Origin of the sequence: Streptomyces sp. NPDC042638, assembly GCF_040647235.1 — a bacterium.
GTDB classification, from domain to species: Bacteria; Actinomycetota; Actinomycetes; order Streptomycetales; family Streptomycetaceae; genus Streptomyces; species Streptomyces rameus.
On the sequence record NZ_JBEZBT010000027.1, the window covers coordinates 1 to 56,409 of the forward strand.

At 70.3% G+C, this 56,409-nt stretch carries 51 protein-coding genes and 6 pseudogenes (1 of these 57 only partly in view); 26 read left to right on the forward strand and 31 right to left on the reverse strand.

Features of this window, described 5'->3' with window-relative positions; translation table 11 throughout:
• Positions 1-628: 628 nt before the first annotated feature.
• Positions 629-793: pseudogene (locus tag AB0B40_RS21710) on the forward strand (VOC family protein); the annotation flags it as partial.
• A 30-nt stretch (positions 794-823) separates the two neighbouring features.
• Here AB0B40_RS21710 and AB0B40_RS21715 read toward each other — a convergent pair.
• The 4 genes from AB0B40_RS21715 to AB0B40_RS21730 form a co-directional block, all read right to left on the reverse strand.
• A complete protein-coding gene (locus tag AB0B40_RS21715; protein ID WP_362265035.1) occupies positions 824-1,375 on the reverse strand; it encodes a DUF6817 domain-containing protein in 552 nt (183 codons plus the stop codon).
• Between the two features lie 778 nt (positions 1,376-2,153).
• Positions 2,154-2,975 (reverse strand): putative adhesin, encoded by an 822-nt coding sequence (locus tag AB0B40_RS21720; RefSeq protein ID WP_345046222.1) that lies wholly within the window; start codon positions 2,973-2,975, stop codon positions 2,154-2,156.
• A 694-nt stretch (positions 2,976-3,669) separates the two neighbouring features.
• Positions 3,670-4,179, reverse strand: a complete 510-nt coding sequence (locus tag AB0B40_RS21725) for a transglycosylase SLT domain-containing protein (protein ID WP_345046224.1) — start codon at positions 4,177-4,179, stop codon at positions 3,670-3,672.
• Between the two features lie 485 nt (positions 4,180-4,664).
• Positions 4,665-5,438 carry a L,D-transpeptidase family protein gene (locus AB0B40_RS21730; protein WP_345046225.1) on the reverse strand — a complete coding sequence of 258 codons (774 nt, stop codon included), beginning with the start codon at positions 5,436-5,438 and terminating at the stop codon, positions 4,665-4,667.
• A 279-nt stretch (positions 5,439-5,717) separates the two neighbouring features.
• Here AB0B40_RS21730 and AB0B40_RS21735 point away from each other — a divergent pair, with 279 nt between their 5' ends.
• Positions 5,718-6,155 carry an ATP-binding protein gene (locus AB0B40_RS21735; protein ID WP_345046226.1) on the forward strand — a complete coding sequence of 146 codons (438 nt, stop codon included), beginning with the start codon at positions 5,718-5,720 and terminating at the stop codon, positions 6,153-6,155.
• A gap of 393 nt (positions 6,156-6,548) precedes the next feature.
• Here AB0B40_RS21735 and AB0B40_RS21740 read toward each other — a convergent pair whose 3' ends face one another.
• Positions 6,549-6,719: a hydrophobic protein gene (locus AB0B40_RS21740; protein ID WP_345046227.1), complete on the reverse strand. Its 171-nt coding sequence runs from the start codon at positions 6,717-6,719 to the stop codon at positions 6,549-6,551.
• Between the two features lie 138 nt (positions 6,720-6,857).
• Here AB0B40_RS21740 and AB0B40_RS21745 point away from each other — a divergent pair, with 138 nt between their 5' ends.
• The gene (locus AB0B40_RS21745) at positions 6,858-7,031 is read left to right on the forward strand and encodes a CsbD family protein (RefSeq protein ID WP_345046229.1); all 174 of its coding nucleotides are present in this window, start codon (positions 6,858-6,860) and stop codon (positions 7,029-7,031) included.
• A gap of 111 nt (positions 7,032-7,142) precedes the next feature.
• Here AB0B40_RS21745 and AB0B40_RS21750 read toward each other — a convergent pair whose 3' ends face one another.
• Positions 7,143-7,373 carry a hypothetical protein gene (locus AB0B40_RS21750; protein ID WP_345046230.1) on the reverse strand — a complete coding sequence of 77 codons (231 nt, stop codon included), beginning with the start codon at positions 7,371-7,373 and terminating at the stop codon, positions 7,143-7,145.
• Between the two features lie 253 nt (positions 7,374-7,626).
• On the opposite strand from AB0B40_RS21750, the gene AB0B40_RS21755 reads away from it, so the two are divergent.
• The 3 genes from AB0B40_RS21755 to AB0B40_RS21765 all read left to right on the forward strand — a co-directional run bounded on the left by AB0B40_RS21755 (position 7,627) and on the right by AB0B40_RS21765 (position 9,236).
• A complete protein-coding gene (locus AB0B40_RS21755; protein WP_345046232.1) occupies positions 7,627-7,992 on the forward strand; it encodes a hypothetical protein in 366 nt (121 codons plus the stop codon).
• Between the two features lie 43 nt (positions 7,993-8,035).
• Positions 8,036-8,272, forward strand: a complete 237-nt coding sequence (locus AB0B40_RS21760; protein ID WP_345046233.1) for a hypothetical protein — start codon at positions 8,036-8,038, stop codon at positions 8,270-8,272.
• Between the two features lie 136 nt (positions 8,273-8,408).
• Positions 8,409-9,236 (forward strand): methyltransferase domain-containing protein, encoded by an 828-nt coding sequence (locus tag AB0B40_RS21765; RefSeq protein WP_362265038.1) that lies wholly within the window; start codon positions 8,409-8,411, stop codon positions 9,234-9,236.
• Here the strand turns inward: AB0B40_RS21765 and AB0B40_RS21770 are convergent.
• Positions 9,197-10,360 (reverse strand): site-specific integrase, encoded by a 1,164-nt coding sequence (locus AB0B40_RS21770; protein ID WP_362265039.1) that lies wholly within the window; start codon positions 10,358-10,360, stop codon positions 9,197-9,199. The two genes, AB0B40_RS21765 and AB0B40_RS21770, sit on opposite strands and share 40 nt — an antisense overlap.
• 126 nt (positions 10,361-10,486) lie before the next feature.
• On the opposite strand from AB0B40_RS21770, the gene AB0B40_RS21775 reads away from it, so the two are divergent.
• From AB0B40_RS21775 to AB0B40_RS21785, 3 genes are read left to right on the forward strand one after another with little or no spacing between them, the layout of a single operon-like run.
• On the forward strand, positions 10,487-13,567 hold the full coding sequence (locus AB0B40_RS21775; RefSeq protein ID WP_362265041.1) for a CHAT domain-containing protein: 3,081 nt from the start codon (positions 10,487-10,489) through the stop codon (positions 13,565-13,567).
• 19 nt (positions 13,568-13,586) lie between these two features.
• Complete coding sequence (locus AB0B40_RS21780) at positions 13,587-13,961, forward strand: hypothetical protein (RefSeq protein ID WP_345046237.1); 375 nt, start codon at positions 13,587-13,589, stop codon at positions 13,959-13,961.
• Between the two features lie 4 nt (positions 13,962-13,965).
• A complete protein-coding gene (locus tag AB0B40_RS21785) occupies positions 13,966-14,943 on the forward strand; it encodes a hypothetical protein (protein WP_362265043.1) in 978 nt (325 codons plus the stop codon).
• Between the two features lie 40 nt (positions 14,944-14,983).
• Here AB0B40_RS21785 and AB0B40_RS21790 read toward each other — a convergent pair.
• Both AB0B40_RS21790 and AB0B40_RS21795 read right to left on the reverse strand, forming a co-directional pair.
• A pseudogene (locus AB0B40_RS21790) lies at positions 14,984-15,720 on the reverse strand (IS5 family transposase); the annotation flags it as partial.
• Positions 15,689-16,687, reverse strand: a complete 999-nt coding sequence (locus AB0B40_RS21795) for a helix-turn-helix domain-containing protein (protein ID WP_345046240.1) — start codon at positions 16,685-16,687, stop codon at positions 15,689-15,691. The gene AB0B40_RS21795 and the pseudogene AB0B40_RS21790, both read right to left, overlap by 32 nt.
• A 130-nt stretch (positions 16,688-16,817) precedes the next feature.
• Between AB0B40_RS21795 and AB0B40_RS21800 the strand changes: the two genes are divergently transcribed.
• Entirely contained in the window at positions 16,818-17,747 is a 930-nt protein-coding gene (locus tag AB0B40_RS21800; protein ID WP_362265045.1) for an NAD-dependent epimerase/dehydratase family protein, read from the forward strand.
• Positions 17,748-18,416: 669 nt separating this feature from the next.
• On the opposite strand, the gene AB0B40_RS21805 is transcribed toward AB0B40_RS21800, so the two are convergent.
• Positions 18,417-19,154 carry an NIPSNAP family protein gene (locus AB0B40_RS21805; RefSeq protein ID WP_345046243.1) on the reverse strand — a complete coding sequence of 246 codons (738 nt, stop codon included), beginning with the start codon at positions 19,152-19,154 and terminating at the stop codon, positions 18,417-18,419.
• Positions 19,155-19,236: 82 nt separating this feature from the next.
• A complete protein-coding gene (locus AB0B40_RS21810; RefSeq protein WP_345046600.1) occupies positions 19,237-19,665 on the reverse strand; it encodes an Rrf2 family transcriptional regulator in 429 nt (142 codons plus the stop codon).
• A 240-nt stretch (positions 19,666-19,905) separates the two neighbouring features.
• On the opposite strand from AB0B40_RS21810, the pseudogene AB0B40_RS21815 reads away from it, so the two are divergent.
• Positions 19,906-20,429: pseudogene (locus AB0B40_RS21815) on the forward strand (ATP-binding protein); the annotation flags it as partial.
• 41 nt (positions 20,430-20,470) lie between these two features.
• On the opposite strand, the gene AB0B40_RS21820 reads toward AB0B40_RS21815, so the two are convergent.
• Together AB0B40_RS21820 and AB0B40_RS21825 are read right to left on the reverse strand one after the other, a co-directional pair.
• Positions 20,471-20,980, reverse strand: a complete 510-nt coding sequence (locus tag AB0B40_RS21820; protein ID WP_362265047.1) for a GNAT family N-acetyltransferase — start codon at positions 20,978-20,980, stop codon at positions 20,471-20,473.
• A 268-nt stretch (positions 20,981-21,248) separates the two neighbouring features.
• The gene (locus tag AB0B40_RS21825; RefSeq protein WP_362265049.1) at positions 21,249-22,757 is read right to left on the reverse strand and encodes an MFS transporter; all 1,509 of its coding nucleotides are present in this window, start codon (positions 22,755-22,757) and stop codon (positions 21,249-21,251) included.
• Positions 22,758-22,796: 39 nt separating this feature from the next.
• Between AB0B40_RS21825 and AB0B40_RS21830 the strand changes: the two genes are divergently transcribed.
• The 7 genes from AB0B40_RS21830 to AB0B40_RS21860 all read left to right on the forward strand — a co-directional run bounded on the left by AB0B40_RS21830 (position 22,797) and on the right by AB0B40_RS21860 (position 28,346).
• Entirely contained in the window at positions 22,797-23,186 is a 390-nt protein-coding gene (locus tag AB0B40_RS21830) for a helix-turn-helix domain-containing protein (RefSeq protein WP_362265051.1), read from the forward strand.
• 294 nt (positions 23,187-23,480) lie between these two features.
• Positions 23,481-24,224, forward strand: a complete 744-nt coding sequence (locus AB0B40_RS21835) for a sugar phosphate isomerase/epimerase (protein WP_362265052.1) — start codon at positions 23,481-23,483, stop codon at positions 24,222-24,224.
• A gap of 354 nt (positions 24,225-24,578) precedes the next feature.
• A complete protein-coding gene (locus tag AB0B40_RS21840) occupies positions 24,579-25,313 on the forward strand; it encodes a substrate-binding domain-containing protein (RefSeq protein WP_362265054.1) in 735 nt (244 codons plus the stop codon).
• Between the two features lie 68 nt (positions 25,314-25,381).
• Positions 25,382-25,585, forward strand: coding sequence for a hypothetical protein (locus AB0B40_RS21845; protein ID WP_362265056.1), 204 nt, complete (start codon positions 25,382-25,384; stop codon positions 25,583-25,585).
• Complete coding sequence (locus AB0B40_RS21850) at positions 25,582-26,586, forward strand: Gfo/Idh/MocA family oxidoreductase (protein WP_362265058.1); 1,005 nt, start codon at positions 25,582-25,584, stop codon at positions 26,584-26,586. Before AB0B40_RS21845 ends, AB0B40_RS21850 begins: the two co-directional genes overlap by 4 nt.
• A 195-nt stretch (positions 26,587-26,781) precedes the next feature.
• On the forward strand, positions 26,782-27,429 hold the full coding sequence (locus AB0B40_RS21855; RefSeq protein WP_362265060.1) for a Gfo/Idh/MocA family oxidoreductase: 648 nt from the start codon (positions 26,782-26,784) through the stop codon (positions 27,427-27,429).
• Positions 27,426-28,346, forward strand: a complete 921-nt coding sequence (locus tag AB0B40_RS21860; RefSeq protein ID WP_362265062.1) for a sugar phosphate isomerase/epimerase — start codon at positions 27,426-27,428, stop codon at positions 28,344-28,346. The genes AB0B40_RS21855 and AB0B40_RS21860 overlap by 4 nt, the downstream gene beginning before the upstream one ends.
• Before the next feature lie 87 nt (positions 28,347-28,433).
• Here AB0B40_RS21860 and AB0B40_RS21865 read toward each other — a convergent pair whose 3' ends face one another.
• Entirely contained in the window at positions 28,434-29,057 is a 624-nt protein-coding gene (locus AB0B40_RS21865; protein WP_362265064.1) for a DJ-1/PfpI family protein, read from the reverse strand.
• Between AB0B40_RS21865 and AB0B40_RS21870 the strand changes: the two genes are divergently transcribed.
• Complete coding sequence (locus AB0B40_RS21870) at positions 29,044-30,483, forward strand: PLP-dependent aminotransferase family protein (RefSeq protein ID WP_362265066.1); 1,440 nt, start codon at positions 29,044-29,046, stop codon at positions 30,481-30,483. The genes AB0B40_RS21865 and AB0B40_RS21870 overlap by 14 nt on opposite strands.
• Positions 30,484-30,524: 41 nt before the next feature.
• Here AB0B40_RS21870 and AB0B40_RS21875 read toward each other — a convergent pair whose 3' ends face one another.
• From AB0B40_RS21875 to AB0B40_RS21890, 4 genes are all read right to left on the reverse strand, one after another.
• Positions 30,525-30,914 (reverse strand): hypothetical protein, encoded by a 390-nt coding sequence (locus AB0B40_RS21875; protein ID WP_345046256.1) that lies wholly within the window; start codon positions 30,912-30,914, stop codon positions 30,525-30,527.
• A 201-nt stretch (positions 30,915-31,115) separates the two neighbouring features.
• Complete coding sequence (locus AB0B40_RS21880; RefSeq protein WP_362265068.1) at positions 31,116-32,567, reverse strand: MFS transporter; 1,452 nt, start codon at positions 32,565-32,567, stop codon at positions 31,116-31,118.
• Positions 32,568-32,575: 8 nt separating this feature from the next.
• Entirely contained in the window at positions 32,576-34,588 is a 2,013-nt protein-coding gene (locus AB0B40_RS21885) for a PEP/pyruvate-binding domain-containing protein (RefSeq protein ID WP_362265070.1), read from the reverse strand.
• A complete protein-coding gene (locus AB0B40_RS21890) occupies positions 34,585-35,955 on the reverse strand; it encodes an ATP-grasp domain-containing protein (protein ID WP_345046260.1) in 1,371 nt (456 codons plus the stop codon). The genes AB0B40_RS21885 and AB0B40_RS21890 overlap by 4 nt, the downstream gene beginning before the upstream one ends.
• Positions 35,956-36,318: 363 nt before the next feature.
• Between AB0B40_RS21890 and AB0B40_RS21895 the strand changes: the two genes are divergently transcribed.
• The 3 genes and pseudogenes from AB0B40_RS21895 (at position 36,319) to AB0B40_RS21905 (ending at position 39,151) form a co-directional block, all read left to right on the forward strand.
• A complete protein-coding gene (locus AB0B40_RS21895) occupies positions 36,319-37,608 on the forward strand; it encodes a PAS domain-containing protein (protein ID WP_362265072.1) in 1,290 nt (429 codons plus the stop codon).
• A gap of 170 nt (positions 37,609-37,778) precedes the next feature.
• Positions 37,779-38,183 carry a hypothetical protein gene (locus AB0B40_RS21900; RefSeq protein ID WP_362265074.1) on the forward strand — a complete coding sequence of 135 codons (405 nt, stop codon included), beginning with the start codon at positions 37,779-37,781 and terminating at the stop codon, positions 38,181-38,183.
• 107 nt (positions 38,184-38,290) lie between these two features.
• Positions 38,291-39,151 (forward strand): annotated as a pseudogene (locus tag AB0B40_RS21905) (IS5 family transposase).
• A gap of 19 nt (positions 39,152-39,170) precedes the next feature.
• Here AB0B40_RS21905 and AB0B40_RS21910 read toward each other — a convergent pair.
• The 5 genes from AB0B40_RS21910 to AB0B40_RS21930 form a co-directional block, all read right to left on the reverse strand.
• Complete coding sequence (locus AB0B40_RS21910) at positions 39,171-39,662, reverse strand: MarR family winged helix-turn-helix transcriptional regulator (protein WP_345046266.1); 492 nt, start codon at positions 39,660-39,662, stop codon at positions 39,171-39,173.
• Positions 39,663-39,831: 169 nt separating this feature from the next.
• A complete protein-coding gene (locus AB0B40_RS21915) occupies positions 39,832-40,404 on the reverse strand; it encodes a DUF3291 domain-containing protein (RefSeq protein ID WP_345046267.1) in 573 nt (190 codons plus the stop codon).
• Positions 40,405-40,435: 31 nt separating this feature from the next.
• On the reverse strand, positions 40,436-41,134 hold the full coding sequence (locus AB0B40_RS21920; protein WP_345046268.1) for a helix-turn-helix domain-containing protein: 699 nt from the start codon (positions 41,132-41,134) through the stop codon (positions 40,436-40,438).
• 82 nt (positions 41,135-41,216) lie between these two features.
• Positions 41,217-41,900, reverse strand: coding sequence for an ABC transporter ATP-binding protein (locus AB0B40_RS21925; RefSeq protein ID WP_362265076.1), 684 nt, complete (start codon positions 41,898-41,900; stop codon positions 41,217-41,219).
• Positions 41,897-42,985 carry an ABC transporter permease gene (locus tag AB0B40_RS21930; RefSeq protein ID WP_362265078.1) on the reverse strand — a complete coding sequence of 363 codons (1,089 nt, stop codon included), beginning with the start codon at positions 42,983-42,985 and terminating at the stop codon, positions 41,897-41,899. Before AB0B40_RS21930 ends, AB0B40_RS21925 begins: the two co-directional genes overlap by 4 nt.
• Positions 42,986-43,157: 172 nt before the next feature.
• Between AB0B40_RS21930 and AB0B40_RS21935 the strand changes: the two genes are divergently transcribed.
• Together AB0B40_RS21935 and AB0B40_RS21940 are read left to right on the forward strand one after the other, a co-directional pair.
• Positions 43,158-44,378 (forward strand): sensor histidine kinase, encoded by a 1,221-nt coding sequence (locus tag AB0B40_RS21935; RefSeq protein WP_362265079.1) that lies wholly within the window; start codon positions 43,158-43,160, stop codon positions 44,376-44,378.
• Positions 44,375-45,013: a response regulator transcription factor gene (locus AB0B40_RS21940; RefSeq protein WP_345046274.1), complete on the forward strand. Its 639-nt coding sequence runs from the start codon at positions 44,375-44,377 to the stop codon at positions 45,011-45,013. Before AB0B40_RS21935 ends, AB0B40_RS21940 begins: the two co-directional genes overlap by 4 nt.
• A 239-nt stretch (positions 45,014-45,252) precedes the next feature.
• On the opposite strand, the gene AB0B40_RS21945 is transcribed toward AB0B40_RS21940, so the two are convergent.
• The 4 genes and pseudogenes from AB0B40_RS21945 to AB0B40_RS21960 form a co-directional block, all read right to left on the reverse strand.
• On the reverse strand, positions 45,253-46,374 hold the full coding sequence (locus tag AB0B40_RS21945) for a S8 family peptidase (RefSeq protein WP_362265081.1): 1,122 nt from the start codon (positions 46,372-46,374) through the stop codon (positions 45,253-45,255).
• A 140-nt stretch (positions 46,375-46,514) separates the two neighbouring features.
• Positions 46,515-46,711: pseudogene (locus AB0B40_RS21950) on the reverse strand (transposase); the annotation flags it as partial.
• A 26-nt stretch (positions 46,712-46,737) separates the two neighbouring features.
• Entirely contained in the window at positions 46,738-47,610 is an 873-nt protein-coding gene (locus AB0B40_RS21955; protein WP_345046277.1) for an AraC family transcriptional regulator, read from the reverse strand.
• 87 nt (positions 47,611-47,697) lie between these two features.
• Positions 47,698-48,040, reverse strand: a pseudogene (locus tag AB0B40_RS21960) (transposase family protein); the annotation flags it as partial.
• 35 nt (positions 48,041-48,075) lie between these two features.
• On the opposite strand from AB0B40_RS21960, the gene AB0B40_RS21965 reads away from it, so the two are divergent.
• Entirely contained in the window at positions 48,076-48,597 is a 522-nt protein-coding gene (locus AB0B40_RS21965; protein ID WP_362265084.1) for a tetratricopeptide repeat protein, read from the forward strand.
• Between the two features lie 344 nt (positions 48,598-48,941).
• On the opposite strand, the gene AB0B40_RS21970 is transcribed toward AB0B40_RS21965, so the two are convergent.
• The 3 genes from AB0B40_RS21970 to AB0B40_RS21980 form a co-directional block, all read right to left on the reverse strand.
• Positions 48,942-49,745 carry a maleylpyruvate isomerase family mycothiol-dependent enzyme gene (locus AB0B40_RS21970; protein ID WP_362265086.1) on the reverse strand — a complete coding sequence of 268 codons (804 nt, stop codon included), beginning with the start codon at positions 49,743-49,745 and terminating at the stop codon, positions 48,942-48,944.
• 282 nt (positions 49,746-50,027) lie between these two features.
• Positions 50,028-52,493, reverse strand: coding sequence for an FG-GAP-like repeat-containing protein (locus AB0B40_RS21975; protein WP_362265088.1), 2,466 nt, complete (start codon positions 52,491-52,493; stop codon positions 50,028-50,030).
• Positions 52,494-52,873: 380 nt separating this feature from the next.
• Positions 52,874-53,494: a TetR/AcrR family transcriptional regulator gene (locus tag AB0B40_RS21980; protein ID WP_362265090.1), complete on the reverse strand. Its 621-nt coding sequence runs from the start codon at positions 53,492-53,494 to the stop codon at positions 52,874-52,876.
• Positions 53,495-53,530: 36 nt separating this feature from the next.
• On the opposite strand from AB0B40_RS21980, the gene AB0B40_RS21985 reads away from it, so the two are divergent.
• Positions 53,531-54,328: an alpha/beta hydrolase gene (locus AB0B40_RS21985; protein ID WP_345046284.1), complete on the forward strand. Its 798-nt coding sequence runs from the start codon at positions 53,531-53,533 to the stop codon at positions 54,326-54,328.
• Between the two features lie 35 nt (positions 54,329-54,363).
• Here the strand turns inward: AB0B40_RS21985 and fxsT are convergent, their stop codons facing one another.
• Positions 54,364-56,409, reverse strand: partial view of an FxSxx-COOH system tetratricopeptide repeat protein gene (gene fxsT, locus AB0B40_RS21990; RefSeq protein ID WP_362265092.1) — the 3' portion only. It continues 372 nt past the right edge of the window; 2,046 of the gene's 2,418 nt are visible here — the last part of the coding sequence; the start codon falls outside the window, past its right edge; its stop codon occupies positions 54,364-54,366.

The window sequence follows — 56,409 nt, forward strand, 5'->3', positions numbered from 1 at the left end:
CCTTCCAGACGGACCCGATTCGGAAAGGTTGATCACGACATCACACAGGCCCTAGCAGGCGTCGCCCGGGACTCCTCCGTGCGCCGCGACCGGCTCGCGCTGGTCGCGGCGCACGCGTGCAGCATGCCCAACACCATCCAAGGCTGGGGAAGACCTGTGACCACGACACGGTGACCACGCGAACGGGCATGACGCGCCGTCGCATACTCGCGGCAGCGCTCATCACCGGCCTCGGGGCTACCGTGCCGCTCGGCGCCGCATCCCGCGCGTGGGCGGCTCCTACCGCCTCCGACCCGGCACGACTCACCCTGCCTGCGCCCACCGGACCGTACCCGGTGGGCACGGTGCCACTCCACCTCATCGACACCTCACCTCCGGACCCCGCGGCCGGTTCCGGGCACCACCGCGAGCTGATGGCCGGCGTCTGGTACCCCGCTTGCGAGACGGAGAACCTGCCGCGGGCTCCCTGGATGACCGACGGCGCACTGCGGGCGTTCCTGACGGACGTCGGCTTCCCCTCGACCCCGCCCTCGGCCCGCTCACCGCCGGGCCCGTCGGCGCGCCCGTGCACCGTGCGAGCCAGCGTCTACCCGTCATCGACCGATGGGTGGGAGGGACGATCGACTGCGTGGACGTCGAGCGGGTGGCGGACTTTTGGAGTGTGCTCCTGGAGCGCCGGCGAGAGCCGGCCCGGCCGGGTTGGTGTTACCCCGGCCCTGCGGACGATCCGCAGTCTCGCCTCGCGTTCCAGCCCGTCACCAGCCCGAAGCAGGGCAAGGTGCGACTGCATCTCGATGTGGCGTGCCGGTTCCCCGGGCGGCAGTCAGGTGCTCCCGAGTACCGTGCGGCACGCGAGCCATGCCTCAGCGCTCAGCACGTCCTGGAGCCGGGTGAACAGGGCGAGCAGCCCAGGGCCCCACGTGTCGCGGAAGGCGGAGTCGGCCTGGGCGAGATCGAGTTCGTTGGCGGCCGACAGTTCGGCGAAGTCCCGGCGCAGCTGGATCCCCAGAACGCGGGAGCGGCCGGTGAACCTGTCGTGGAAGGCAGCACCGGGCCGCTGGAGAGCAGGGTAGGTGGCCTTGCGGTCGCATGAGGCGTACAGGTGGACGATGGCCTCCGCCTCGGTGCCGATCACCGCTGCGAGGTCCGCGCGGCGCTCCAGCGGCAGCAGAGCCTGGGGGAAGCCGTCGGTGCCGTAGAACGCGTGGCACAGGCCGGCGAGTTGGAGGGCCGGGCGGGCCTGCCATGTCGCGAGCCGCGCCTGTACGCGCTGAAGGTGGGCCAGGAGGGTGCCGCCGGGGTGGGCGATGCTTTCGGCACCGCATGCGCGCAGGAGGGCGACAGCCTGGTCGGAGGCGGGGGATAGAGCGGGCATGGTGTCGGTGTCCCTTCGGTGACGGGTGGCCGGCACCCGCGAAGCGTCTTCACCGGCTTCCGGATCCGTACGGCACCGCACCGGCGTGCCGACTGGGCCCTGCGACGATCCTCCTGCCGCCGCGGCACCCCGGTCAATCCTGGTGATCCCTCCCCTCACCCTAGGTATGTCTTGGGCACCCGTGGCTGTGGCTGACCTGGCTGTGCGCGTAGCCGGGTGCGGTGGAAAGCCTCAGCGCCGTGGCGGGTGATCTTTCCGTAGGTGATCTGCGGTGATCCGGCGCCGCGCGGGCAAGCACACACCGAGGCCATCGGCTGGGCCGGCCGCGACCGTCTGCCCCACACCCCCCGCCCTGACCGGAAGGTGCACCCGGTGGTGGAGTCCGCGGTGTTCGCGGTGTTCCCGGTGTCAGTCAGGCGGCTCACCTGAGGGCCGTGGTGAAAGGGGCCGCCGGGTTGAGCAGGCTGCCGTGTGGGGGCGTCCGCCCCGGCGGATGGCTTCTCTGCTTGCGGGTCCGGGCGCGTTCCTCGCATCCGGGCGCATGGACGTCGCTGTGGCGGGCGTTGGCGTTGCGCCGGGGGCGGCAGCAGGGGCCGGCCTGTGTCCGCTGCCGGCCGGAGATCGCCCTCGGCGTCTTCGGCCGACGTCTTCCACCCGGATCGGGCCGGGGGGACGACGGTGGCGGGGGCCGGCGCACGTGGTGTGGAAGCTTCCCGCGCTCCGGCCCCCCCCCCGCTACTTCTTTCGTGCGGTTGTGCGGTCTTCCGCCCGCGTGGCGCTACTTCTTCCTGCGGCGCTTGGCGGGCTCCGGCTCCGGTGTCGGGGTCCTGGGGGTGGTGCGGAGCATCACCGTGTAGTTGCGGTGCTCGAAGAGCTGGTCGATGTCCGGGTTGCTGGAGGAGCCGACGCCGCAGCACGCGTAGTGGACGGTGAGCGGTGGCGCATCCTGTTCCTGCTGCTCGCGGGCCGCGGCCAGTTCAGCGACCTTGTCGCTCAGCGTCCCGCTGTCCACCGAGGTCGCGCCTTCGGCCAGGTGCTTGGCCTCCAGGGGCATCAGCTTGTAGTTGATGACCTCCTCGCCCGCGCCGAAGGTCTTCGGGTAGCCCTCGGGCATGGGCTTGCGCTTGTTGTTGTTGCCGACGAGCTCCAGGTCGTCGGCGCCCGGCGGGTTACCGGACTCCACGAGCTTGGCGACCTCGTTCTCCAGCCAGGCGCCTGGCGGGGCGTACACGATGAGCTCGATTCCCTCCGGCACGGTGAAGGTGGCCTTCAGGGCGCGGCTGCGGGTGCCGGGGAACTTGGGCAGGCGCTGGTTGTCCCCGAATCGGCCGTGCCCGCTGAGCACCGTGGTGTTGGGATCCTGGGCCTGCTCCCCCGCTTCCTGCTGAGCCGGTGCGGAGGGGCCCGGCATGCGTTGCAGGGGAAGTGCCCGGCCGACGACCATGCGGCTGGCGACCTCATTGCCGACCGACTGCTGAAGGCGGCCCATCAGACCGCCGGACTCGGGGGCCGTCAGCGACGAGGAGGCAGGGGAGCCGGGCGGCCGGGAGCCGCGTCCCCGCCGGCCCTCCAGCAGCTCCTCATGCTCGTGCTTGCGCATAACTGACTCCCCTTGGCACGCAATCCTCGTGGTACGGCAAGGAGTCGACTTTAAGAGGGCCGTTCGGGCGGTGGGCAGGGCGGCAAGGGCACAACCGGGGCAGCGGGGGCTGCCCCCGGGTGCCGGGCTCTCGTGCGGTCGGCTGCGACCGCGCGGCGCCGCGCACGGCGGCCGGCCTGCGCGTCGTCGCCGGACGGCGCGGGCCAGGGGCCAGGGGTCCGGGGTCCCGGTAGGTCACGCTCGGGCCGCGCAGCCGGGGGCACAGCCACCACCGGCCCGGACCAGGCTTGAGTGCCTCGCCGCCGTCGCCGCCGGGCTCCACAGTCGCCCACGCAAAACGCTCGGCCGGGAAACCCCAGCCGAGCGCCTCGTCGAGCTTGTGGTGACCGCCAGTTGATCACTGTGTCGCTACGGCCCCTGGCATCCGCCGAGTGGTCCGGGCCTTCGTCGCGCCGCGGGAGTCACTGTGCCGGCCGCTGGCGGCCAGGCCCCTGTCCGCAGCTTTCCGGAGAGGGGTGCGCCGGCCCGCATCGCCGCCGTCCGGCGTAAAGGCGCTTGTCGTTCGCCGCGCCGGGCTGAGCCGGGGTGCGGGGTGCTGGCCGCTGTGTGATGAGCGGGGCCGCGATGGCCTCTTTTCGTGGCGCGGGCCGCGGATCGTCACAGCGCGGCCCGGCGCGTCGGGCCAGGGGGTGGCTCAGTACGCGGAGTTGACGTTGTCGATGGAGCCGTAGCGGTGCGCGGCGTAGTTGGCAGCCGCGGTGATGTTGGCGACCGGGTCGGTGACGCTGTGGGCGGTCCCGGCGACGTGGTAGGCGTTGAAGGTCGGGTCGATCACCTGCAGCAGGCCCTTGGAGGGGATGCCCTTCTGCGCGTTGACGTCCCAGTTGTTCTGGGCGGTGGGGTTGCCGCCGGACTCGCGCATGATGTTGCGGTGCAGGCCCTCGTAGCTGCCGGGGATGCCCTTGGCCTTCATGATGGCCAGGGACTTCTTGATCCAGGCGTCGAGGCTGTTCGCGCCGCCGGTGCCGGTGTGGCTGTCCTGCGAGGCGGCCGTGACGCTGTGGGCGCTCTTCGGCGCCTCGGCGGCGTGCGCGGAGGCGGGCATCAGGGTGAGGGCCGCGGCCGCGGCGCCGGTCGTGGCGATGCCGGTCAGAGCGAGGGAGCGCAGGCGGGCAAGGCGGCGGGGGGCGGTGATCGCGGTCATGAGGAAGGGTCTCTCCTGTAAGACGTCTGTCGAGGCGCCGGCCGGTGGTACCGGTCGCGGCCTAGGGCGTCGGGGCGGCCCTGTGCTGCACAGCGCGGGGTGAGTGAGGCGATCGACGCCCGGTCGGCCCTGCGGCTTGCGGCAACGAGCAACATGGTTAGCGACCCGACCAGACCAGGGCAAGAATGTGACGTACTATCCCTCATAGGAGAATTGACCCAAATCGGTCATTTGGCGGCTTTGTGTGCTGGTTGCCGCAATGCGGCGCTACGGCCCTGCTTAGGACGTGACATGACCCCTATGGGCCGCGTCACCCTTTTCGCGGGGAAATCCGGCCTCTTCGCGGGGGAATCCAGCCTCCGCGGGGGCCCTCACCGGGTCCTGGGGCGAGCCGCGAGCCCTTCCGGGCATCCTCACGGCCCGCCACGAAACGTCACGGCGCGCACCGGCCCGGGCCGGGTCCCTCCGGGGTCGCACCGGGGCTTTCAGGACTCCAGGCGTTCGCGGTCACCCATCACCACGACGGGCTGCCGCGCCGGGTCCAGGGTGCGCAGCAGGGTCTTCATGCCGGCCTCGGGGACGGTGACGCAAGCCGAGGTACCGTCGCCGTGGTCGGAGTGGAGCCATATCCCACCGCCCCGCTCCACCCCCTCCGGACGGCTCCAGTCGAACGGCGGAACACCCCTGAGCCGGTTGTAGTCGATAGCGATGACGTAATCGAAGTCATGGGCGTGGGCCTGCTCGGGTTGCAGCATGGTCGCGTAGGCGTGGTCGTCGTGCCAGTACCTCAGCCGGCTCCCGGGATCGGCGAGCGTGCCTCCGGCGTCGGTGAGCGTGAACACGCCGACGGGACTGCGCGCGTCGTCGATGCGGTGGTCCTCCGTCCAGCCCAGCCTGCCGTTGTGTGCGGGCCAGCTCGCCGTCCGCACCCAGGTCGCATCGCGCTTCTGATAGAGCACGACCAGGCTGTCGGGGGAATCAGGGCGCTCGCCGTAGACGACCACCGCCTGCCCGGTGCCGGCCGGCACCTGACTCCACATCCGCTCTCCGACGCCCGGTAGGCGCCTGCCCACGGCCTGACCGGGATAGGCGGACGCCGCGCCGGGTGCACCGACCGAGATCTTCCGCTGCGCCCCCTGGCCGCAGGCCGTGGCACCGGCCAGCAGGACACCACAGGCGAGGGCCGCGGCGATGGCATGACGCACACCGCCGCGTCGCACCGGCCGACGACAGGACGGGGTCACCGTGAGCATCCGCATGGTCAGGATCTTGTGACGAGGCGGATACGGCGCGCACCCGGACGCGGCATCCGGCCCAACTGTTCATCACCCGTCTAGCCCGTGCTGGTGCACGGCGCCGTTGTCGTGGAACAGGGCCGCCGGGCAGCGGAGTGTCGGCCGAGGCTTGTCCCCGGGGCCTTGAGCCTGGACGCGGGCGCCGGGCGTGGCACTGATGGGGAGCAGCGCCATCTGTTCATGTTGTATCCGCCGCTCGCCGGGAAGACGGGAGAGGCACAGTGGCCGTCCGGAGGAGGGACAGTGGCGCAGGATCCATCACTGAGGGCCGTGGGATGGGCGCGGTCCCTGCCGATCAGCAACGGTGTGAAAGCGGCCAGGGACTGGACGCGTGCGCACCTGGCCTCCCTCGGCTGGGACCGGACCGCACCGGATCTGGTGGACTCGGTTGTTCTGGCCGTGTCCGAGCTGGTCACCAACGCGCACGTCCACGCCCGCAGCAACGCGCAGCTCGTCCTGACCTGGGACGAGCAGTGCCTGCATGTGACCGTGCACGATGCCTCGACCCGGCTGCCCGAGCAGCGCCACGCCGGTGATCAGGCCCTGGGAGGACGCGGGCTGTTCCTGGTCGAGGCCGTCGCCGATGCGTGGGAGGCCCGTCATTGCCCTCGTGGCAAAGACGTCACCGCCTGCTTCGAACCGCCTTCCTCCGCCCGGCCCGACACGAGCGGCGCCGGGTGAGGTCAGGAGCGGGGACACGGCAGGAGTTCGCGCGGGTTCCCTGTCCCGCTAGTTCCTTGTCTCGCGGGTTCCTTGACGCGAACGCGCTAGTTCCCCGTAGCGCCAGCTCCTTGACACGCGGAGTGTTTGACGTGCGGGTTCCTTGACGCGTCATTTCCTGTCGCGCGGGTTCGCTGTCGCACGTCCCCCTGCCGCGCCCGGCGTCAGCCCGCCTGTCCCCTGCCCTTCCGGATGCTTTCGGCTGGCTTCGGTGCGGTTCGCTGCCGCCGGTGCAGTTCGCCCGGTGCAGTGCACCCGGCGCGGTGAGTGAGTGTGCTTGCCTGTCGAACATGCCCGTAGGGCCCGGCCGGTTACGGCCGGGCCCTACGCAGGGGCCTGGGTTGCGGCGTCAGATCACCATCGATACCAGCGGCCGCGGCCACCGCCGGCAGACGTGGAGCGCATGACGAAACCGAGCAGCCACAGCACCAGGACGGCGAGGGCCACCCACCACAGGATCTTGACGGCGAAACCAGCACCGAAAAGGATGACCGCGAGCAGCAGAACGAGCAACAGGGGAACCATGTTTATCAACCTCCTGAGGCTCAGTCTTCCCTGTCATTGCCCCTGCATTCCCTACAAGTGGTCTTGTTTACGGAGGGAAGCTAGGGGCACGAGCCGGTTACCGCGACAGCGGCTCGAAGCTATGAGGAGGCGTGTTCCATGACTGCCGGTGAGAAGGCCAAGGCGAAGACCGAGCAGGCCAAGGGCAAGACCAAGGAGACCCTGGGAAGTGCCCTCGGCAATGACCGTATGGCCGCAGAGGGGCGGGCGGAAAAGAGCACCGGGGACGCCCGCGAGGCCAAGGAGAAGGCCAAGGACGCTTTCAAGCACTGACACTCCCCCATTTTTTTTCAGAAGGGGCCTTCCTGCGGGAAGGCCCCTTCTGCTGCGAAATGAGGGGTGCTTATCCGGCATCGCCGCCGCCCCGCCCAAGGATGCGAGGAGTCACACCGGGTCGGGCAGGTCCATGAGCGCCAGCCTGGCCGGGCCGACCACGGCGGTGATGTGGGTGATGTGGCCGTCGGCGACGGTGAAGGCGAGGACGGAGAGCGCGGTGCCGTCCTCGCTCCAGGAGATGACGCCGGGGCGGCCGTTGACGGTCGCCGCATGGCCTCGCGCCGCGCTGGCCGACCGCGCGCGCGGGTGGCGACCTCGGTGGCCCCGAGCGTGACGCACATGCCGTTCGGGGTGTGGACAGTGCTTCACTTCGGGGTGAAGGACCTGCAGCAACTGCTCGAACCGACCGTCGCGGGCCGCGGCCAAGCCGCGTGCGGCCTAGGCTGTGCAGGTGATCATCAAACGTTCCTGCCCTGCGGCCATCATGGTTGTGGTGTTACTGCTCGCTGTCGCAGGGTGCGCCGATCCCACGAGTCCTGGTTCTTCCGGTGCGGCGCCGGCCTCTTCCGCGTCCGCCCCGGGGGGAGCCACGGTGACGCCGGCATCGCCTTCGGTCCTGAAGCCGGCGCTCACCGCCCGCGATGCCGCGCAGCAGTTCGCTCAGGCTCTTGCCCGCGGCCAGGCCGAGCTGGCCTGCGGGCTGGCCGACGCCCGGCTCCGTTCCGTCGTCCCGGGCGGCTCGTGCGCGGCGGCATTCACCGAACTCGCAGCGGACGAGCGGTACGTCTTCACGCAGAGCGCGTGCGTCGACTCGCCGGACAGCTACAAGACCGGTGGTGACCCGCAGGACACCGCGGACTCCGTCCGTGTCGACATCGACTGCGAGCAGGGCTACACCTGGCTCCGCGTCGATCGCGTCGGCTCCCTGTGGCGCGTCATCGACATCAACACGCCATAACGGTCGCGGCGGGCACCGGGGGCGCCTTGCGAGCCTCCGGCCGGTGTCCCGCCTGTGCTGCCGCCTGCTCCAGATCGCCCCGTCCAAGGCTGACCAGGAACGTGTCCTGCTGGTCAGCCCCGAACTCGCCGACGTCCTGGCCACCATCGTCCGCCGGGTCCGCGACCCGCGGACGGGCGGCATCCCGCTGTTGGCCGCCTACGACTACGACGAACGCACCTGGGACCCACCGCCCCGCTGCTGTTCCAGTGGGACCGCGCTGGAGAGCCCTCCCGCATGACCGGCGTACTCATCCGCCGCGCCTTGGCCGAGGTCCTCGCAACACGCCTGCTTCTCTGAACTACCGGCGGCAGCGGGTCAGCGGCCGCCGGTAAACCAGTGGCTCTGCGTGGACGAGCCTCGTAGCTTGTGCGTTCGTGACTGATGATCCGCAGATGCGCCCGAATCGACACGATCTCGGTCGAGTATTCGATGAGGTGCCGGAACTCTACGACCGGGTCCGGCCGGGATACCCCGACGAACTGTTCGCGGACCTTGGCGCCATCACCGGCATGGACGAAAGGTCGTCGGTGCTGGAGGTGGGCTGCGGTACCGGTCAGGCGACGCGCACGCTGGCAGCGCTCGGATGCTCAGTGACCGCCGTTGAGCCGGGCACGGACATGGCCGCACTCGCCCGCCAGCGGATCGCCTCCTTTCACAACGTCGAAGTCGAGACGTCGACCTTTGAGGCGTGGGACGACCGCGGTCGACGCTTCGATGTTCTCGTGGCGGCATCGTCTTGGCACTGGGTCGACCCGTCGATTGGCTGGCAGCGGGCGCACGCCGTGCTCTCTCCCGGGGGTTGGATGGCGCTGCTCGGCCACGTCGTTGTCCGTCGGCCGGGAGAACCGGAGGTGTATGCCGAGACCGCCGATCTGCACGAGCGGTTCTGTCCCGGCAACCCCGGCTGGGGTCATCCGCCGCTGGAGGACGACGTGCGCACCACCGACGAGGGTTGGGGCCTGGTCGACGGTCCCGGGGGATTGTTCGGCCCAACGATCGTGCGCTGGTATCCAACCGTCCAGTGGTTCAACGGGGACGCCTTTGCCGATCACCTTCGCTCGTTGTCGCTGTACCGGAGGCTCGACCGCGACGTCCGTGAGCCCCCTCTCGACGCCATCGCCGAGCGCATCCGCACGCGGATGGGCGATCGAGCATCACGCCGTTATCTGAGCGTCCTGCGGGTCGGACGCCGCGCCGAGTGAGGCCAGGGACCGATCTCTGAACTAACGGCCGCGGCCTGATCAGCAGTTGGAGAGGATTCTTTCGTCTCCCGCCTGCCGAGGGTGATCTGGCCGAGGGCCGGCATGCCGAGGCTGACCGTATTGGATCGGCGGGTCGCCTCGGCGTCGAGCTGCGCGAGCTTGTCCTCGGCGCCAGCGAGGCTGACACGGAGTCCTTCGACCTCGCCGAGCCAGCCCTCCTGTTCGGCTTCGGCGATGCGGGCGACGAGGTTGTCGCGGATCTCCTCAAGGCGGCCGCGCTGGGCCGGGTCCGGCCGGAGGAGCGAGCAACGGATGCAAGCGTGTTCATGAACACGAGGGCTTGAAAAAGCACGAGCGCAGGTTCCGATGACCTTGCGCTTCTCGAAGTGCGCGAGGAAGGCGTCCCATTCCTCCTCGGTGGGGGTTCGGTACTCATCGCTGAGCCGGGCGGCCCTGCGGCGGGCGATGAAGGCGCGATGGGCCTCGATGGTCTCGGCAGGGTAGATCGCCTTGTAGCCCATCGTCGTATCAAGACTCTTATGCCCGCAGATCACTTGGGCGATATGCGGTGGCAGGCCGTTCATGATGGCGTCGGTCACGAAGATCCTGCGGAAGTCGTGCGGGGAGAAAACGAGCGGTTCGCGGGCGGCATCGGTCAGGCTCGTGGCGGCCAGCGCGTTGATCAGAAGTTTGCGGAGCGCGATCGGGGTGAAAGCCCGTTGTTCGGTGCCGATATCGCGTTGGAATAGCAGCGGCATCGGCGGGTTCCAGACCCGCTCGTGGACGTCGTAGGAGGTCACCAGCGGGATCGCGCGACTGCTTCCCCGCTGGCGGTGGATGATGGTGGAAAGGACGTCTGCCAGTTCCGGGCTGACCCGCAGGAGCCGTTCGCTGTCGGTCTTGCACGGGGCGATCTGCAGCAGGGGTACGACTTCGCCGGTGCTGGGGAGCCGGTATTCGGTGATCCTGTGGTGGGTCAGCTCCAAGAGCTGCTCGTCGCGGATGCCGGTCAGGCGCAGGACCTCGATCGCGGCGAAGACCCAGAAGGCTTCGGTCTCCTCGCAGGTGAGGTTCCGCCGCCGCCCGGTCGAGGTCTCCTCTGCCCAGGTAGCGGTGTCTGACAATTCCCGCCGACGACCGCCAGCGCCGTGCGCCGTCCGGCTTTGGCGATCAGTGGTTACTGCCGGCCGTCCACGCGGTAGGGTCGGCGCCAGCCGGTTGACGGCGGGGACAGTGGGGGGGAACCGCTGATGCCTAATTTAGACGAGACGAGCCGTGCCGTCGTCCGACGGGCCATGGCGGCGCCGGACGCCGGAGTGCCCTACCAGGCGTACCCGCCGGAGCAGTTGCTGGACGCGGACCTCCACCGCGCCATGGCCACGCTGATCCTCGACGCGCGTGACCAGCTCACCCCCGACCAGGCCGGCGGGCCCGGAGGAGTCGACCTTGAGCTGGTCTTCCTGGTCGGCTGCTACTACGCGGCCCGAATGCAGCTCCTGGCCGAGGAGGAGGCGCGGTGGGCCGCCTACGCGTTCGAGTTCCTCCTGGCGGTGGTCCGCGAGCTGCGCCCCGAAGCGGTGCCCACCCACTGGCGGCTGGTGTTCGAGGAGCAACCGCCGAAGTTGGTCCCCGCGTACGAGGTCCTGCACGCGGTCGGGACCGCGCTGTTCCTCCCGAGCGAGGCGACCGGGGACGTGTACGGAGTCCTGTGCGCCACAGCGCTCCTGTGCTCGGCCTGGGAGCGGTCGCGCAGGACGGAGTCGGAGCCGGTCCTCAGCTTCAAGGCGGGGACTTTCCTGGCCGCCGCCGCCGACCTGGACGAGGACCCCGAGTCTGCGGGCCGGACACGGGTCAGGGCGCTGCACCTGATGCGAGGGGGCCTCGGCGCGATCCCCCTGGACCAGGCGCCGCAGCGCGACTCGATGATGGCCGAGATCATCCGGGTCCGGTCGAAGGTTCCGGCGGCCGCCGCTCCGGACGACGGCGTCCACGCCGAGATCGACCGCTATCACCGCGACGGTGACCCTACGCGACTCGACCGGATCATCGACCGGCTGCGCGATGTCATCACCACCGCGGCCGAACCGGACCGCAGCCACCGGCGCTCCGAGCTCGGCCAGATCCTGCGGATGCGGTTCGAGGTCAAGGGAAGCCTGGACGACCTGAACGAGTCGATCCACCAGCTCGGTGCGGCCCTGGCCGGCCCGGTCGACCAGGAGATCCGCGCCAGCGTCCGCTCCTTCCTGGCCCTGTCCCACCTCGACAGGTACGGCACGAAAGAGGACCGGGCAGACCTGGACGAGGCCACCGTCCTCGCTCGCCTGGCGTGCGCCGCCACCGCCGCCTCGCCGGCCCACGGGCAGCGGCTCACCAACCTGGCGGCGGTGCTGACCGTGCGGGCGGCGGCGAACGACGACCCGGCAGCGCTCGACGAGGCGATCGAGCGCCTCAGGCAGGCGCTGGCCGTCACCCCGTCGTCCCAGCTGGACCACCCGGTCATGCTGATCAAGCTCGCGGTCGCCCTGCGCGAGCGGGCCGGCCGTCCCGGACGGGAACCGGACCTCGCGACGGCGGAGGCCATCCTGCGGCAGGTGGCGGGCCCTGCCGCGACCCCCGCGTCCGGGCCGCATGCCCTGCTCGCCCGTGTGGAACTGGGCGAACTGCTTGCAGAGCGGGGGCTGCGCCTGCGGGCCGCCGCCGACCTCGCCGAGGCGGTTTCGTACTGCCGGGCGCTGGCAGTCGCCCGGACCGAGGACGTCCGTTCCCGCCTGTTCGGCGCGGTGCGCTGGGCGATGATGGCCGCCTACCTCGGCGACCCGGACCAGTCCCGCACCGCGTTCGGCGTGGTGCTGGACGACCTGCTGCCCAAGCTCACCACCCGGGCGCTGGGCCGCGACTCCCAGGAGGCCCGGCTGCGCCTCACCTACACCCTGGCCAACGCCGCCGCCGCCGTGGAGATCCAGGCCGGCCGCCCCGAACAGGGGCTGGTCCGGCTCGAACAGGGCCGGGGCGTACTGCTCGCGCAGGCCCTCCAGCTGCGCGGCCGCCAGGACGCGCTGCGCGCCGCCTCGCCCCGGCTCGCCGACCGCTACGAGGAGCTGTGCCGGGAACTGGTCGCACCCCGGCTCGACCCCGAGCGGCGCAGGGCCGCGGCCGACGCCTTCGACGACCTGGTCGACGAGATCCGCCGACTGCCCGGCCTGACCGGTTTCCACCGCCCGCCGAACTGGGACAGGCTGCGCGAGGCCGCCGAGGCGGGCCCCGTCGCCGTCGTCAACGTCTCGACACTGCGCTGCGACGTCCTCCTGCTGCGCTCCCGGCAGGGCCGCACCGCGATCGAGGTGCTCCCGCTGCGGGACGTCACGGCCGAGGAGGTCAACCGGCGGGCGGACGTCTTCCGGGCGGCGGTCGCCGGGCTCACCACGCGCGGTACTGACATCGCCGACCGGCTCCGGTGGGACGGCGACCTGAGGGAGACGCTCCACTGGCTGGGCTCCTCGGTGGTGGGGCCGGTCCTCGCGAAGCTCGGCATCGACCGCCCGGACGGCGGCGGGCCGCTGCCACGACTCTGGTGGTGCCCGACCGGCGCCCTCGCCCTGCTGCCTCTGCACGCCGCCGTCCTGCCCCGCACCGGGGACGGGCCCCCGAGCCCCCCGGTGTACGCGCACGACCTGGTCGTCTCCTCCTACGTGCCGACGCTGGGATCGCTGCTTCACGCCCGCGACCGGTCCGCGCCGGCCGCCGGGCGCGGAGCGCTGGCCGCCGTCGCCGTGGACGCGGGCAGTGACGCCCGGCCGCTCGTCGGCCTCAGCGACGAACTGGCCGCGACACGACAGCTGCCCGGTCCCCACCGCGAACTGCGGGACGCCGCGGCCACTCCCGGGAACGTCCTGGCGGCGCTGCGCACGCACACCCATGTCCACCTGGCCTGCCACGGAGCCTGGGACGGTGCCGACCCGTCGAACAGCAGACTTCTCCTGCACGGGGGCACCCTGACACTGCGCCAGCTCGCCGCGGAGCGACTGGCCGACGCGGAGTTCGCCTACCTCTCCGCCTGCCACAGCGCCGCGCCCGGCGTGGAACTCATCAACGAGGCCGTCTCGGTGGCCTCGGCCTTCCAGCTGTGCGGCTACCGACAGGTGATCGGAAGCCTGTGGACGGTCGACGACAAGGTGGCGCCGCTGCTCGCCCGCGAGGTGTACCGGCTGCTCGCCGAGCCCGGCGCTCCCGACCCCGCGATCGTCCTGCACCGCGCGGTCGACGCACTGCGGGCGGACCCCGATTTCAACGAGCCCCTGTACTGGGCCTCGATGGTTCACAGCGGGCCCTGAGGGCCCGGAACGGAGGAGGATGAACCAGGACCGCGGGCAACGGGCGGCATTCTGCTCGGCCCTGCCGTACCTGAGGGAGTACCTCACCGCCCAGGGGCGGGCTGCGGAGTTGCGGGACGCCGTGACGGCGGTACTGGCCGACACGCCCGTCCAGGATGCGTTGGCCGGACTGGGCATCCCCCGCTACGTGCTGGAGGACGGCGCCACGGTGCGCGGCGAGGAGCCGGGGCCGGGCGACATCATCCCCGACCCGGTACCCCGGGCCGAAGGGGAGCGGTACTCCTGCCCCGATGGGTGGTGCGGACGCCACGAGGTACGCGAGCCCGGCGGGCCGGTCCCCGGCGGAGGACACTGCTGGCTGCGCGACCGCGCCCTCGTGCTGACGAGGGCGTGAGCCAGTGTCCTCGCTGCTCGGCGGCCTGGGCGAGAAACTCGCCGACAAGTGGGTCTCCGCCCTGGCCGTCCCCGGTCTCCTGCTGATGGCGGCGTCGGCGGCCGCTGCGGTACTCGGCCAGGCCGACGCCCTCGACCTCGCCGCGCTGCGTGCGCGGGCCGGGCGGGAGGCGGCGCGCGCCGGAGAGTGGTCCACCGTCGCCCAGCTCGCCGCGCTCGGGGCCGTCGTGCTGGGCTCCGTCGCCCTGGGCGCGCTGGTGCGGGCCTGCTCCGCGGCGGCCGAACAGGTCTGGACCGGTGCCTGGCCCGGCCCGGCCGACCGGGTGGCTGCCCGGCTGACCGCCCGGCGCAAGACGCGGTGGCGAGGGCTCCAGACCAAGATCACAACCTTGCGCGAGGAGATGCCGATCCCCGCGCTGGGCCACCCCGAGTACGAGGCGAACCGGGCAGAGATCGACCGGCTCACGGCGCTCCGCGACCGGATCGCCCTCGCGGAGCCGCAGCGGCCGACCATGACCGGTGACCGCTTCGCCGGCACCGGCACCCGGCTGCGCAACCAGTACGGCATCGACCTCGCCGCTGCCTGGACCCGGCTGTGGCTGGTCCTGCCGGACACCGTCCAGGCGGAGCTGCGCGTCTCGCGGGCCGGCTTCGGCGCGGCCGTGGAGGGAACGACCTGGGCGGCCTGCTACCTCGCCCTGGGACTGCGCTGGTGGCCCGCCGCGCTGATCGGGCTCACGGTCGGCCTGCTCGCGTGGAGCCGCGGCCGTCGCGCCGCGGTGCTGCACGCGGAGCTCGTCGAATCGGCCGCCGACCTGCACTTGAAGACGCTGGCGGCCGAGTTCGGGCTCGTCGGCACGGACTCCGGGCCGGACCTCACACCGGGCCCCGAGCCTGACTCCGAGCCTGGTCCTCCGCCTGGCTTCACCGTGGGGCCCGAGGTCGGCCTGGCGCTCAACCGCATCTTCCGCAAGGGCGCCTGACCGCGGGTGCCCGGTCGGCGGGCGCGTCTAGGACCGTTTCCTACGTGGTGAGGCGGACGAGTCGTGTGTAGCAGCAGAGGGCGCGACGAGGCCATGAAAGGCCGGGTAGTTGTGAGGATCGCGCTCGTAGCGAGGGCTCAGGCGTCGGTAGCCGGACAGCCAGGACATCGTCCGCTCGATGACCCAGCGGTGGCGGCCCAATCGTTCGCCGGACTCGATGCCTTTGCGCGCGATCCGTCCTCCGATGCGTTTGCCACGTAACCATTTCCGCAGGTCGGCGCGGTCGTAGGCTTTGTCCGCGTGGAGGCGCTGGGGCTTGAGGTGGCGGTCGCGGTGGGGGTCGTGTCACGTGTGGTGACCCTCGACCATGGGCTGGCTTCAGCCCGTCGCTGTCATGGGTGTTGCCGGCCGAGACGCCGACGAGGAGGGGCAGTCCGTTCGCGTCCGACAGGACGTGCGTCTTGGCACCCGGCTTGCCCCGGTCCACGGGGCTGGGACCTGTGTGTTCGCCCCTTTTTTAGCGCGGACGTGGGCGGTGTCCAGGACGACGCGGGTGACGTCGATGAGGTCGGCGTCGTCGAGCCGGTGCAGCACGGCTTCGTGCAGCCGCCCCCAGACGCCGGCTCTCGACCAGATCAGGAACCGCCGGTGGGCGGTCGACTTCGATATGCCGAAGCAAGGCGGCAGAGCCCGCCAGGCGCAGCCGCAGACCAGCACGTAGATGATCGCCGCGAACAGCGTCTCATCAGGCGTGTCCTGCGTTCCGCCGCCCTGCGGTGGGGTTGCCTCCGTGCTTTCGTTCCGGGTGCTGGGTGAACGCCGCGCGGTACGCGCTGGGCGTGAGTCCAGTTCGCCGCGACAGGTGCTGGCGCAGCGAGTCGGTGGTGGCGAGACCGCTGAGCAGGGCGACGCGGTCCATCGGCAAGTCGGTTGTCTCCAGAAGTTCCTGTGCCCTGATCACCCGCTGGTGGAGGAGCCATTGCAGAGGGCTGAGGCCGGTCTCCGCATGAAACCTGCGGGTCAGAGTGCGGACACTGGTCCGCGCGTGGGCGGCGAGGTCGGTACGGGTGAGCGGTTCGTGCAGGCGGGCGAGTGCCCAGGCGCGGGTCGCGGCGAGTGAGGTGCCGGTCTCGGGTGGCAGTGGCATCTCGATGAACTGGGCCTGCCCGCCCGGCCGCACGGGCGCCGCCACCACCAGACGGGCGACGGCGTTGGCCGTCGCGGCGCCGTAGTCGGTGCGTATCAGGTGCAGGCACAGGTCGATACCGGCGGAGAGTCCAGCCGAGGTCAGGACGTTGCCGTCCTCGACATACAGCACGTCGGGACGCAGTTTGACGGAGGGGAAGCGGCCGGCGAACTCCTCGGACTTGGCCCAGTAGGTGGTTGCGCCGCGTCCGTCGAGCAGTCCTGCCTGAGCGAGGACGAAGGCTCCGGTGCAGATCGAGGCGATGCGCTTGCCTGCGGCCGCGGAGCGGCGCAGCGCAGAAAGGATGCGCGGGTCTGTGTCGTCGCGGGCTCCGGTGCCTGTGACGATGACGGTGTCGGCGTGGTCGATGGTCTCCAGACCGTGGGGGACGGTGACCTCCAGACTGCCGCTGGTGACGACCGGCCCGGGACGGGCGGTGCAGACGCGCACGTGGTAGCCGCGAACGCCGTGGACCGACGCCTCGCCGAGCACCAGTTCGGGGATGGAGAGGTCGAAGGTGGTGGCCGGAGGAACGGCGATCACAGCAACGCGGTGCATGGCCCGAACCTCCAGGTGTTTGGCATTCGGGCCACTACCTTACGGATCTTGCGGGGTGGAAGGTAGGTGGCACGTCGCCGCGGCTAGCGAGCCAGCGGTGAGTGCCATCACTGCATCAGGGAGAGTACGCGTGTCCTTGCACGTCATTGTTGGAGCCGGAGCCACCGGATCGGCCACTGCCCGTCTGCTGGCCGACGCCGGTGAGCAGGTTCGGCTCGTCACCCGCCGCGGCAGCGGGCCGGTGCACGAGCGGATCGAACGAGTCACCGCCGACGCCACCGACACCGCGCGGCTCATCGAACTGACCCGCGGCGCGACCGCCGTATTCAACTGCGCCATGCCGCCCTACGACCGCTGGCCGACCGAGTTTCCTCCCCTGGCCGACGCCGCGCTGGCGGCGGCCGAACGCACCGGCGCGGACTACGTCATGCTCGGCAACACCTACGGTTACGGCCCTGCCGACGGGCCCGTCACCGAGGATCTTCCCCTCGCGCCGACCAGCGTCAAGGGCCGTGTCCGGGCTCGGATGTGGCAGGACGCACGTGCCGCTCACGATGCGGGCCGGGTACGGGTGACCGAGGTCCGGGCAAGCGACTTCCTCGGTGCGGGTGCCTACTCGCCCTTCACGCTCATGGTCGGGGCGCAGGTGCTGGCCGGCGCGCCCGCCTCCTACCCGGGCGACCTCGACGCCCCGCACAGTTGGACCTACACCGGCGACGCGGCGCGCACGCTGGTCGCCGCGGCGCAGCACGAGGACTCCTGGGGGCGCGCCTGGCACGTGCCCTCCACCTCCGAGGCGCCGGTGCGCGAACTGGCCGCGCGGCTGGCCGCGGCGGCTGCCGCGCCTGGTCCGCGACTGGGTCGCATGACGAGGGCCGAGCTCGAGGCGATCGGGCGGACCGATTCGGTCATGGCGGAGTTCCCGGAGATGCTCTACCTGTACGACCGGCCCAACGTCCTCGACGCGTCGTGCACCGCGAAGGCCTTGGACGTCACGCCCACCCCTGTCGATGAGGTTCTGGCCGAGATGGCCGCGGAGCACGCCAAGCCTGCGGCCTGACGCACCTGTCGGCCACCGCACTGCGGGCTGTGGACGCCGGGATGTCAGCGACCAGTTGCGGAGCAGGGGGCGCACCCACGCTGCCTACTGGCGCACCTGGTTCTGGCTCGGCGATGACGAAGTCCCACTCCGGGAGAGCCGACGGACAGCATGTCGGTGGAGTCGTCGGGAGACGGAGCGTGGCTGCTGACTTCCGACTGCGACTGCCGACCCCAGAGTCAGCGGCACCCATGCCGTGAACAGGGCGGCTACCCTGTGGAGCCGCTGCCGGCCTGCTCTCGGGCACGCCGTGCCGGACCTGACGGTCCGCTGCGCAAGCCGGCGGCCACGACGGTGACTGCGTCCGCGCGTCCCGCGGGAGCAACCGGACGCCTGGTACGGCATCTGCTCGACGAGGCCGCGCAGGCCCCGCCCCCGGCGGTCTCGACGGCGATCTGGCGGAGCGGTCCGGCTTCACGGTCGTACGAGAGCTGGGCAGGCGAGGCATGCGCCGACCTCGGTCACCGGCTGTCGCTCCGCGGAATGAAGGCGTAGGAGGCACCAGCTGAAAGGGCCTTCCCGACCTCCTCGGAGAGCGGTTCGGTTATCCACGGTGGCTCGTGCCCGAAGGCCTCGACGACCTGGTGATGGTGACGGGGTCGCCCTCTGTCCCCCGGGCTCCTGCGGAACTCACCGCAGGAGCGACCGCTCGGTGGGCGCCAGCCGCAGCCGCTGTGGGTGCCTGGCCCACCGCGCCGAAAGGGTCGGCAGCACCTCCTCGCGCCAGCGCTCTGAAAGCTCCAGGCGATTCAGGTGGTCGTCGATGTGGCCTTCGTCGGGAAAACGTGAGAACCATACGAACACCTCCTCGTTCGTCCGTACCGGCAGCGCCGGGAAGGTGTTCGGGGCGTGTTCCGACTTCAGGTACGCCAGCGGCTCGCCGCCGGACTCGGTCAGTACGGGTCGCACACGCTGCTGGAAGAACTCCACGAACGTCGTGTCGAACGGGCCGTTCCCGTACCAGATCGTGGCGAGGACAAGCGACGGCGGCGATGGCGCCGGCTCACCTGGAGCCGGCCGGGTACCGGCCGGCACTGGGAACCCACCGCGCTCCGAGGCCGGCCGCAGCAGCAGCACGTCAGCGGAGTCGATCATCGTCGCGTTCGCCTCGTCGCGGTGCGCCTGCCAGACCGGCCCGCCGTAGAAGCTCTCCAGCGCCTCGGCGCGGCGCGGCATGTCTTCGAAGCCGCGGAGCCAGACGAACCGGTCAGGGTCGTCCAGGTCGCGGAATTGCCCCAGGACGGTCGCACCCACTGCCTCTTGGGACTCGACGAACTCCCGGTCGAACAGATCGATCAGTACGTCTCGCTGTCCTGGGTGCAGCGTGTACTGCCGCAGTTCGACGACTGGACACCGTAGGGCCTTCATCGGTCTTGCTCCTAGTTCAGTTGTTGGAACAATATTTGTTACAACAAGCGGTAGGGTGGCCGCCCGACTGCCGGCCTGTCGTCTAGTCCGCCAGCGTCTCGCGAAGCACATCGGCGATCGACGTGCCCGCCAGCTCCTGCCGCATGACCCGCTCGACCCGGCCGTAGACGCCGTTCAAGGCGGGCCGGATGCCTCGGCCGACCGGACACTCCAGGTTGGGCTCGGTGCGGTGCAGGCCGAACGGTGGCTGCGCATCGACGGCGTCATACACCTCGAGCAGGGTGATCGCCTCGGGCTCGCGGGCCAGACTCCAGCCGGCACCGGCGCCGTGACGGACCTCCACCAGGCCGGCTCGTCGCAGGTCACCGAGGCTGCGCCGGATGATCACGGGGTTGGTGTTGACGCTGGCCGCCACCTGCTCCGAAGTGAGAACCTCCTGGCCACGGCGCTGCGCCAACGCCAGCCAGGCCAACGCATGTGTCGCGATGGTCAATCGACTGTTCGCCGCCATCATCCCTCCCCGCTTGTTGCAACAGTTTCTGTTACATCCACCTCCGCGGTCAAGCCGCGTCAACTGCGATCTGCCGGGTGGGTGTCGGTGCTGGTGAGAGTTGGTGGCGGCGTTCTGGCCTGGGGTGTCGCGGGGCTGGTCAGCGGGTGTTCATGGCTGGGTGGGCCGGTGGTCGCGAATGTCGGCTGGTGCGGGCTCGGTGACCAGCGGGATGCCGTAGGCATCGATGAGCTGTGAGCGGTCGACCCGGCCACCGTCAACACGCTCGCGACCTGCGAATGGGGGAAGAAGGGCGAGCCGCTCTGCCTGATCGGTGACTCCGGCACCGGCAAGTCCCACCTGCTGATCGCACTGGGCACCGAGGCCGCCATGCAGGGCTTCCGGGTCCGCTACGTGCCGGACACCAAGCTCGTCAACGAACCGGTCGAGGCCGCTGACGAGAAGCAGTTGTCGAAGACGATCGCCCGTTACGGCCGCGTCGACCTGCTTCGCATCGACGAACTCGGCTACATGGAACTCGACCGGCGCGGCGCTGAGCTGCTGTTCCAGGTCCTGACCGAACGCGAGGAGAAGAGGAGAAGAACAGCGTTGCCATCGCCTCCAACGAGTCCTTCAACGGCTGGACAAAGATTTTCACCGACCCCCGGCCCTGCGCGGCCATCGTCGACCGCCTCACCTTCAACGGCGCGATCATCCAAACCGGCACCGAGTCCTACCGCCTCGCCCACACTAAAGCCCTGGCCGAGCAGAGCGCAGTCGGCTGAACTTTCGGCCGAGCATCGAACAGACCTGGTGATCGCCGGCGTCAGCGCAAGTCCTTCCCCGGGTCTATGGCCCAGTGATTGGTCTTGAGGACTCGCCCTGCGAAGGTCACCTCGGCTTGGGAGAGGAGGCGGAACCCGACGGAACGGCAGATTCCGTTCGACGCCGCGTTGCTTGTTGCCGGAAAGGCATGCACCAGGCCCCAGCGGTTCTGGTCCCTGGCCTGTTCCAGAAGGGTGCGGACGGCGCGTTTGCCGAGGCCCTGTCCTTGGAATTCGGGCAGAACCATCCAGCCGATCTCGGACATCGGCCCGTCGCTGGTGTCGTGGGACCAGATAGTTACCGTTCCGGCGACTACCTCTGGGGTGGTCTCATCAGGAACGATCATCTTGAGCCATGCGAGGTCGTCTGCTGCCTGCCGGGCATCCCGACGGACCTTGTCCGCCATCCCCTCACGAGGGAGGGTCCCACCCAGGTCAGCCATCATCACGGGGTCGCACCGCATCCGAATATAGGCATCGACGTCGTCCGGTGAGACGTTCCGCAGCTGCACTGTCCCTCCTTGGTCCCATCGGGGATGCTCCCACGGCCCAAGAGGGCGATCACCAGCGGCCCCGCCCCTCCGCCGTCCTCACGCGGCCCGCAGCAGCTTCCGAGTGAGCCTCGACGATGGCATCCAGCGGATGGCGGTGACCCGCATCGACAAGGACGCAAGGAACTCCTCGCGGAGGGGAGCGACAATCAGTGACGGCACGACAGGCACATCTCCTCCTGCGAACGCGAGATCCTCCCCGGCTGCCTGGGATGGCGTCGCCGTCTGGTCAGCGAGTGGCGTGCTCGGTGACCGGCTTCTTATCGGCCACTGGACGTTGCGCTTTTGCGGGGGAACGGAGCAGGGTGGCGGCGAGGAGGAGAGCAGCGGCGACGATGCCCGAGCCGATGCGGAAGGCAAGCTGGTAACCACCCGTGAGTGCCGAGGCGGTGCTTGCGCCGTCGCCCAGCAGGGCATCCGTATGCGAGGTGGCGAGCGTGCTGAGGGCCGCGAGGCCGAAGGCGCTGCCGATCTGCTGCATGGTGTTGAACATGCCGGAGGCGATCCCCGAGTCCTGGGGTGTGGCCGCTGACATCGCGAGCGTGGCCAGCGACGGCATCGCGAGGCCGAAGCCGATGCCGAGCGGTAGCAGCGCCGGCAGGACGTCCACGACGTAACTCCCGCCTGCCGGTACGCGGCCGAGGACGGCGAGACCTGCCGTGATCAGCAAGAGCCCTGGAAGGAGCACGGCACGGGGGCCGAAGCGTGAGATCAGCCTGGGTGAGAGGCCGAGGGACAGCGCGCCGATCGCGACCGAGACCGGGAAGATGCCGAGGCCGGTGTGTATCTGGTCGAAGCCGAGCACCTTCTGCAGGTAGAGAACGCACAGGAATTGGAAGCTGAACATCCCGGCCACCATGAGGGCCTGGACGCCGAGTGCTCCTGAGACGTTGCGCGAGCGGAACACACGTAGCGGCAGGAGTGGGTGGATCGCCTTCGCCTGGCGGGTGACGAATGCGAGGAGCAGGGCGAGTGCCGCGGTGCCGAAGCCCAGCGTGTGTGCGGAAGCCCAGCCATAGCTGGTGGTCTCGACGATCGTGTAGACACCGAGCATCAGCGCGGAAGTGACCAGGAGCGCGCCCATGGCATCGACCCCCTTGCCGAGGCCGATCCCGTGCTCGGATGCGAGTACGCGCCCGGCCAACAGCGCGGCCACGATGCCGATCGGAACGTTGACGAAGAAGATCCAGTGCCAGCTGATGGTCTGCGTCAGGACACCGCCGGCGAGGAGACCCAACGAGCCACCGGCTGACTGGACGAAGCTGTAGACGCCGATGGCCTTGGCCCGCTCCCTGGGCTGCGGGAACAGGGTCACGACCATGCCGAGGGTGACGGCGGAGGTCACCGCGCCGCCGATGCCCTGGACGAACCGGAAAGCAAGCAGCATCGCTGAATCCTGCGACACACCGCAGAGAAGCGAGGCAGTGGTGAAGACGCTCAAGCCGGTGATGAAGACGCGCTTGCGCCCGATCAGATCGCCAAGCCGACCGGAGAGCAGCAGCAGACCACCGAAGGGGACCAGATAGACGTTGACCACCCAGGCCAGAGCCGACGAGGAGAAACCGAGGTCTTGCTGGATGGCCGGCAGCGCCACATTCACGATGGTCCCGTCGAGGATGACCATCAACTGCCCGGCGCAGAGCACGGCCAATGCCGCCCAACGGGATGCCTGTGCTGGTGAGACGGTTCTGGGCACAAGGTCCCCTTCCGATGGTGCACGACTTGTTACAGCCGTCATCTTCTGTAACCCTGACGCGCGGCGGAAGGAGGCACTTTCATGTCACGCAGTCACATCGATGTGTCCGACCAGGTCAGCAACGAGGCGTGCCCGCTCACCGAGGTCCTCGACCATGTCGCGGGTAAGTGGAGCATCGGAATTCTCGTCGCCGCCGCGAACGGGCCGGTCCGGTTCACCGAGTTGGAACGCGCCATCACGGGCATCAGCCGACGCATGCTCACCTTGAACCTGCGCAAGCTGGAACGCGACGGTCTGCTTGTCCGGACCGTCTACCCCACCGTGCCGCCCAAGGTGGAATACAGCCTCACGCCCATGGCCCGCGAACTCCATGCGACCCTTACCGGGCTCGTCGGCTGGGCAGAACGCCACCGAGCCGACATCAGCGCCGCCCGCGCCACCTACGACGCCGCCACCACATCGGCTCCCTGACGCCTGCGGAGGGACAACCCGGCAGGCATTGACCGATCGGCTACCGGCGGACGCGCTAAGGGGCGCCGCGCCCTCGCAGTGATCCCGTCGACCTCGTACCGTGCACGGTAGGCAGGGAGACGTCGAGGATGGCGGCGGGGCTCGCTGTTCACGTCTGCCGCGCCGGTGTCAGGTCCGCGGTCTGTCGATGGGACAGCCGTCGAGCCGAGGGAGACGCTCACTGGTTCCTCGTTCGCTCGGTCCCGCGTGTGACGGTCCCCGGCATCGCCCGCCCGGCAGACCCGGCGGGCCGTCGTGTCTGCTCAAGGTGCAGCGGGAACCGACGGCCGCGAACGGATCGCGCCCTCAGGTGCGGGACTCGTCGGGCAGGTCTTCGAAGGCAACGTCGCGGACTACGCCGACCGGCCCGGCGAGCTGCTCAGCCTGTTGGAAGAGACAGGGCTGACCCTGGTCGGTGTTTACACCGGCGCCAATTTCGTCTACCCGGACGTCCTCCCGGACGAGCTGGCGAAGGTGACCCGCACCGCGGAGCTCGCCGCGCGCTTCGGCGCCGAGCGCCTGGTGGTCGGCGGCGGCGCACGCCGGGCCGCCGGGACCCGCGAGGAGGACTACGACCGGCTCGGCGCCGCCCTCGACAAGGTGGTGGAGATCGCCGAGGCGCACGGCCTGGACTCCAGCTATCACCCGCACCTCGGGACCATCGCCGAGAGCCCCGCGGAGGTGGAGAAGGTCATGGCGCGCACCCGGATCGGTTTCTGCCCCGACACCGCGCACCTGGCCGCGGGCGGCGGCGACCCGGCGGAGCTCATCCGCCGCTACCCCGACCGCCTCGCGCACGTCCATCTCAAGGACATCGACCTGACGACCGGGGAGTTCCTGCCCCTGTGCCGTGGCTCCCTGGACTTCAAGAGCGTGCTCGACGCCGTGCGCGAGGCCGGATACGACAGCTGGGCCATCGTCGAGCTCGACGCGTACGACGGGGACCCGAAGGACGCGGCCCTTGTCAGCCGCGCCTACCTGGACCGACTGCTCGGCTGACCGCCCCCGGAAAGGCACGGCTGATGACGGACATACGCAACAAACGCAGGCGCGGGAAGGCCGCGGGCGTGCTCGCCGCGGCGGCCCTGCTCCTCGGTGCCACCGGCTGCGGCAACGGCACTTCACCGGGCAGCACCGCGTTCGAGTACCGCGGCTACGCACCGGCCAAGCAGGCGCTCGCCGACATGCGCGGCAAGGTGCTCAGCAAGGGCCCGCACGGCGAGAACGCCACCCCCGCGGACGACGTGGCACTCACCGCCCGCGAGATCGCGAAGGTCAAGGGCGCCGGCGCCACGGCGGCGATCGTCATGCACTACACCGGCGACGACTGGACCAGCGCCCAGATCAAACGGGTTGCGCGCCGAGTTCGCCCGGCTGGGCATCCGCGTCATCGCCGTGACCGATGCGGGCTCCGACCCCGGCAAGCAGGTCTCCGACCTGGAGACCATCGCCGCCCGCAAGCCGGACGTCATCGTCTCCATCCCCACCGACGAGGTCGCCACCGCGGGCGCGTACAAAGCGGTCGCCCGCCGGGGGATCCACCTGGTGTTCATGGACAACGTGCCCAACGGCATGCAGGCCGCCCGGGACTACGTCGCGGTGGTGTCGGCCGACAACTACGGCAACGGCGTGGTCGCCGCCCACCTGATGGCCGACGCCCTCGGCGGCAAGGGCACCGTCGGCCCCGACCTCGCGGGCGACGCCCAGGCGGCGGCCAACGCGATGCTCCTCAAGCACGGGGACCTGGACGGCATCTGGGGCGTGTGGGACGTCCCCACCGAGGGGATCCTGGCGGCCGCCCGCAGCACGGACCGGGACAACCTCGCGGTGACCACCGAAGACCTCGGCAAGAACGTCGCGATCGCCCTGGCGAAGAAGAACATCGTGCGCGGACTCGGCGCCCAGCGCCCGTACGACCAGGGCGTCACCGAGGCGCGGCTGGCCGCCTACAGCCTGATCGGCAAGAAGGCCCCGCCGTACGTCGCCCTGGGGGCACTCCCGGTCACCCACGACAACCTGCTCGACTCGTGGCGGCGCGTCTTCCACGAACAGCCGCCGGCCGAGGTCCGCGAGTCCTACCGCCGCTGAACACCCCCACCCTCAACCCCGCGGCTCCCCCGGCCGCGCGGATCTGAGCCGCTGAAAGGAACAGCGCCATGCGAGACATCAACGTCGCCATCATCGGAGGCGGCTTCATGGCCAAGGCCCACTCCCTCGCCTACGCCTCGATGCCCATGTTCTTCTGGCCCGCACCGGCCCGCCCCATCCGCAGGACGCTCGTCGACGTGACCGAAGAGCTCGCGGCCGACGGCGCGGCCCGCTCGGGTTCGAGAAGCACACGAGTGACTGGCGCACGGTGATCGAGGACCCCGAGATCGACGTGGTCGACATCGCCACCCCCAACAACCTCCACGCCGAGATCGCGATCGCCGCCGCCGAGGCCGGCAAGCACATCATCTGCGAGAAGCCACTCGCCCGCGGCGCCGAGGAGGCACGCCCGGTCTCCGAGGCCGCGCGGCGCGCCGGGATCGTCACCATGGTGGCGTTCAGCTACCGCCGCACTCCCGCGGTCGCGCTCGCCAAGAAGTACATCGAGGAAGGCGCGATTGGTGACATCCTCAACTTCCGCGGCACCTACCTCCAGGACTGGTCCGCGGACCCCGACTCCCCGCTGTCGTGGCGCTTCCAGAAGGCCATCGCGGGCTCCGGCTCCCTCGGCGACATCGCCACCCACGTCGTGGACCTCGCCCGCTACCTCGTCGGCGAGATCGCCGGAGTCAACTCCCTCCTCAAGACCTGGGTCCCGGACCGGCCGATCCAGACCGGGGGCGTGGACAAGCTGGGCGCCGCGGGCAGCCTCGCCGACGCCGAACGCGGTCCGGTGGACGTGGACGACGAGGTCATCACGCTGCTGAAGTTCGCCGGCGGAGCGATCGGCTCGCTGGAGGCCACCCGCAACGCCCACGGGCGCAACAACTTCCTCACCTTCGAGATCCACGGCACCCGCGGCTCCCTGGTGTTCAACTACGAGCGCCGCGACGAACTCCAGGTCTGCTTCTCCGACGACCCGGCCGACCGGCGCGGCTTCCGCACCGTTTACACCGGCCCCAACCACCCGTACGGCGACGCCCTGTGGCCCATCCCCGCCCTCGGCATCGGCTACGGCGAAACGAAGATCATCGAGACGTACGAACTGTTCAAGGCCATCACCGAGGGCATCCCCGCCTCCCCGGACTTCGGCGACGGCTACCAGATCGAGAAGATCGCCGACGCCATCCAGGAGTCCGCGGCGAAGTCGCAGTGGGTCGAGATCACGCCCCTGGACCGCTCCGTCGGCACCACGGGAGGCGGCAGGCGATGAACAGCGAGCGCTTCGCGCAGGCGACGGCCCCCATGGTCTCGCCCGCTGTCGAGATGACGGGGATCACCAAGCGGTTCGGCCCGGTCAGCGTCCTCGACGGCGTCGACTTCGAACTGCGCCCGGGCGTTCGTCTACCGCTTCTACCCGACGGTACGCGAGGCCCGCGCGCGCCTGCGCGCGCCGGACGCGGCTCCCGTGCACCTGGTCCACGGCTCGTACCTCCAGGACTGGATGTCGCGACCGGACGACACGAACTGGCGGACGGCACCCGAAAGCGGCGGGTCCTCCCGGACCTTCGCCGACATCGGGGTCCACTGGTGCGACCTCGCGGAGTTCACCACCGGACACCGCATCCGCCGCCTGCTGGCCACCACGTCCGTGGTGCACCCGCAGCGGGGCGGCGTCACCGTGGAGACGGAGGACGCGGCGGTGCTCGTCTTCGAAACCGACCGGGGCGCCACCGGAAGCGTCGTGGCCAGCCAGGTCTCGCCCGGGCGCAAGAACCGGCTGTGGCTGTCGGTGGACAGCAGCGACGCGGCGTACGTCTTCGACCAAGAACTCCCGGACACCCTCTGGATCGGCGGGCGCGAGGAGAACCGCGTCCTGCACCGGGGAACGACCACACAGTCGGCCGGGGCCGCACCGTACAGCACCGTTCCGCCCGGCCATCCGCAGGGATACCTCGACAGCTTCGCCGCGTTCGTCAAGGACGCCTACACGGCGTTCACGGACGAGACTCCGGACGGGCTGCCGACCCTGGACGACGGGCTGCGCGACGCGGCACTCACCCGCGCCGTTCTGGAATCATCCGCGAAGGAGACATGGGTGGAGGTCACCTCATGAAGCTCGGATTTCTCACCGCCTGCCTGCCCGGGCGCTCGCTGGAGGACATCGCCTCCTTCGCGCAGCGGCAGGGCTACGAAGCGCTGGAGGTCGCGGCCTGGCCGAGGCTGGCCGACCGGCCGTTCACCGCCTCCCACCTCGACGCCGCGGCCATGACGGAGGACCGGGCGCAGGAGACGGTGGGACGGCTGGCGGAGCAGGGCCTGGAGATCTCCTCGCTCTCCTTCTACGACAACAACCTGCACCCGGACCCGGCCGAGCGGTCCGCGGTCAACGCGCACGTGCACGCGTGCATCGACGCCGCGCGACTGCTGGGTGTGCCCACCGTCGGGACGTTCATCGGCCGCCACCCGGGCAGGACCGTCGCCGAGAACCTGCGCGAGGCCGAGGAGATCTTCCCCGACCTGGTCCGGCACGCGGACGACGCCGGGGTCAAGCTCGTCATCGAGAACTGCGTGATGGAGGGCTGGCACCCCGACGGCTACCCGGGCAACCTCGCCTACTCGCCCGAGCTGTGGGAGTGGATGTTCTCCCTCGGGCTCTACTTGAACTTCGACCCCTCGCACCTGGTGTGGATGGGCATCGACCCTGTCGATGCCCTACGCCCCTACGTCGAACGCGTCGCGCACGCCCAGGCCAAGGACATCGAACTGTTCCCCGAACGCCGCAACCGCTACGGCTACCCGGGCCGTGCGGTAAACCGGCCGGACCCGTGGGACACCGGCTGGTGGCGCTACCGTGTGCCGGGCCTCGGCCAGGTGGACTGGCAGCGGATCGTCGACGTCTTGTACGAGGGCGGGTTCAACGGCGTGCTGTCCGTCGAGCACGAGGACCCGGTCTGGGGCGGCACGAACGACCGCATCCTCACCGGCCTGCGGATCGCCCACCAGACACTGCGGCCGCTGGTCGCCGCCTGACGGCCCTTCCGGGCAGCCTGCGCCACACTCAGAAGCCTGACTCCGACCGGCGAACAGGTCGGACCAGCGGGTGAAGGGCGGCCGGTATCAGACGAGAGCGGGTGTGGGAGCGGGCAGGTAGGGGGTGATGTTGCGCCACGCGCGCTCGATGTATTCCTCCTTCTCGCCGACCGGGGCGACATAGTGCAGTGCGCTTTCGGCGGCGTCGTTGCCCTCTAGGCGGGCGATGATCCAGGCGGCGAGGTAGTGCGAGGCGAGGCAGCCGCCGGCGGTGGCGATGTTGTCCTTGGCGTAGAAGGGCTGGTTGAGCACCTCGACACCGGCGGCGACGACCCAGGGCTTGGTGGTCAGGTCGGTGCAGGCGGGGATGTCGTCGAGCAGGCCGAGCCTGGCCAGCACGAGCGCGCCGGAGCACTGCGCGGCGATGAGTTGGCGCGAGGGGTCCAGGCCGCGCAGGATGTTCATGATCGCCTGGTCTTCGACGACCTCCCGGGTGGCGATGCCACTGCCGACGATGACGGCGTCAGCGGCGCACGCCTCCTCAAGAGTGGACATCTGCTCGATGACCACCCCGTTCATCGACGTCACCTTGGGGGTGGGGGTGGCGATGGTGACGCGCCAGCCGGCGGTCTTCATGCGGTTGAGCACACCGAGCGCGATCAGGGAGTCGAGCTCGTTGTAGCCCTCGAAGGTGAGGATGGCGATGTGCACGGCGGCTGTCCTTCCGCAGGAGTGGGTCTCGAAGGTAAGGACCCGCGAACGGGACAGTCAAAGAATTGTCATGGATACAATTCGGCGCATGGCAGCCTCGCGGTACAAGAGCCTGGTCGACGCGTTCGCCTCCGACATCCGGGCAGGCAGGCTCGCCGCGGGCGTGCGGCTGCCGACACACCGCGGGCTCGCCGCCCGCGAGGGCATCGCCGTGGTGACCGCGACCCGGGTGTACGCCGAACTGGAAGCGATGGGTTTGGTGAGCCGGGAACAGGGCCGCGGCACGTTCGTGCGTGACATCGCGGTTCCCGCCGGTCACGGCATCGATCAGCAAGTCGTCGCCACGGACGCGGTCGACCTCAACTTCAACTATCCGTCGCTGCCCGGCCAAGCGGATCTCCTGCGGCAGGCTCTGCGGGAGGTGGCCACCTCCGGTGAACTCGACTCGCTGCTGCGCTACCAACCGCATCGAGGGCGTCCCCAGGACAGAGCCTCGATCGCACGGCACCTGAGGCGTCGAGGAATCACCGCTGACGCGGATCGGATCCTCATCGTCAACGGTGCGCAGCACGGCCTGGCCGTCACCGTCATGGCCGCGCTCAACGCCGGTGACGTCGTCGCGGTCGACGCTCTCACCTACCCGGGTTTCAAGGTGCTCGCCCAAGCCTTTCATCTCGACCTGGAACCCATACCGACGACCAGTGACGGGCCGGATCTCGATGCCTTGGAGAAGCTGTGCGCGACCCGCCCCGTGCGCGCGATCTACACCATGCCAACCTTGCAGAACCCTCTGGGTTGGGTCATGCCGGCGACCGGCCGTACCCGTCTGATCGCCATCGCCCGGCAGCACGGTCCGCTCATCATCGAAGACGCCGCGTACGCCTACCTCGTCGAGGACCCTCCACCGCCGCTGGCTGCGAGTGCACCGGACATCACCGTCTACGTCTCGGGACTGTCCAAGAGCGTCGCCACCGGCCTCCGGGTCGGCTTCGTCGTCGCCCCGCCGTCCAGGGTTCCGTCGCTCGAACGCGCGATCCGGGCGACCACCTGGAACACCCCGGCCCTCACCACCGCGATCGCCTGCCGCTGGCTCGAGGACGGCACGGTGGACCACTTGGAAGCCCGGAAACGGGACGACGCCAAGGCCCGCCAGGCCCTCGCCAGACAAGAACTCGCGGGCCTACCACTCGTCGGCCATCCCTCGTCCTACTTCACGTGGCTGACGCTGCCCGACGACGCACGGGCCGATCGTCTGACCGCCACCCTCGCGCGTCAGCACATCTCGGTCAGCACGGCGGAGCCCTTCAACACCTCGAAGCACACACCACAGGCGCTCCGCCTCGCTCTCGGCTCGACCGATCCGGACAGTCTCCGGTCGACGCTGCGCACAGTGCGACGAGTCGCTGTCGAGGACGTCTACACCTGAACATGAACACCACCCGCGCAGCCGGTTCCCGGGCGGGCCTGCTACTTCTTGGCCTTCTCGTCGTTGTCCTTGAAGCAGACGACGAACCAGTCGCCTGAGCCCGACTGGGTGAGCGAGCCGGTCGTGCCCGGGACGTCGGAGCACGAGAGGGTATCGACGACTGCGTCCTTGTCCATCTTCAGGACCTTGTAGTCGGCATGCGGGTCGGTGCAGTCGAGCTTCTTGGTCTTCGCCTGCTTCTCCGTCCCGATGTTCTGGAAACAGTCCCCGGCCTTGAGCGTCGCGGACTGGTCCTTCGTGTCGTACGGGCCCAGGGTGCAGAACGCCACCAGGCCCGCGATGACAAGGACGAGACCGAGGAAGATCAGGCGGTTCCGCCGTATCTGCTCCGGGGTGTACGAGGAGCCGCGAAGGGGCGGTACTTGGGACACAGACAGTTCCTCTGACAGTGGGGAGGTAAGAAAACGACCATGAATCTAGCCCACCTGCCTGTACTGGTCCCTCCCCGGCCCCTGTTGGTGCCTGCCCGCCGACACGGGGCTGGCTGTCGACGGGCGTGGTGACAGGGGCCGGGGGCGGAGCGATGCGCGAAACGGCGTTCGGCTGATCCGGTGCGGGACCGGTCAGGTCGCTCATGGATGCGGTGCGACGCCCTCGTCGACCGGCAGGGACACCGGCTCGGCGCCCGATGGCGAGCCGGGGGCCGAACCGGCGCCGGGCACCCGGCCGGCACCGAGGGTCGGCCCCGAGCCCGGGGCCGGCGCCGAACCGGAGGCACCGACAGGGGACTTGGCGCGCTCGGCCCGTGCGCGGGCCTCGCCCGCCGCGCCCGTCGCGCGCGGTGCCGCGCGGCCCGTCCGGCGCAGCGCCAGATGCAGCACCGGCATCAGGACGCAGGTGACCGCGGCGCTCTGCCACAACAGCGCGTCGAGCCGGCCGGACGCCAGGTACACGCCCGCGGCGACCGCCGCCAGCGCACACACTCCGCGGTCCACGATGCTCTCCACGGACAGCAGCGTGGCGCGCGGTGCGCCCGCCGGGATGGCGTCGTTGATGAGCTTGCGCTGCACGGGATAGACGAACCCGGTGATCGCGGCGAACGCGCACAGCAACGCCACCACGAGCCAGGGCCCGCCGAGGACGGTACCCGCCAGGACCACGGCGAGGGCCACGCTCAGCAGGGACACCCACTGGGCCGGAGCCAGCCGGCGGCTCAGCCACTGCGGACGCGCCGAGGCCACCGCTTCGGCCACCGTCATGGCCGCGAGCACACCGCCGTGTGCGTTCTCCCCGATCCCGTGATCCAGGAGCACCGGCTGGAAGAGGTTGACCTGGCAGATGCGCGACAGCGTGAACACCGCCACGCCCTGCACCATGAGCAGCGGCAGCCACGGGGAGACGCGCAGGGCCCGCAGAGCGGCACCCGTGTCGCGCAGCAGGGTTCCGCTCCCCCGCCCGCGCATGCCCGGACCGGTGTCCGTGCCGCGCGGCGCGAGCCGCGGCAGTGCCAGCGCACAGCCCAGCGACCCGGCGGCACTGGCCGCGCTCAGCACGTACGGGGTCTGCGCGGCCAGCGCCATCAACGGGCCGACGAGCGGCCAGCAGACGACCTTGGCGGCCAGCCCGAGGGACCGCGCGGTACCCTCGGCCCTCAGGTAGTGGGCCTCCGCCCCCTCGGCGCGCAGACCGTCGTAGAGATAGGCGCTCGCCGCGCCCGACGTGAGCGAGCGTCCTGCCGCGATGGCGAGGAAGTGCACGAGGAAGCCGGTGTACGAGGGGGCCAGGACCGGCGCCATGTTCGCGGCCGTCATGACGACCGCGCCCGCGCGCAGGCAGTTGCGGGCGCCGATTCGGTCGGCGATGGCACCGGTCGGTATCTCGAACAGGCAGAACGCGATGTAGTAGATGCTCTGGATGCCGAAGATCTGGTTGTCGGACAGCCCGGCGTCACGCTGGTAGGCGTAGAAGACCGGCATCCACCACAGCAGGTTGAACAGCAGCTGGAACCCGTTGTTCAGGCGGATGATCCGACGGGCCACCGGGGAGGCGACCGGCTCGGTCCGACGGCGCCGCAGGACTGGCATACGGCGCCTCACCGGGCGTAGGGGCGGATCTGGACCAGACGGAACGCCCCCTCGTCGGTCATCAGCCACTCGATGTCCAGGGCGTCGTCCGCGTCCTCCGCGCTGAAGTGGGACTGCAGCAGGCGTCCGGTGAGGGCCAGCCGGGCGAGCGCCGTACGGGTCTCCGGCGGCAGGTCCTCGCCCGCGGTGCCGACGTCCATCGTGCGCCCACCGCCCTCGACGGTGTTGTACAGGTACTGCTGCGGCAGGACGGTGCCGTCCACCACCCGCTCCGGCGAACCGGGCGTGCAGTTGAGATACACGTTGCGGAAGTCCTCACGCCGGGTCGGGTTGCAGGTCACCAGCACGCCCCCGAGGCTCGCGGGCAGGTACTCCTGGACGATCACGCCCATGTAGGTGTCGTCCAGGGAGATGCCGACCTGGTGCCGCAGGCGCACACTGCGCGGCGAGAGCAGTGACGCCCACACCTGCCGTACCGCGTCCAGGAGTTGCTCCGCTCCGCGGACGGTGGTCACCGAGTCGTAGATCCCGGCGGCGGAGAAGCCGGGCAGGTCCTCGGCGTTGGACGAGGAGCGCACCACCATGCGGTGTCCGCCGGCCAGCAGCCCCGGCACGGACGCCGTGATCGGCCGGGCCACCTCGTCCGGCATCGGTGTGCTCCGCACGAGGTGCTGCAGGTTCAGGCACAACGGGTCCACGATGTCGAACGCTTCGAGTTCCAGGGCCATCTTCAGCTTTCCGATGCCCTGTTGGAGGGCCGGTGAGGAGGTCAGGAACAGATGGTGCAGGCGGAACGGCAGCGCTACGCCTTCGGGGGCGCGGACGGTCTCCGCCACGCACCGGGCCGCGGCGGCTCGCAGCCGCTCCGGTGAGGCCTCCTGCTCGCCGAGCCGGGCGGCGAGATGGCCGAGGAGGTCGCGGCGCGGCGGGCGCGGGCGCGTGTAGAACGCCGTCAGGTCGGCGGTGCGGCTGTCCAGGACGTGGTGCAGTTCGCCGAGGTTGGCGGCCTTGGTGCCGTAGCTGTCACGGTCGGTGCGCCGTAGTCGGTGCAGGGCCAGGACCGGGGCCTCCTCGAGCAGCGGGGTCTCGATGCGGATGCGCTGCTGGTGCCAGGCCGGCTTCTGCAAGTCCGGTGCGGCGGAGAGCGGTTCGAGCGTGATGGAGTCCTCGCGCACCCGGTAGCGCACCCAGGCGCCGTCCAGGCCGTCGCCTCCCGTGAGGGTGTCGAAGTCGCGGACGATCGCGTTCGGGATGCCCCAGCCCGAGGCCAGCACATTGGTGTGCGAGAGCGGCGTGATGGGGGCGGTGTTGATGAAGCCGGCGACCCTGGGGACGTCGTCGGGCAGGCGGGGCATCGCGACGATGTCCGCCCAGCCCAGTTGCGCGGCGGCGGCCTCGTACTCGGCCATGGTGCGGAAGTGGCGCAGGCGGCCCTCGGCCTCCCCCGGGTTGAGGCAGGTGCGCGTGCGGTTGCCGAACAGGGCGTGACTCAGGATGCGTGGCACGTGTGCCTCGCTGACCGAGGCCAGTTCGTGCTCCTGACCGTGGTTGGCGGGCTTCAGCAGCAGCGGCAGCCGCCCGTCGACCCGCCCGCGCACGTAGAGGTAGAACTCCTCCAGCAGAGCGCCGTGCATGGTGTCCGCCTCGGTGGTCTCCAGCACCAGGAAGGGGCTCTCGGAGCCGTCCGCCGTCTGCTCGCTGTGCAGGGACAGCACCCCCAGCAGGAAACGCCGCCCGGGGTCCATGTACACGGAGGCGTTGAAGGCGTCGAGATCGGCGTCCAGTTCCTCCAGGGTCATGCCGAGGACGTGGGTGGCGATGTAGTTGACGTGGAAGGGGTGCACCCGGGTGTCGAGCAGGTGCCAGGTGCTCTCGACACGGTCCACCACGACCTTCAGGTACGGGTGTCCGGCGAGCACCCCGGACAGCGTGCGGAACAGCGGCAGGGACAGGTTGGCGCCGACGACGGTGCGGTCCCCGCCGGTTCCGGGAACCTCGGTCTCACCCAGTGTCAGGGTCATACCGTCACCCCCTGCGGGAGGTGCACCGGAAGGAGGTGCGGCATGGCGTCCACGAGGGCGGTGAAGTCACGGACGACGGTCTGCGGCCGGTCGGCTGACAACAGGCACAGCCCCGCCATGGTGTTGGCGCCCGCGGCCGGATCGTAGACCGGCACCGGTGTGCCGTCCGGCAGGGAGCTCTCCCCGACGACGGTCAGCGTGCTGCCCGCGCCGACCGGGGCGGAGCGGATCACCGAGCCGGAGTCCCACAGGTGCCGGCGCGGCCACGGGGCACCCGCGCCGTCCACGGCGAGGACGACCAGGGACCCGGCCGCGCCGTCGGCGTCCGCGGGCGTCAGCGCCCTGGACGGCCAGTCGGGTGAGCCGCCGAGCAACTGCTCGGTGAACAAGGCGATCATGTCGAGCCCGAAGACCTCCTCGATCTGCGGCACGGTCATCGCCCCGCCGAAGCGCGCCGCCGTCTCGATCACCCACATGCGGCCGTCCGCGCCCAGCTTGATCTCGGTGTGCGTACCGCAGTCCCGCAGCCCGAGCGCCTCCACGGCCCGCCGGGCCAGTTCCACGATCCTGGCCTGAGCCCCGGTGCCGACCGCGGCCGGGGTGATGCCGGCGCGTTCGGTGAACGGGGCCACCGTCGGCATCCGGCCGCTCAGGCAGACCGGCCGGAAGACGCCCTGGTCGACCACGCCCTCGACGCTGACGTAGTCGCCCCAGCCGGACCCCTCGAACCACTCCTCGGCGCGTCCGGTGACGATCTCCTCCACGATGAAGTCCTCGCCGGCGCCGGCGACATGGAGTTCGGCGTAGCCGAGCCGCGCCGACTCGGTCATCACGGTGTGCGAGCGCGCCCAGGCACCCGGGGCGTCCGCGGGTTCCTCGATGATCTGGTGCGCGGTCGAACCGGCGCTCCAGGCCGCCTTCAGAAGCAGGGGGCAGGACAGTTCGGCCACCGCTGCCTGCAACTGTCCGACGGACGTGACGGTGCGGAACCGGGGCTGGGGTATGCCCCGGCGCTCCCAGGCGGCGCGCATCAGGCGCTTGTCGCGGGCGAGGACCGCGGTGGGCCCGGCGCCCCGCAGTCCGAGCCGCCGGGACGCCTCGGCGACCGCGACCACCGCGTACTCCGAGAAGGTGACGACGGCGTCCGCGCCGACCTCCCGGGCGCGGGACGCGATGAGTTCGACCAGGTCGTCCGTGCCTGCTTCCCCGCGGACCACGGAGGCGCACAGCCCCTCCGCGTGCTCCGCCACGCCGGCGGGCAGTTCGCTGAGTGCCAGCAGGTGCACGGCTGCCCTCGCGGCCACCCGATCCAGGGCGTACCCGACCGGGGGTCCGCCCTTTGCATGCACGTACAGCACCTTCGCCACTGCTACCCAACTCCTTCTGCTGTCCGGGTTCTTGCTCCTGTCGCGCGACGGCTCGCGCGGTGCGCGGCGTGGCGGTGGCCGGGGTGCGCCCGGTCTGCCCGCCGCCGATTCGCGGTCCCATACCAGCGAAGCAGTCCGGGTGCCCGTCCTACGGCGTGCCGAGCGTGCACGTCTCAGGCAAATGCCTTACTCGGCGGGGCAGTTGTAGCCATGTGAAGGTTCGGTGATGTGTTAGTGCCCGACCGGGGCGCACATCCGCGACATCCGGCGCGTCCCGGGCGGCCCGGCATGCGCTCCCGTCTACGGGACACGCATGATGTGTTACTCAACGTGATGTTCATGCAAAATTCAAGGAGTTGAGCCGTGGACGAGGCCGATCTCAAGACGCTGCTCGCGACTCTCCCGGTGTTCTGGTGGGAGGCCGACGGCGGTGCGGGCATGGTTGAGAGCGGCGGCGGCGCCTTCGCGGACGAACACACCGCGCAACGCTTCCTGGCGGCCCTGCGGAACGGCCACGGCGGCCCGTCGGCGTTACCGGACGACGGCCCGTGCCGGACGCGGTTCGAGGGCCGCGCCTTCGACGTCAGCCGGTCGGCCCGAGGGGACGGTGTACGGCGCCGGCGCGGCCGGGGAGTCGCGGTCGAGGTGAGCGACGCGGCGGCCGGTACGGGAGCGTGCGCGGCGTTCGCCGACCTGAGCCCCGCCGCGGTGTTCGTCCGCGACGCCGACGGCCGCTACGTCTGGGCCAACCACGCCTACGCCCACCTGTACGGGACCACGCGCGACCACCTGATCGGCCGCCACCTGACCGAGACGGACGGCCCGGAGGACGCTGCCCGGTTCCTCGCATTCGACAAGGAGGTTCTCACCGGCGGCCACTCCGTCCGGCACACCCTCGTCTACCGGCGCCCGGACGGTTCCCCCGGGCACGCGGCCGGATACCGCTTCCCCGTCACCTGGGGCACGCTGCCCTGCGTGGCGGGCATCTACGTGGACATCACCGAGTACACCCACGCACTGGACCAGCGGCGTCAGGCCGAGGAGGATCTGCGCGCCCTGCGGGACCACAGCGGCCTGCCCTGCTTACGGCTGTCGGCGGACGGAGTGGTCGGGGAGGCCAGCTCCGCAGTCGCCGAACTGCTGCGCGTCCGGCTCCGCGACCTCGTCGGCTCACCGGCCGAGAGCCTGCTGGCCAGGACACCGGAACGCGCCGCGCTCCGCAGAGTCTGGGACGACCTCATAGGCGGCCGGCGCAGAAGCGCGCGCACCAGTGCCCTGCTCGTCGACGGGGACCAGCGCCAGCGCCGTGCCTGGGTCCATCTGAGCGCTGTGCGCCGTACCGGGGACTGGGGTCCCGACGTCTGGGCGGTCATCACCGGACTCGGTCTGAGCCATGAGCCGCACCCTCCGCTGACCGCCGCCCAGGTGCGGATTCTCGCCCTGCTGGCCGCCGGGCACAGCAACGCCGGCATCGCCGAGGCGCTGCACCTCTCGCGGCAGACGGTCGACTATCATCTCAGCCGCCTCCGGCACCTCCTGGGGGGCGCGACCCGCCCGGCGCTCGTCGCCCGCGCCTACGTGCTCGGCATCCTCTCCCCGCACACCTGGCCGCCCCGCTCCACCACGGCGGCGCACCCGCTCAGCCCCGCCTGACGGGTCGTCCCCGACAAGGGCGAGGAGGGCGAGGAAGCCGATGAGGGCGACAAGGCCGATGAGGCGACATGCGCTACAAGGCGACTCACTCGGGGCGGTGGACGTGGTGACGTGGTCCTGAACAGAACACGAGGGAGGGCCGGCAGTGATCTTCTGCCATCCTGCTTGCCATGTCCGCGCGAAACCGACGACTGCCCCGGCACCGTGCCTGGCCACTGACCACCACCGACATCGACGAGTGTCTCGGCACCTATATGACCCGAGTCACGGATCTGCGGTTTCTGACCGGGCATGACAGCGGGACCATCGTCCTGGGAGCAGCATGGGTCGCTCCGAACCCCCGCAACCACGGCCGCGGCATCCACCCGGACATGGCCGGCTTCCGCATAGACGTCCATCCGGTCGATGCCGCTGAACGTGCTGCCACCCGCGCTGTTCTACGAGCGCATGCCCTCCCGCAGCTCCATGAATGGGTCACGCAGGCGTTCGCTGCCGACGAGACCTGGCGACTGACTTCTCACCAGCACTACTGGCGGCTCACCGGCGGCCATCTCACCCACCACGCCGAGGCGTGAACCGAGTCGACTGCCTCACCGACCCTGTGACTTCGCGCTTCAGCCTGCCGATGAGCACCTGTCCGGCAGGGCTGCGCACCTTTGGCCAATTGGTCAGTTGATCGGATGTGTTTGTTCGGTTGGTGATCAGTGATGCGATGTGGGACCGGATCGAGCCGCTGATGCCGCCCGATCCGGTTCGTGGGCGGCGGTGGGCCGATCACCGCCGCACCCTTGAGGCCATCGCGTGGAAGTACCGCACGTGCTCGCCCTGGCGGGACCTGCCGGACGAACTCGGCTCGTTCCAAACCGCCCACAAACGGCTGATCGGTGGGCCGTGGACGGCACCTGGGAACGCATCCTCACCGCAGTCCTGACAGCGGTCGACGACGCTGACGACATCGGCTGGACCGTATCGGTGGACTCCACCGTCTGCCGGGCCCACCAGCACGCCGCCGGCGCCGAAAAAGGGGGGGGCTCCAAGCCGGGCCGAACCCGACGACCATGCGCTCGGGCGCTCCCTCGGCGGCCTGAGTACGAAAGTCCACTTGGCCGGCGACGACCGGGCCCGACCCCTCGCCCTGATCGTGACGGCAGGCCAGGCCGGGGACGCACCCGCCTTCGAAGCGGTCATGGGCCGAATCCGGGTCCCTCGGCCCGGTCCCGGAAGGCCCAGAACGCGACCCGTGGCAGTCCTCGCGGACCGGGCCTACTCCTCCCGGGCGATCCGCGGACATCTCCGTCGTCGCGGCATCCGGGCAGTCATTCCACAGCCTGCTGACCAGATCGGTCACCGCGTGCGGCGCGGGCGACGCGGTGGTCGACCGCCAGGCTTCGACCGTGAGACCTACAAGCAGCGGAACACCGTCGAGCGGTGCATCAACCGCTTCAAGCAGTGGCGCCGCCTGGCCATGCGAACGGACAAACCTGCCATCGTCTTCCAGGCCGCACTCCACCTCGCCGCCATCCCTATCCGGACCCGCAGCTGACGAAACCGCAACGAAGCAGCTAGGAGCTCCCGTCTCCCTGGACGTTGGCGATCATCGTGCGCAGCACCTTGAGTGCGGCCACGTACTCCTCGTCACTGATGTCCTTGTGGACCTCCGCCCGCAGCTCTGTGGCCAGCCCGCGCAGCCGGACCCTGGCAGCCTCGCCGGCATCGGTGAGGCGCAGGTTCTGGTCAGCGTCGATCCGTAGCCAGCCTCGGTGCAGCAACTGGTCAATGACCCGAGGAATCTCGTACTGCCCGCCCGCGAGAGGGGTCAGCTGGACAATCACCTCTTGACGGCTGGGTGCCGTGGGCCCGCCGGTTACCCGGTTGAGTACCCAGTACTGCGGCTGGGTGACGTCGATCCTGGCCATGGCGTCACGCAGACGCCGGGTCACTGCCTCGTGGACAAGGCCCGCCCAATAGCCGATGGGCTGGCTGGCCAACATGTTGTCTGTGGCGGCCGGATCAGCCGGCGCCTGGTCAGTGATGCTGCCGCTTAACGGTTTCATGATCGCGACGCTACACCGCCCTCGTGCACGTGGACACTGTCGAACGTTGGATCTCTGCCTCAAGCACTGTGCAGCCTGGCCAGGCGCACTGGAGGGCTCGTCATTGAGACCAATCCACCCTGCCTTGACCATAGTTGGGATCCCTCGGTGCAGACCGAAGAGACAGAACCTAGACCGGTGCCGTGTCCCCGGTCGGCGTCGGTCGCGCGCTCCCGGTGACGTGCCCGGGCTGTGCCGGCGGCACGGCCTGAAGGTGCTGGGCGGCCTCCTCGGCGGTGTAGGCCTCCGCGGCGGTGTAGGAGGAGGTGAAAGTGAACGCGCGGCGGGACGGTCCGTTTGCCCGCAGGTCCGCCAGCCGTTCCATGGCCTCGCCGACCGTCGGGAGGTGACCGGCCGGGACCCACCAGAGGACCAAGTGCGCTTCGACGTGCCGCTCGAACCAGTCGCGGCGTCGCCGCATCGCCTCGAGGTGGCCGCTGCGGTAGGTGAAGTCCCACAGGGCCTGCCGGGTCTCCCACACCGACAGGTTGACGATGACGTTCTCGCCCGCGGGGCGCAGGCCCGTGGCGTCGGCCTCCCCCTCTTCCACGAGCCGCCACACGAAGCCGGGTGTGCCGTCGGCCGCGGCGTTGACCGGGTCGAGCATCTCGACGAAGGGCGCCATACGGGGGTCATCGAGGGGGTGGCGGAGCGTGGCGACGTTGAGTTGGGCGAGGTGGGCGGCACGCGTGGATGCGGTCATGGCCTCATCCCAGCATGGCCCAACTTCTATGTCAATGACAGTTGTTTTTAGAATCCTCGATCACCACGCAGCACTCCCCGGGCCGGGCGTCCATGCGGGCGCGGACAGGACCGTCCGTACCGAGCAGCCCCTCGAGCAGGGCGAGGTTCATGCCGCAGACCAGCGGCGGGAAGCGGTCGGCGACGGCATGGAAGGGACAGTTGCGCATGCGCACGACGCGCGCGGTGGCGTCGGACGCCCTCTCGACGCCTTCGGTGTCCTCAGCGCCTTCCAGGCGCGGTTCGTAGCCGCGGGCAGCCAGCAACTCCGCGGCCTCTTCAAGGCCGCCGCATGGCGCTGCCGAGCCGCGCAGGGCCTCACCCCGGCGGCGCGCGGCCGCACGGAGCTCTACATCCAGGCCGGCCCGCTCGGCGGTCTCGGCGAGCAGCTCGGCGGCGGTGCGGTAGTCGCGTGCGGGCAGCGACACCGCCCGCTCGGCACGCGCCCGCGTGTACACCTTGGCGGGGCGGCCCGCCCCCGGCCCCGAACGGCCCGTCAGGCGGCGGCTACCGCTCTCCAGCAGCCCGACCTCGGTCAGCTTGTCCAGATGGTGCGCGGCAAGCGTGCGCGCCACCCCGGCCGCTTCGGCAGCCTCGTTGCGGCCGACCTCGCGGCCCTGCGCCGCCACGTACTCGTACAGACGGCGCCGCACCGGATCCTGCAACGCCGCGATCGCTTCGATGTCCTCCATCCGGCCAGTGTAGGAACAACACAGGTTGGATATAGAAGGGCGGGGATCGGTACGGTCCGCGCGCACCGGCGTGCTGCACAGGTCACGAGGCCGTTGCCGCGAGGGTGAGCCTGCCGTCGTGGACTTCGGCGGTCTGGTCGACGGCGGTGAGGTGGGTGCGGTCGTGGGTGACCAGGACGGTGGCGGTGCCCTGCTGATGGGTGAGCCGGGTGATCAGGCCGATGACGGCGGCGCCGCGTTCGTGGTCGAGGGCGCTGGTGGGTTCGTCGACCAGGAGGACGGTGGGGTCGTTCATCAGGGCGCGGGCGATGGTGATGCGCTGGCGCTGGCCGCCGGAGAGCTGGTGGGGCCGGCGGCCGGCCTGGCCGGCAAGGCCGACCGCGTCGAGGAGCTCCATGGCCCGGATTCGGGCAGTGCGGGGCTTGCGGCCGTCGATCCGGGCCATGATCTGAAGTTGTTCGGCGGCGGTGAGGGACGGCAGCAGGTTGGGCTGCTGGAAAACGATGCCGATCTTGTGGCGGCGCAGGGCGGTCAGCTCGCCCCGGGTGAGGCCGGTAACAGGGGTGCCGTCGATGGTGACGGTGCCGGCGTCGGGTGTGACGAGGGTTGCGGCCACGGCCAGGAGACTCGACTTGCCGGAGCCGGAGGGGCCGACCACGGCGGTCAGGCTGCCCTGACGAACCTTCAGGTTGACGTGGTCGAGGGCGGTGAGCCGGGTGTCGCCGTCGGGGTAGGTGAGGGTGATGTCGGTCAGCTCGAGGCTCATCGGGCGCTCCCCAGGGCGGTCAGCGGGTCGACAGAGGTGATCCGGCGGATGGACAGAGCGGCACCGAGGACGCCGAGGGCGATCATCACCGTGGCCGGGATCAGGACGGTGCCGGCGGTGAGGACGAAGGGCACGGCGCTGCCGGCGACGAGGGCTCCCAGGCCCGTGGCGACACCGGTGCCGATCACGGTGCCGCCGACGAGCAGGACCACGGCCTGGCCGAGAGCGTCCTTGAGCAGGTCGGCGGTGGAGGCGCCGAGGGCTTTGAGGACGGCGACGTCACCGCTGCGCTGGATGGTCCAGACGGTGAAGAAGGCACCGATGACGAGGGCGGAGATGGCGAACAGAAATCCTCGCATCAGCTGCAGGGAGCCGTTCTCGGAGGTGTAGGAGCCGATCGCGGACAGCGAGTCGTGGGTGGAGACGGTTTTGGTGTCGGCTTGCCGGTCGGTGGCCGCCACGTCGGCCTTGGAGGTGGTGCTCAGAGCGACGACAGTGGCGGTCGGGCCGTCACCGTCACTCCTGGGTGGTGCGCTCTTCCGCCAGACGGTGAGGCTGGTCCAGATGACCGGGGTGTGGCTGAAGTAGGCGTCGCCCCGCACCGCGGCAACCTCCAGCCGCCGCCCGGCCAGGATCAGGCGGTCGCCGGTCCGCACGCCGAGGTCATCGGCGGCCGTGGCGGACAGCACCACCGACTCGTCGTCGATCTTGCTGCTGTCCGGGGCCAGGCGGGAGTCGGCCTGGACGCCGAAGAGGGAGACGGCGATGCTGTGGTGCCCGGCCATGGCCCTGGTGATGGTGATCCCGAGCGGTTCGGCGCTCTCGACCCCAGGAGCCTTGGACCACCGCTGCCACTGCTTCTGGGTGACGCTGGAGTTGGCGTACGACGGGTCCTCACCGTCGGCGGGAGCCTGGAAGGCGATCTTGTCGGCGGGCAGTCCCGTGATCGCGGACGTGTTCTGCCGGCCCAGGCCGGCCGTCAGCCCGGACAGCAGCCCGACGAGCAGGGTGATCAGTACGATGACGGTTCCCATCAGGGCGAAGCGCCCCTTGGCGAACTTCAGGTCTCTCCAGGCGACGAACACGGCCTTGGCCTGTCCTTTCCGGTGGCGGAAGCGGTGTGACTCCACCGTCGCCGCCGGCCCCCTGTGTGCGCGTCCGGCGCAGGAGGGCAGTTCACGGGCCGAACGACAGCACGCGCCCTCTAACTTTCGATGGAGGCACCCGGGAACACGCCCTCGTAGCCTGGAGGGCACTGTGAACACCTCCGCCCCCGCCCTGACCCCCACCACCCGGACCCTGGCCTGGTGCCTGCACCTGCTGATCATCGGCCTGCTCACCCTGGCCGCCGGCCGGGCCGTCGCCGGCAGTCAGTCCCACGCCGGGTCGACCGTCGCCGCTGCGGCTGCCTGCGCTGCGGTGTACGCGGCCGGGCCGCTCCTGCCCAGCGTCCGCCGCTCCCGGCGGGCCGCCGCCCTGTGGCTGGCCGCCGTAGGCGTCGTATGGCTGGTGCTGCTGGCCCTGTCCTCCGACGGGGTGTGGGTGGCGTTCCCGCTGTACTTCCTCCAGCTCCATCTGCTGCCACGCCGCGCCGGACTGGCGGCTGTGACCGCCACCGCGGCGGCGGCCATCGCCGGTTTCGCTGCCCACCAGCACTACTTCAGCGCGGCCATGGCGATCGGCCCAGCGCTCGGCGCCGCCGTCGCCGTCGCAGTGGTGTGGGCGTACCAGGCCCTGTACCGCGAGAGCGAACAGCGCAGACGCCTGATCGAGGAGCTCACGGCAACCCGCGCCGACCTGGCCCAGGCCCAGCACACCGCCGGAGTGCTCGCCGAACGCGAACGCCTGGCCCGCGAGATCCACGACACCCTCGCTCAAGGGCTCTCCAGCATCCAGCTGCTGCTGCGCGCCGCCGAACGCGCCCTGCCCGGCCGCCCCGATGCCGCCGGCCGCCACGTCGATGCGGCCCGCCAGGCAGCCGTGGACAACCTCGCCGAGGCCCGTCGCTTCGTCGCGGCCCTCACTCCCCCCGCACTGGAAGACACCACCCTGGCCGGTGCCCTGGAGCGCCTGTGCAGCACCGCCGGCTCCCGCCACCGGATCACCGCGCGCTTCCGCCTCACCGGCGACCCCGTCCCGCTCGCCACCGCGCACGAAGTCGCCCTTCTGCGTATCGCCCAGTCCGCCCTCGCCAACACCGTCAGCCACGCCCACGCCACCACCGCCGAGATCACCCTCGGCTACGGCGACGACCACGTCGCCCTCGGCGTCGTCGACGACGGCACGGGCTTCGATCCCGACCGGCCGCCCACCCCTGACCCCGAAGGCGGCGGCTTCGGCCTGGCGGCCATGCGCGCCCGCGTGCACTCCCTGGGCGGCGCCCTGACCATCACATCCACCCCCGGCCACGGCACCACCCTGGCCGCCCGGCTCCCCCTCACCCCGACCGCCGACAGCACGCCCGAGGCCCGCTCGTGACCGACCCGACCCCTGTTCGCCTGCTTCTGGCCGACGACCACCCCGTGGTCCGGGCCGGGCTGCGCGCCGTGCTGGAAACCGAGCCCGGCCTCGTCGTCGTGGCCGAGGCCGCCACCGCGGAGGACGCCGTCGCCCGTGCCGCCGAGGGCGACATCGACGTCGTTCTCATGGATCTGCAGTTCGGCAAGGGCATGGGCGGTGCCGAAGCCACCGCCCGGATCACCGCCCGGGCGGGCTCCCCCCGCGTCCTGGTCGTCACCACCTACGACTCCGACGCCGACACCCTGCCCGCCATCGAAGCCGGCGCCACCGGCTACCTCCTCAAGGACGCCCCGCCCGAAGACCTGGCCGCCGCCGTGCGCACCGCCGCCGCCGGCCGCACCGCCCTGGCCCCCAGGGTCGCCGAAAGACTCATGAACCGGCTGCGCATGCCCGGCACCGCTCTGACCCGGCGGGAGACCGAAGTCCTCGCCCTGGTCGCCGACGGCCTGTCCAACCAGGCCATCGGCCGCCGCCTCCACCTCACGGAGGGCACCGTCAAGTCCCACCTCGCCCGTGTCTACACCAAACTCGGTGTCGACTCACGCACCGCCGCCGTCGCCACCGCCACCGACCTCGGCCTCATCCGCCGCTGACCGGAAACCAGACCCTGCACCCGTCGCAGAATCCTCCTGGGACACCGCACCTGATCCATCTCATGCAACTTCCTGCGACTCCGCCGTCACCGCGACTGCTCGAGACGGTGAAACCAGCGTGCGACCGCGTTGCGACGCTTGCGGAAGGCATCCAGGCACAGGGACCGGCGGTTGCCTGACCGGTCGGCACGGCGCTGAACGGCGTCGGGGTGACCGTGCGCCCGGCGCGGCCGGGGAGGTCAGAGCCCGCCCGTGTTGAGCAGCCGGTTGGGAGTGTCGGAGCGGACGCCGCGCACGACACCCCGGGTGGCCGTGTGGTCGAGCCAGACGTGGACCTCGTCGGCCGTGGCATGGGGATGCGTCGACAGGTACAGCGCGATCACGCCGGTCGCATGCGGTGCGGCCCAGGATGTCGCCCCGTCGTCCTCCGTGGTCGTACCACCGCCGGCGAGGGCGGCGGTCACCTTCTGGCCGGGGGCGTACAGGTCCACGCAGCGTCCGTAGCCCGATCCGTAGGAGCCGCCGTCGCTCCACGCGCGGTCGTTCGAGGTGGAGGCCGCCACGACGATCGTGCCGGGAACTCCGGCCGGCGAGTGCTTGCACGCGTCGTCATGGAAGTTGCCGGCCGACACCACCGTCGGGATCCCCGCGTCGACCATCTTCTGCACAGCGGACTCCAGGGCCGCCGACCGGTGGTCGAGGTTGAGCGACATGTTCACCACCGCGGGCCTCTGCGCGTGCGCGGTGACCCACTTGACCGACTTCACCAGGGCCGCCTCGGCCGCGGCCGGGGAGCCGCCGCCCTCGCTCTCACACAGGATGCCCTGGACCCGTACGAGCTCCGCTTTGGGGGCCACCCCGTACTTCGTGCCGCCGATGATGCCCGCGACGAACGTGCCGTGGCCGAGCCCTGCCTCGTTGAAGCAGTCACCGGAGTCCTTGGGGCCCACGAAGTCGGCGCCGAGGTGGGCGCGTCCGCCGAACTCCTCGTGGGCGACGGCCATCCCGGTATCGATCACGTAGACATGAACGCCCTTGCCCGTGGCGGTGGTGGTGAGCTTCCCGTTCAAGGGCCGCGATCGCTGGTCCAGAATGTCCAGGTTCCACGGCACGTGCCGGCTGAGGGACGGCACCGCGGCCCGCGCGATCCCGGACATCTTTCCCAGGGTGCCGGAAGACGCCGGCGCCGAGCCGGACTGCGTCGCCTGCCAGGAGGGCGCCACGGACCCGTGCTCCGCGTGCGCGGAAGCCTTCCCGCCGCTGCTCTCGGCCGCGGCGTCGGCGTCCCCGCCGCATGCCGAGGCTCCGAGCACCGTCGCCATGGCCACCGCCGTGAGACCGGCCTTGGTCGTGTTCCGCATCACAACGTCCCCCCTGCTTCGTCCACAGTCAGCGCACAAGACGGCCACAGGGGGCGGGGCGGTTCCGGCATGACCCGCTGGCGCCGCCTGTCTCTTCCGTCCGCGAGGCGGCGGTGACGGCGGCGGCGTGTGCCTGCAGCTGTTGTTCGGCCAAGGAACCGCTGCAGGGCCTGCATGTTCCCGTCCGGCAGACGCTCGGCCACCGGCTGGTGCGACTTGCGTCAGCCGTCGGGCATCAGGCCCGCAGACGACACTCACCCCACCGCCGCTGATCCCGCCCCGGAAACGACCCGAACGCATCGGCAACGGACCCCGCCAACTCGCCGAGGCGCCTCACCCCCGGAACGTCACTTGGCGCCCGGCTCAGACCGTCGTGCGGGTCACCGGAATCCACAGCTGCGCCTCGGACCACGCCGGGTCGTCCTGCGACGGGCGTGTGCGCAGGATCTCCGGCCCCGGACGGTACTGGTACGGGTTGGACGGGATCCACTGGGCGGCCACGTCGCCCCACATCTGCTGCAGCGCCTGCGGGAACGGCCCGGTGTTCTCGAAGACTGCCCAGGTACCCGCTGGGCAGTCCAGCACGTCGAGGTCCTCCGGCAACTCGGCGGCAGTGGTCACCACGGCGTGGTAGTAGTCGAGTTCACTGCCCTCCTCGAAACCGTCCGACAAGCGCACGGTAGCGGACACCACGCCCTCCGGCTCCCCCTGCGAGAAGCCGGCGATCCGCAGCATCGTCTCCGGCGCGATGCTCTGGATGTGCTCGGCGATGTGCGGGTTGATGCCCTGGTAGATCAGCGGGACGCGGGCCTTCTTGCCGACGACCCGGAATGCTTCCTTCTCCACGATGCGGTACCGCATGGTGCTGTTCCCTTCGACGGTGAGGCGGAAGGATAGCCGGGGCTGTGAGTTCAGAGCCGCGCCGGTACGCCTGGCCTCGCCGGGACCGACGCCGTGCACGGCGCGGAACGCCCGGGCGAAGGCTTCCCCCGACGTGTAGCCGTAGCGGATGGCGATGTCCAGCAAGGTTGGTTCCCCCGCCAGCACTGCGGCCCCCGCGACGGTGAGCCGCCGGCGTCGGATGTACTCCGACAGCGGCATCCCCGCCAGCGACGAGAACAACCGTCGGAAGTGGTACTCCGACGTGACCGTGATCCGGGCCAGCGCGGACACCTCGATGTGCTCGTCGAGGTGCCCCTCGATGTGCTCCATGGCCTGGTTCAGCCGATCCAGCAACCCCGGCCTCCTTCCCTTTCGATCACCAACTTAGGAAGCACCAAGCCTTCCGCACCCGACATCCTGTGCCCGCTCCGGTCGGGTGCTGGCGAAAGCGTGCTCGATGCGGGCGCGGACCTGCTTGTGGGACTTGTTGTGTGCCTGCTTCCCGTCCGGGAGTTCCTCGCCCTTTCGGCGCCGGTGGGGCATCACGAGGCTGGTGCCCGGGTAGCCGCCGTCCGCGATCGTCATGGTGCGGCCGACGGCGGCCTCAACTCCGGATTCCTCCCATGCCTTGCAGTCGGCGCAGCGGCCGGCCGACCACGACGACCAGACGGCTGTCGGCGTCGATGACGACCTGGAGCACGGCATCCTTGCGGAACCGCTTGCGCGGCCGGAGGGCGAGCACGGGACCGAGATGCCCGACGATGCGGTCGGCCGCGGACTTTGCGGGAACGTCTTCGGCCCTGGTTCGAAGCCGTCGACGTGATCTCTGCCCGCCAGCCGTTGCCGGAGGCGTTGGCCAAGATGGCGATCTTGCTGCGGGCATGCGGTCTCACCGATGCATCGTTTGCCCTCTGCGACCGGGCGGACTCCGTTGAACGGATCATGCTGACGGAGGTCGTGCGAGCGGGCACGTGGCGCAAGCTGGGTGATCTTCAGCAGACTTTGGCGGCGTTCGAGCGCGCTCTGGCCCTGGAACCGGCCAACTGGTCGCTCTACCTGGACCTGGCCGACGTGCGTGCTGAACAGGGCGACTTCACCTCTGCGGTCCGGCTGATCGATCAGGGGATGAGGCACCAGCCGACTGAGCTCTCACTTCGCGCGGCTGGGGCCGCCTACCGTGCACGACTGACCGGCTCGCGTGCCGATCTGAGCGAGCTCGTCGAACTGGCGCCGAATCTGCCGAACGACTCGTACCGGGACCTGCTGATTGATCACGCGTGTGCTGGCCCTGCGCTGCCTGCCGAACTCGTGGCTGCGGCCCGGCGCTTCCAGAACCGCTGAGAACCGAGCACATCAAACGGTTGGGCGAGTACAACACGCACGAGCAGCGAACAGCCCCGTGCTCGTGGGCCGTGTCTGTACCGCGCCGGGTGCGCCCGGGCGACGACGCGGGCGCCGATCCGTCGGGCGGGCTGGTTGGTGACGGTGCAGAGGCGCGTGGTGGCCCGGGTCAGGGCCACGTACAAGTCCCTTTCCCCACCGCGGCCGGACTCGATGACGACGAGGACGGCGCTGAGAACTGACGGCGTCAGGTGCCGACCATGCGCACCGATCAGCTTGTGAGCCGCCGCCTTGGTCAGCCGCTTCGCAGCCCCGGGGCCTACGAGGTGGCGCATCGTCACGTCCTACTCATCCGGGTCCCAGGCGCTGAGCTGCTCGAAGAGACGTCGGTCGCCGTCGAGCTTCAGGGAGCCGATCGGGATACGGTCGTGCAGCATGAGGACCAGCTCGCTGGCCGTGCCCCGAGCGGAGGAGAAGGCGGCGGCCGCGTCCGGGTCCTGGCCGGCAGCGGTGGCCAGCGTGGTGCCGGGCCCGGGGAGGCGGGTGCTCCGTGCGCCGTCGGCGGAGAGCGAGAGGCGCCAGGAGCGGCCCTCGGAGGCGTGGAAGTCGATGACAGCGGGCTTGTGCGGCCAGGCACTTGACGTTGCGCCGCAGGTGGACAGGAACTCGTCGACACCGTCCAGCGCCACCTCGTCCGGCAGCGGCTGCGGGGCACCTATGGTGATCTGGGCGTCGTACGTGTGCACCGTCATCTGCTGGAGCTGGTGCCGAGCTACGGCACCGGAGGTATGCGGCGACTGCAACGTCTCCCACCACGCCCAGCAAGCGCGATCCGGGCCGGCCTTCCGCAATGCGTCCAGCAGTTGCTCCGTGGACTCCGCCAGCCAGGCCAGCAGGGCCTCGCGCTCGCGAGGCGCAGCCGGGGCGCCCTCCGCTGCGGACTTGGCCGGGGCAGGCCCTGCGGCGACGGTGGCGGCCCAGTCGCGGCGTCCCTCGCCGATGTGCTCCGCCAGATCGAACAGCGTCCACTCGGGGCAGGTCGGCACCTGTACGTCGAGGCTGGGCGCGGAGGCGACCGCGGCGCGGAAGGCAGTCGACCGTTCGTCGATCAGCCGCAGGAGAACAGGGAACTCGAGTGTCGTTGTCACCCGGAATCCCTATCACTGCGTTCCGACAATCGGACAGCGATTTTCACAGCCGCCATCGTGGGCGGTCCCTCACCACCGCGGAGAATGATGGAGGACCTCTCCCCCGCCGACCGTGCGTCACCCACGGTCATTCTCCAGCCCCGGCCTTTCCCCGCAGCATCCTGCCACCCGGAGGCCCAGAGCAATCCCGGACCCAACGCTGTTGCGTACAAGCAGGTCCAAAGACGGCTTACGAGCGGGCACTTGGCCAGCGCGCCTCCGGCCCGTACTACCGGAGGACCGTCAGAACAGCCCCCTGGCACGGTTGAAGCCACTACCGATCTTGACGCGGGTGCCGTACGCCCCCTTGCCGTCGCCGGACTGGCGGTAGAGGTTGCCGGCAGTGTCGCGGGCGATCAGGTCGTTCTTGCCGTCGGCGGTGATGTCGCCGACGCCGACCACCACGTCGTAGGAGCCGCCCCAGCGACTGGCGATCTTGACGCGGCCGGCGAAGGTGCCGTTGCCCTTGCCGTAGTAGCGGTACAGGTTGTCGGAGGTGTCCTGGGCGATCAGGTCGCCGATGCCGTCGCCGTTGAGGTCACCGGCGCCGACGACCTTCTTGTACGTCTTCCAGTCGGCGTACAGCCTCACGCGCGCGGAGAGGGTGCCGGTGCTGGTGCCCTTGTAGAGGTAGACCGCGCCGGTGGAGGAGTTGCGGGCGATCAGGTCCGGGCGGCCGTCCTTGGTGACGTCACCGGGGTAGGTCAGGGCGTCGTACTGCTTCCAGCCGGTCGTGGAGACCGTCTTGTACGGCGTGCCGGCGGCCGACGGCTGGTTGCCGCAGCCCGGCCGGTAGGCGCGCAGGGCGTCGCCGACGCGGACGAGGAAGTCGTTGCAGCGGTCGCCGTTGAGGTCGCCGAACGGCACCGCCTTGATGCTCGTCGGCCAGCCGCCGCCGATCCCGCCCCCCGTCAGGTCGCCGCGGCCCGTGCCCAGGAGCCACTGGACCCTGCCCGAGGTGTCGAGTCGAAGCAGGTCGCCGAGGCCGTCGGAGACGATGTCGGCACCGCCGCCGAAGTCACGGAAGGCCGGGCTGCCGCCGGCCACCGCGACGGTGCCGGTCGCCAGCGTCGACGGGGTGCCGGAGCCGTACTGGACGGCCTTCAGCGTCCAGGTGAGCCTGCCGTTGACGGCGACCGCGCCGGTGCTGGTGCGGCCGTTCCAGACCGGGGCGATCGTCGTGGCGGAGCCGGGGTCGCCGGTGAGGGTGCGGACGGTCCGCCCCGCGGTGTCCTTGAGCGTCAGCGTCCACGAGGCGACGGCGGAGTTGGTGGTCCAGGAAGGCTTCCAGGCGGCGCCGGAGGAGCTGGTGCCGTTCAGGAACACCCTCGCCGGGACCGTGCTGTCCGTCACCTTGAGCGTGGGCCAGACCATGGTGGAGGCCATCACGTCCGTGTCGTAGGAGACGGTGGACGACGGCCCCCAGACCGCGGTGGCGGAGCCGACGGCGTCCGCCGCGATCTCGACGTGCACCGACCGGCCGCCACCCACCCGGCGCGCGGACGTCCACCGCCCGCCGGCCAGGGTGGACTCCCACACGGACTCGTGCTGTTGGTCGGCGTCGAGCTCGGGCCACAGCACATGGACCGAGCCGTCGGGGGCGATGACCGCGTCGGACGTGTACTGGTCGTCACCGGAGGACAGCGTCCTGGACGCCGACCAGGTGCCGTCGGCGCTGTCGAAGGTGGTGGTCCGTACGGCGTCCGCGCCCGTGGCCCGGTCGGTCCAGACGAGGGTGACATCGCCGTCGGGCCCGACCAGCGGCTCCGGAACCTCGGCGGGCTCGCCGACGGCGGTCGCGGCGGTCTGCGGCTGGCTCCACGCGGAGGCCGCGCCGGCGCGGCGCATGATCTGGAAGGTGCCGTTCGCGTCCTGCCACACCAGGTGGACCGAGCCGTCCGGGGCGGAGGCCAGCGTGGGAACGTGGGTGGCCGCGGTGATCTCCTGCGGGGTCGGCCAGGTGTCGGTGCCGAACGGCCTGGTGTTGGTCATCACCCGGTAGTACTGGGAGCTCACGCTCATCCAGTACGAGACGACGAGGCCGCCCTGGCCGTCGTAGGCGATCTGCGGGTGCCCGACGGTCCCGTAACCGGAGACACCCGCGTAGGCGGCGGCGTTGCTGACCTGCGCCGGGGTGGACCAGGTGCCCTCCCCGTCCAGGGTGGCGGCGTACGCCTCACTCCTGCCGGTCCGCCACACGCGCTGGCTCCACACGGCGGCGATCGTCCCGCCCGGCCCCACGGCGAGGTCGGGGGAGTCGAAGTCCGTGCTCTGGTCCGAGGCGATCACTGTGGGCTGCGACCAGGCGGACTGTCCGGCGCCCAGGGTGGCGGAGGCGATGTGGTCGGTCGTGGTCCACACCGCAGCGACCGAACCGTCCGGCCGGGCCGCGAGGCGCGCCTCGCTGACCGTCTCGGAGGCCAGGACCCGGGTGGTCCACGTCTCGCTGTTCGCGGGGCGCGTCGCCCAGTGGAGGACGCCGGTCGTGTACTGGGTCCAGACGGCCACGGCGGTGCCGTTCCTGGTGATGACGACGTCCTGGACCTCGGACTTGTAGCCGTACAGCGACGCCGGGCTGCTCCACGGCGGCTGCACGGTCGCCGCGGCCGCCGGTACGGCCGGGAGCGCGCTGCCCGCGAGGGCGAGCGAGACGGTGACGAGTGCGGTGGCCGCCGCACGACGGCGCGACGGCAGCGCTGATCTGCCCATGTGTGTGGATTCCCCTCCCCGTAGGGGCCGTTCGCCCCCCGATGGGCACCATAGGCGGTTCGTGAGCGAATCGTGAAGGAGTTTGATCAAAGGGCGTACTTCACCCGGCTGCAAGCCGGATCGGCAAGCTCCCTTGGTGGATCGGCGCACGCCCATGTCGCATGAGGCCTCTTCCAGCCGCCCACGGGATCGATGAGCCGCGTGGTCAGTCGCGTCTCCCTCCCGGCCGGGCCCCGGCCATTTTCTAGCCATTGAGGTAAGTGCGCTGATTCGGGGGTTAGGGGCGCGTAACGTCCGGGCGGCTGCGGGATTTTGACCTGCGGGAATTGGTGTGAGCGTGGAGGCGATGGTGGTCAGTGGTGGGGATACGGTGTTGCGGTTCAGGACGTTGGTGACGTGAGTTGTTGGCAGATCAGCTGGTGAGCAAGTTGTGCCGTCGCGAGCAGGTCCTCGCGGGCCGTGTCGACGTTGGACCGCACTGACAATCCGTGCCAGACGGATTGGATGAGCCCGGTCAGGACCGCTGCGTTGGTGCCCGCGGCCAGTTCCCCGTCCTGGATCGCTCGTTCGATGCGCACGAGGAGGGTCTGCTCGTTCGAGCTGTGCAGTTCGGCGACGTAGGCGCTGGTATCGAGCGTGCTCGTGCTGTCGGTCATCACGGCGCTGCTGATGAGACATCCGGGATGCGTGTCGCTTGGCTGGGTGAACTCGTGGACCGAGTCGGTGAGGATGCGTTCGATGACCCTCTGGATGTCCTTCTCGGCGACAGCCTGCTGGTAGATCTCGCGGTAACGCTCGGCGTAGGTCCGCACCGCTTCCTCGAACAGTCCGGCCTTGCTGCCGAAGGCGGCGTAGAGGCTAGAGGTGGAAAGCCCGAGGGCCGCGGTCAGGGTGCGGGTCGAGGTGCCGGAGTAGCCGCGCCGCCAGAAGAGGCGAGCGGCGTCAAGGACCGCACGGTCGCGGTCGAAGGCTCGTGGTCGTCCACGGTTGCGTTCGGTCACGCTTGCATTGTAGATCGTTCGCTCCATAATAGATTTATGGAGCGAACGATTCAGAAGAGGCTGTCGGTCGGCGGGGACAGCTGGGTCACGGTCGATGTGTACGGCGAGCCGGATGCCCCGAGCCTCGTCGTCGTCCCGGGCGTGATGAGCGATGCGCATACGTGGCGCCGTGTTGCGGGCGCCATCGACGCCTGGCCCTCAGTAATAGTCGTAAACCGCCGGGGACGTACTTCCTCAGGGCCGTTGACCAACTCGTACTCACTGCGGACAGAGGTTGAGGACCTCGGCGTGGTCCTTGACGAGTTCGACAGCACGAGGGCACTCTTCGGCTGGAGCTACGGCGGCTTGATCGCCTTGCTGACCGCCAACGATCGCCCGATTCCCCAGGTGATCGCCTACGAGCCGGTGATGCGGCCATTCGGACGTCATGCACTGCCGGACCTGAAGGTCGCAGCGGAGACGGCGGACTGGGATCGCTGCGTCGAGATCGTCAATCGGCGGATCTCCGGCTTCTCCGCTGCGCATGTCGAGGATCTTCGGGCCGATCATCACGGTTGGGCGATCTTGCGTCGCTTGAGCGGACCGCTGTACGCCGAACTCGGCGCGCTCAACGCGACGCCGCCTCCGGATGTGATGGCGCGACAGGCAGATCAAGTCGACCTGATCATCGGCCAGCGCAACCGCGGAACAGCCCCCTACGGAACGTCGTTCGACAACGTGCGGCAGCACGTCGCTCACGCCGGAGTCCACGAACTCCCCGGCCAGGGCCACCTGGCCCACATGCAGGCGCCGGCAGAACTTGGCCACCTGCTCAACACCCTCGCCGCCATCTGATGGGCACCCATGCCGACGCACCTCTCTCCGGGGCCCTAGCGTCGCGAGGGACGCGACCAGGTCTGTCGCCGTTGCGCAGCACGCCGGGCAGCCGAAGCTGTCTCCAGGTCGTCGCGGGTGCGCACGGTGTGCGGGTGCTCAGGGCCCAGCACACGAGCGCGGTCAGCGAGGGTCTGTCGTAGCAGGCGTACCGCCTCCTCCTGCTCCCCCATCCTGGCCAGTGCGCCGGCGAGGTTGTGGCGGCTGGTCAGGGTGTCGGGGTGGTTGAGGCCCAGCACACGGATGCGGTCATCAAGGGTCTGCCGGTGCAGGCGGACGGCCTCCGCATGCTCGCCCATCCCGTCCAGGGCGAGACCGAGGCTGTCACGACTGGCCAGCGTGTGCGGATGCATGACGCCCAGCACACGGGCGTGGTCGTCAAGAGCTTGCTGCAGCAGCCGTTCCGCTTCCGCATGCTCACCCTGCCTGGCCAGTGCGCTGGCGAGGTTGTGGCGGCTGAGCAGGGTGAGGTGGTGTTCGGGGCCCAGCACACGGATGCGGTCGTCAAGGGTCTGCCGGTGCAGGCGGACGGCCTCCGCATGCTCGCCCATCCCGTCCAGGGCGAGACCGAGGCTGTCACGACTGGCCAGCGTGTGCGGATGCACGACGCCCAGCACACGGACGCGGTCGGCGAGGGTCTGCCGCAGCAATGACACCGCTTCTGCATGCTGCCCCGTCCCGTCCAGGGCACAGGCGAGGTCGTGACGGCTGATCAGGGTGTCAGGGTGCGCGGGGCCCAGGACACGGTTACGGTCCTCCAGGGTCTGCCGGAGCAGACGTATCGCCTCAGCCGGCTCGCCCATTCCGAACAAGGCATTGGCCAGGTGGTTGCGGCTGGTCAGAGTGTCGGGGTGCTGGGGGCCCAGAGTGCGGCTCTCGAAGTCGAGGACGCGTTCGTGAAGCAGGCGGGCTGCACTGAAGGCGCCGGCGTGCTCCAGTACTTGCGCGAGCGTGCTGAGGGCGGTGCGGTGGTGTGTGGCGGAGCTTGGTTCCGGGAGGTCGAGCAGCACCGGTAGGTGAGGGGCGAGGAGTACGGCGGCAGGCCAGGCGGCGCGCCCCTGCTCGTCCACCTCGTGCACGGCCGCGGTCAGCCGCTCGGCAAGGGCTCGGTGCCAGGTGGCGAGATCGGGTGCCTCGGCCGCTAGCGCGACGGCATTGATCTCTCGGATCAAGGGGTGGAGCACCACCTGCGTCGGGCCGCTGATGCCCGATGCCAACCCGGCGTTGCCGGAAGAGTCAGGAAGGTCAAGCAGGCCATACCGGTGCAGACCCGCAAACGCAGCATCCAATGCTGTGACGGTGACGTCGTCTCCGGTGACGGCAGACAGCAAGTCCGGGGTGATGAGGGACAGCGGGATGGGAGCTTCGGCCAGTATTGCCAGCAGTCGCAACACGGGGCGGGCCAGAGCGTTGCCTTCTCTGGCGAGCTGGTCCAGGGACACCTCCCAGGTGTGCCGCACCACGGTGCGGGCAAATTGCGGATGGGAGGCGTCCGGGTGTTCGGCTCCCAATAGGAGGGGCAGTTCATGCTCCAGGGCCTGGCAGTAGGTGGTGAAGGTGCGGTAGCGGCTGGTGGGCCCGGCCAGGTAGGTGCCGGCCGCGTGCAGCGCCAGCGGGAGGCCGCCGAGCCGCACGGCCAGGTCCCGAGCCTGCTCGGCTGTGCCAGCAGCGGGAGCGACGTCGACCAGGATCTGGCCTGCAGGCTGTGCGGGCAGCGGCGTCAAGGGCAGTAGCCGGGCACGCGGCCCCCAGGTCTGCGGGCTGCTGTCCCGGCTGGTCATCACCAGCAGGCCTCGGCCGTGCGGGCGGATCCAACCGCGGTAGTCAGCCAACGGCTCCCCTACCGGGCCGATCTCTTGCGGCTCGTCGGCGTTGTCCAACACCAGCAGCCACCGCCGCGCCCGACCCAACTGCCGCCACACTGCATCGGGCAGACTCACCCGCCCGGCTCGCGCGGAATCCAACTCTGCCTCGGGCAGCCCGCAGGCCAGGGCCACCTGCACCATCTGCTGCGCCAGCTCGGCGGCATCACGCCAGCGCAC

Coding starts and splice junctions, on each gene's coding strand:
- AB0B40_RS21715 (WP_362265035.1), bottom strand. CDS start 1,375: ATGCCCGCTCTATCCCCCGCCTCCGACCAGGCTGTCGCCCTCCTGCGC.
- AB0B40_RS21720 (WP_345046222.1), bottom strand. CDS start 2,975: ATGCGCAAGCACGAGCATGAGGAGCTGCTGGAGGGCCGGCGGGGACGC.
- AB0B40_RS21725 (WP_345046224.1), bottom strand. CDS start 4,179: ATGACCGCGATCACCGCCCCCCGCCGCCTTGCCCGCCTGCGCTCCCTC.
- AB0B40_RS21730 (WP_345046225.1), bottom strand. CDS start 5,438: ATGCGGATGCTCACGGTGACCCCGTCCTGTCGTCGGCCGGTGCGACGC.
- AB0B40_RS21740 (WP_345046227.1), bottom strand. CDS start 6,719: ATGGTTCCCCTGTTGCTCGTTCTGCTGCTCGCGGTCATCCTTTTCGGT.
- AB0B40_RS21745 (WP_345046229.1), top strand. CDS start 6,858: ATGACTGCCGGTGAGAAGGCCAAGGCGAAGACCGAGCAGGCCAAGGGC.
- AB0B40_RS21775 (WP_362265041.1), top strand. CDS start 10,487: ATGCCTAATTTAGACGAGACGAGCCGTGCCGTCGTCCGACGGGCCATG.
- AB0B40_RS21780 (WP_345046237.1), top strand. CDS start 13,587: ATGAACCAGGACCGCGGGCAACGGGCGGCATTCTGCTCGGCCCTGCCG.
- AB0B40_RS21795 (WP_345046240.1), bottom strand. CDS start 16,687: ATGCACCGCGTTGCTGTGATCGCCGTTCCTCCGGCCACCACCTTCGAC.
- AB0B40_RS21805 (WP_345046243.1), bottom strand. CDS start 19,154: ATGAAGGCCCTACGGTGTCCAGTCGTCGAACTGCGGCAGTACACGCTG.
- AB0B40_RS21810 (WP_345046600.1), bottom strand. CDS start 19,665: ATGGCGGCGAACAGTCGATTGACCATCGCGACACATGCGTTGGCCTGG.
- AB0B40_RS21825 (WP_362265049.1), bottom strand. CDS start 22,757: ATGACGGCTGTAACAAGTCGTGCACCATCGGAAGGGGACCTTGTGCCC.
- AB0B40_RS21830 (WP_362265051.1), top strand. CDS start 22,797: ATGTCACGCAGTCACATCGATGTGTCCGACCAGGTCAGCAACGAGGCG.
- AB0B40_RS21845 (WP_362265056.1), top strand. CDS start 25,382: ATGCGAGACATCAACGTCGCCATCATCGGAGGCGGCTTCATGGCCAAG.
- AB0B40_RS21860 (WP_362265062.1), top strand. CDS start 27,426: ATGAAGCTCGGATTTCTCACCGCCTGCCTGCCCGGGCGCTCGCTGGAG.
- AB0B40_RS21870 (WP_362265066.1), top strand. CDS start 29,044: ATGGCGATGTGCACGGCGGCTGTCCTTCCGCAGGAGTGGGTCTCGAAG.
- AB0B40_RS21880 (WP_362265068.1), bottom strand. CDS start 32,567: ATGCCAGTCCTGCGGCGCCGTCGGACCGAGCCGGTCGCCTCCCCGGTG.
- AB0B40_RS21885 (WP_362265070.1), bottom strand. CDS start 34,588: ATGACCCTGACACTGGGTGAGACCGAGGTTCCCGGAACCGGCGGGGAC.
- AB0B40_RS21900 (WP_362265074.1), top strand. CDS start 37,779: ATGTCCGCGCGAAACCGACGACTGCCCCGGCACCGTGCCTGGCCACTG.
- AB0B40_RS21910 (WP_345046266.1), bottom strand. CDS start 39,662: ATGAAACCGTTAAGCGGCAGCATCACTGACCAGGCGCCGGCTGATCCG.
- AB0B40_RS21915 (WP_345046267.1), bottom strand. CDS start 40,404: ATGACCGCATCCACGCGTGCCGCCCACCTCGCCCAACTCAACGTCGCC.
- AB0B40_RS21920 (WP_345046268.1), bottom strand. CDS start 41,134: ATGGAGGACATCGAAGCGATCGCGGCGTTGCAGGATCCGGTGCGGCGC.
- AB0B40_RS21925 (WP_362265076.1), bottom strand. CDS start 41,900: ATGAGCCTCGAGCTGACCGACATCACCCTCACCTACCCCGACGGCGAC.
- AB0B40_RS21945 (WP_362265081.1), bottom strand. CDS start 46,374: ATGCGGAACACGACCAAGGCCGGTCTCACGGCGGTGGCCATGGCGACG.
- AB0B40_RS21975 (WP_362265088.1), bottom strand. CDS start 52,493: ATGGGCAGATCAGCGCTGCCGTCGCGCCGTCGTGCGGCGGCCACCGCA.
- AB0B40_RS21985 (WP_345046284.1), top strand. CDS start 53,531: ATGGAGCGAACGATTCAGAAGAGGCTGTCGGTCGGCGGGGACAGCTGG.